Origin of the sequence: Bradyrhizobium sp. RP6 (assembly GCF_003837805.1) — a bacterium.
Classification (GTDB): Bacteria; Pseudomonadota; Alphaproteobacteria; order Rhizobiales; family Xanthobacteraceae; genus Bradyrhizobium.
In genome coordinates this window covers 441,389-496,695 of record NZ_RQIT01000001.1, presented here as the reverse complement: position 1 = coordinate 496,695, position 55,307 = coordinate 441,389, and the positions used below count along the sequence as shown (strand labels likewise).

55 protein-coding genes and 1 pseudogene (2 of these 56 running past the window's edge) are annotated in these 55,307 nt (G+C 64.7%); 30 read left to right on the top strand and 26 right to left on the bottom strand.

The window, feature by feature from the left end:
* A protein-coding gene (locus tag EHH60_RS02720; protein WP_124157949.1) for an NAD(P)H-dependent flavin oxidoreductase crosses the window boundary here: on the bottom strand, positions 1-685 show its 5' portion. The gene continues 293 nt to the left of window position 1, outside the view; 685 of the gene's 978 nt are visible here — the first part of the coding sequence; the start codon lies at positions 683-685; its stop codon lies beyond the left edge, outside the window.
* A 97-nt stretch (positions 686-782) separates the two neighbouring features.
* On the opposite strand from EHH60_RS02720, the gene EHH60_RS02715 reads away from it, so the two are divergent.
* Positions 783-1,673, top strand: a complete 891-nt coding sequence (locus tag EHH60_RS02715; protein ID WP_124157948.1) for a LysR family transcriptional regulator — start codon at positions 783-785, stop codon at positions 1,671-1,673.
* A gap of 188 nt (positions 1,674-1,861) precedes the next feature.
* Positions 1,862-2,797, top strand: a complete 936-nt coding sequence (locus EHH60_RS02710) for a cyclase family protein (protein ID WP_124157947.1) — start codon at positions 1,862-1,864, stop codon at positions 2,795-2,797.
* Between the two features lie 108 nt (positions 2,798-2,905).
* Here the strand turns inward: EHH60_RS02710 and EHH60_RS02705 are convergent, their stop codons facing one another.
* Together EHH60_RS02705 and EHH60_RS02700 are read right to left on the bottom strand one after the other, a co-directional pair.
* On the bottom strand, positions 2,906-5,077 hold the full coding sequence (locus tag EHH60_RS02705) for a DNA/RNA non-specific endonuclease (RefSeq protein ID WP_158626709.1): 2,172 nt from the start codon (positions 5,075-5,077) through the stop codon (positions 2,906-2,908).
* A gap of 345 nt (positions 5,078-5,422) precedes the next feature.
* Positions 5,423-5,635, bottom strand: coding sequence for a hypothetical protein (locus EHH60_RS02700; RefSeq protein WP_124157945.1), 213 nt, complete (start codon positions 5,633-5,635; stop codon positions 5,423-5,425).
* Between the two features lie 46 nt (positions 5,636-5,681).
* Here EHH60_RS02700 and ruvX point away from each other — a divergent pair, with 46 nt between their 5' ends.
* Positions 5,682-6,173, top strand: coding sequence for a Holliday junction resolvase RuvX (ruvX, locus tag EHH60_RS02695; RefSeq protein ID WP_199751262.1), 492 nt, complete (start codon positions 5,682-5,684; stop codon positions 6,171-6,173).
* A gap of 3 nt (positions 6,174-6,176) precedes the next feature.
* Complete coding sequence (locus EHH60_RS02690) at positions 6,177-7,100, top strand: AEC family transporter (protein ID WP_124157943.1); 924 nt, start codon at positions 6,177-6,179, stop codon at positions 7,098-7,100.
* Here EHH60_RS02690 and EHH60_RS02685 read toward each other — a convergent pair.
* From EHH60_RS02685 to EHH60_RS02670, 3 genes are all read right to left on the bottom strand, one after another.
* Positions 7,097-7,861: a CPBP family intramembrane glutamic endopeptidase gene (locus tag EHH60_RS02685; RefSeq protein ID WP_124157942.1), complete on the bottom strand. Its 765-nt coding sequence runs from the start codon at positions 7,859-7,861 to the stop codon at positions 7,097-7,099. The genes EHH60_RS02690 and EHH60_RS02685 overlap by 4 nt on opposite strands.
* 156 nt (positions 7,862-8,017) lie before the next feature.
* Positions 8,018-9,661: an isovaleryl-CoA dehydrogenase gene (locus tag EHH60_RS02675; protein WP_124157941.1), complete on the bottom strand. Its 1,644-nt coding sequence runs from the start codon at positions 9,659-9,661 to the stop codon at positions 8,018-8,020.
* 95 nt (positions 9,662-9,756) lie between these two features.
* Positions 9,757-10,515 (bottom strand): M15 family metallopeptidase, encoded by a 759-nt coding sequence (locus EHH60_RS02670; RefSeq protein ID WP_124158333.1) that lies wholly within the window; start codon positions 10,513-10,515, stop codon positions 9,757-9,759.
* Positions 10,516-10,717: 202 nt separating this feature from the next.
* On the opposite strand from EHH60_RS02670, the gene EHH60_RS02665 reads away from it, so the two are divergent.
* The 4 genes from EHH60_RS02665 (at position 10,718) to EHH60_RS02650 (ending at position 15,110) form a co-directional block, all read left to right on the top strand.
* The gene (locus EHH60_RS02665) at positions 10,718-11,665 is read left to right on the top strand and encodes an aspartate carbamoyltransferase catalytic subunit (RefSeq protein ID WP_124157940.1); all 948 of its coding nucleotides are present in this window, start codon (positions 10,718-10,720) and stop codon (positions 11,663-11,665) included.
* Between the two features lie 5 nt (positions 11,666-11,670).
* The gene (locus tag EHH60_RS02660; protein WP_199751261.1) at positions 11,671-12,972 is read left to right on the top strand and encodes a dihydroorotase; all 1,302 of its coding nucleotides are present in this window, start codon (positions 11,671-11,673) and stop codon (positions 12,970-12,972) included.
* 47 nt (positions 12,973-13,019) lie between these two features.
* On the top strand, positions 13,020-13,616 hold the full coding sequence (gene plsY / locus EHH60_RS02655; RefSeq protein WP_124157938.1) for a glycerol-3-phosphate 1-O-acyltransferase PlsY: 597 nt from the start codon (positions 13,020-13,022) through the stop codon (positions 13,614-13,616).
* A gap of 309 nt (positions 13,617-13,925) precedes the next feature.
* Entirely contained in the window at positions 13,926-15,110 is a 1,185-nt protein-coding gene (locus EHH60_RS02650) for a patatin-like phospholipase family protein (protein WP_199751260.1), read from the top strand.
* 9 nt (positions 15,111-15,119) lie between these two features.
* Here the strand turns inward: EHH60_RS02650 and EHH60_RS02645 are convergent, their stop codons facing one another.
* From EHH60_RS02645 to EHH60_RS02635, 3 genes are all read right to left on the bottom strand, one after another.
* A complete protein-coding gene (locus EHH60_RS02645) occupies positions 15,120-15,716 on the bottom strand; it encodes a cupin domain-containing protein (RefSeq protein WP_158626708.1) in 597 nt (198 codons plus the stop codon).
* The gene (locus tag EHH60_RS02640; protein ID WP_124157935.1) at positions 15,628-16,617 is read right to left on the bottom strand and encodes an AraC family transcriptional regulator; all 990 of its coding nucleotides are present in this window, start codon (positions 16,615-16,617) and stop codon (positions 15,628-15,630) included. The genes EHH60_RS02645 and EHH60_RS02640 overlap by 89 nt, the downstream gene beginning before the upstream one ends.
* Before the next feature lie 70 nt (positions 16,618-16,687).
* A complete protein-coding gene (locus EHH60_RS02635) occupies positions 16,688-17,929 on the bottom strand; it encodes an amidase (protein ID WP_124157934.1) in 1,242 nt (413 codons plus the stop codon).
* A 91-nt stretch (positions 17,930-18,020) separates the two neighbouring features.
* Between EHH60_RS02635 and dprA the strand changes: the two genes are divergently transcribed.
* Positions 18,021-19,163, top strand: coding sequence for a DNA-processing protein DprA (gene dprA, locus EHH60_RS02630; RefSeq protein WP_124157933.1), 1,143 nt, complete (start codon positions 18,021-18,023; stop codon positions 19,161-19,163).
* A gap of 71 nt (positions 19,164-19,234) precedes the next feature.
* Here the strand turns inward: dprA and EHH60_RS02625 are convergent, their stop codons facing one another.
* Positions 19,235-19,681, bottom strand: a complete 447-nt coding sequence (locus EHH60_RS02625; protein ID WP_124157932.1) for a winged helix-turn-helix transcriptional regulator — start codon at positions 19,679-19,681, stop codon at positions 19,235-19,237.
* 83 nt (positions 19,682-19,764) lie between these two features.
* Between EHH60_RS02625 and EHH60_RS02620 the strand changes: the two genes are divergently transcribed.
* Positions 19,765-20,373, top strand: a complete 609-nt coding sequence (locus EHH60_RS02620) for an FMN-dependent NADH-azoreductase (RefSeq protein WP_124157931.1) — start codon at positions 19,765-19,767, stop codon at positions 20,371-20,373.
* A gap of 78 nt (positions 20,374-20,451) precedes the next feature.
* Here EHH60_RS02620 and EHH60_RS37380 read toward each other — a convergent pair whose 3' ends face one another.
* Entirely contained in the window at positions 20,452-20,619 is a 168-nt protein-coding gene (locus EHH60_RS37380) for a hypothetical protein (RefSeq protein ID WP_199751259.1), read from the bottom strand.
* 173 nt (positions 20,620-20,792) lie between these two features.
* Positions 20,793-21,566 (bottom strand): SDR family oxidoreductase, encoded by a 774-nt coding sequence (locus EHH60_RS02615; protein WP_124157930.1) that lies wholly within the window; start codon positions 21,564-21,566, stop codon positions 20,793-20,795.
* Between the two features lie 121 nt (positions 21,567-21,687).
* Between EHH60_RS02615 and EHH60_RS02610 the strand changes: the two genes are divergently transcribed.
* The gene (locus tag EHH60_RS02610; RefSeq protein WP_124157929.1) at positions 21,688-22,152 is read left to right on the top strand and encodes a winged helix-turn-helix transcriptional regulator; all 465 of its coding nucleotides are present in this window, start codon (positions 21,688-21,690) and stop codon (positions 22,150-22,152) included.
* 52 nt (positions 22,153-22,204) lie between these two features.
* On the opposite strand, the gene EHH60_RS02605 is transcribed toward EHH60_RS02610, so the two are convergent.
* Positions 22,205-22,480 (bottom strand): hypothetical protein, encoded by a 276-nt coding sequence (locus EHH60_RS02605; RefSeq protein WP_124157928.1) that lies wholly within the window; start codon positions 22,478-22,480, stop codon positions 22,205-22,207.
* A gap of 122 nt (positions 22,481-22,602) precedes the next feature.
* Positions 22,603-22,746, bottom strand: coding sequence for a hypothetical protein (locus EHH60_RS37940; protein ID WP_245454377.1), 144 nt, complete (start codon positions 22,744-22,746; stop codon positions 22,603-22,605).
* Positions 22,747-23,069: 323 nt separating this feature from the next.
* Here EHH60_RS37940 and topA point away from each other — a divergent pair, with 323 nt between their 5' ends.
* The 6 genes and pseudogenes from topA to rpmG all read left to right on the top strand — a co-directional run bounded on the left by topA (position 23,070) and on the right by rpmG (position 31,215).
* Positions 23,070-25,844, top strand: a complete 2,775-nt coding sequence (gene topA / locus EHH60_RS02595) for a type I DNA topoisomerase (RefSeq protein WP_124157926.1) — start codon at positions 23,070-23,072, stop codon at positions 25,842-25,844.
* 7 nt (positions 25,845-25,851) lie between these two features.
* Positions 25,852-28,206: a ribonuclease R gene (gene rnr, locus EHH60_RS02590; RefSeq protein WP_124157925.1), complete on the top strand. Its 2,355-nt coding sequence runs from the start codon at positions 25,852-25,854 to the stop codon at positions 28,204-28,206.
* Positions 28,200-28,639: pseudogene (locus EHH60_RS02585) on the top strand (DUF983 domain-containing protein). The gene rnr and the pseudogene EHH60_RS02585 overlap by 7 nt, the downstream one beginning before the upstream one ends.
* A 31-nt stretch (positions 28,640-28,670) precedes the next feature.
* Complete coding sequence (locus EHH60_RS02580) at positions 28,671-29,423, top strand: NUDIX hydrolase (RefSeq protein WP_124157924.1); 753 nt, start codon at positions 28,671-28,673, stop codon at positions 29,421-29,423.
* Between the two features lie 174 nt (positions 29,424-29,597).
* Positions 29,598-30,923, top strand: coding sequence for an LLM class flavin-dependent oxidoreductase (locus EHH60_RS02575; protein WP_124157923.1), 1,326 nt, complete (start codon positions 29,598-29,600; stop codon positions 30,921-30,923).
* Positions 30,924-31,047: 124 nt separating this feature from the next.
* The gene (gene rpmG, locus EHH60_RS02570; RefSeq protein WP_007603295.1) at positions 31,048-31,215 is read left to right on the top strand and encodes a 50S ribosomal protein L33; all 168 of its coding nucleotides are present in this window, start codon (positions 31,048-31,050) and stop codon (positions 31,213-31,215) included.
* Positions 31,216-32,455: 1,240 nt separating this feature from the next.
* Here the strand turns inward: rpmG and EHH60_RS02565 are convergent.
* Positions 32,456-33,013, bottom strand: coding sequence for a group I truncated hemoglobin (locus EHH60_RS02565; protein WP_245454376.1), 558 nt, complete (start codon positions 33,011-33,013; stop codon positions 32,456-32,458).
* 485 nt (positions 33,014-33,498) lie between these two features.
* Here EHH60_RS02565 and EHH60_RS02560 point away from each other — a divergent pair, with 485 nt between their 5' ends.
* Complete coding sequence (locus EHH60_RS02560; RefSeq protein WP_124157922.1) at positions 33,499-34,581, top strand: beta-propeller fold lactonase family protein; 1,083 nt, start codon at positions 33,499-33,501, stop codon at positions 34,579-34,581.
* A gap of 326 nt (positions 34,582-34,907) precedes the next feature.
* On the opposite strand, the gene EHH60_RS02555 is transcribed toward EHH60_RS02560, so the two are convergent.
* Positions 34,908-35,879, bottom strand: a complete 972-nt coding sequence (locus EHH60_RS02555; RefSeq protein WP_124157921.1) for an ABC transporter substrate-binding protein — start codon at positions 35,877-35,879, stop codon at positions 34,908-34,910.
* Between the two features lie 174 nt (positions 35,880-36,053).
* Entirely contained in the window at positions 36,054-37,292 is a 1,239-nt protein-coding gene (locus tag EHH60_RS02550) for an MFS transporter (protein ID WP_124157920.1), read from the bottom strand.
* A gap of 129 nt (positions 37,293-37,421) precedes the next feature.
* Between EHH60_RS02550 and EHH60_RS02545 the strand changes: the two genes are divergently transcribed.
* The gene (locus EHH60_RS02545) at positions 37,422-38,021 is read left to right on the top strand and encodes a TetR/AcrR family transcriptional regulator (RefSeq protein ID WP_124157919.1); all 600 of its coding nucleotides are present in this window, start codon (positions 37,422-37,424) and stop codon (positions 38,019-38,021) included.
* A 347-nt stretch (positions 38,022-38,368) separates the two neighbouring features.
* On the opposite strand, the gene EHH60_RS02540 is transcribed toward EHH60_RS02545, so the two are convergent.
* Both EHH60_RS02540 and EHH60_RS02535 read right to left on the bottom strand, forming a co-directional pair.
* Positions 38,369-39,742, bottom strand: coding sequence for a PleD family two-component system response regulator (locus tag EHH60_RS02540; protein ID WP_124157918.1), 1,374 nt, complete (start codon positions 39,740-39,742; stop codon positions 38,369-38,371).
* 14 nt (positions 39,743-39,756) lie between these two features.
* The gene (locus EHH60_RS02535; protein ID WP_124157917.1) at positions 39,757-40,122 is read right to left on the bottom strand and encodes a response regulator; all 366 of its coding nucleotides are present in this window, start codon (positions 40,120-40,122) and stop codon (positions 39,757-39,759) included.
* Between the two features lie 237 nt (positions 40,123-40,359).
* Here EHH60_RS02535 and EHH60_RS02530 point away from each other — a divergent pair, with 237 nt between their 5' ends.
* Genes EHH60_RS02530 through EHH60_RS02520 form a run of 3 tightly spaced genes read left to right on the top strand, consistent with a single transcriptional unit; the run spans position 40,360 to position 42,358 of the window.
* On the top strand, positions 40,360-40,671 hold the full coding sequence (locus tag EHH60_RS02530) for a DUF3572 domain-containing protein (protein ID WP_028177874.1): 312 nt from the start codon (positions 40,360-40,362) through the stop codon (positions 40,669-40,671).
* Positions 40,668-41,957, top strand: coding sequence for a DNA polymerase IV (locus EHH60_RS02525; RefSeq protein ID WP_124157916.1), 1,290 nt, complete (start codon positions 40,668-40,670; stop codon positions 41,955-41,957). Before EHH60_RS02530 ends, EHH60_RS02525 begins: the two co-directional genes overlap by 4 nt.
* On the top strand, positions 41,957-42,358 hold the full coding sequence (locus tag EHH60_RS02520; RefSeq protein WP_124157915.1) for an ACT domain-containing protein: 402 nt from the start codon (positions 41,957-41,959) through the stop codon (positions 42,356-42,358). Before EHH60_RS02525 ends, EHH60_RS02520 begins: the two co-directional genes overlap by 1 nt.
* A gap of 13 nt (positions 42,359-42,371) precedes the next feature.
* Here EHH60_RS02520 and EHH60_RS02515 read toward each other — a convergent pair whose 3' ends face one another.
* Both EHH60_RS02515 and EHH60_RS02510 read right to left on the bottom strand, forming a co-directional pair.
* Positions 42,372-42,773 (bottom strand): RidA family protein, encoded by a 402-nt coding sequence (locus tag EHH60_RS02515; RefSeq protein WP_014494674.1) that lies wholly within the window; start codon positions 42,771-42,773, stop codon positions 42,372-42,374.
* Between the two features lie 172 nt (positions 42,774-42,945).
* Complete coding sequence (locus tag EHH60_RS02510) at positions 42,946-43,791, bottom strand: cell envelope integrity EipB family protein (protein ID WP_158626707.1); 846 nt, start codon at positions 43,789-43,791, stop codon at positions 42,946-42,948.
* 223 nt (positions 43,792-44,014) lie between these two features.
* Here EHH60_RS02510 and EHH60_RS02505 point away from each other — a divergent pair, with 223 nt between their 5' ends.
* The 4 genes from EHH60_RS02505 (at position 44,015) to EHH60_RS02490 (ending at position 47,184) form a co-directional block, all read left to right on the top strand.
* On the top strand, positions 44,015-44,482 hold the full coding sequence (locus EHH60_RS02505; RefSeq protein WP_008130072.1) for a RidA family protein: 468 nt from the start codon (positions 44,015-44,017) through the stop codon (positions 44,480-44,482).
* A 5-nt stretch (positions 44,483-44,487) separates the two neighbouring features.
* Positions 44,488-45,234 carry a glycerophosphodiester phosphodiesterase gene (locus tag EHH60_RS02500; RefSeq protein ID WP_124157913.1) on the top strand — a complete coding sequence of 249 codons (747 nt, stop codon included), beginning with the start codon at positions 44,488-44,490 and terminating at the stop codon, positions 45,232-45,234.
* 218 nt (positions 45,235-45,452) lie between these two features.
* Positions 45,453-46,694, top strand: coding sequence for a GNAT family N-acetyltransferase (locus EHH60_RS02495; protein WP_124157912.1), 1,242 nt, complete (start codon positions 45,453-45,455; stop codon positions 46,692-46,694).
* A gap of 61 nt (positions 46,695-46,755) precedes the next feature.
* A complete protein-coding gene (locus tag EHH60_RS02490; protein WP_124157911.1) occupies positions 46,756-47,184 on the top strand; it encodes an HIT family protein in 429 nt (142 codons plus the stop codon).
* 147 nt (positions 47,185-47,331) lie between these two features.
* On the opposite strand, the gene tsaA is transcribed toward EHH60_RS02490, so the two are convergent.
* From tsaA to EHH60_RS02470, 4 genes are all read right to left on the bottom strand, one after another.
* A complete protein-coding gene (tsaA, locus tag EHH60_RS02485; RefSeq protein ID WP_124157910.1) occupies positions 47,332-47,823 on the bottom strand; it encodes a tRNA (N6-threonylcarbamoyladenosine(37)-N6)-methyltransferase TrmO in 492 nt (163 codons plus the stop codon).
* A 30-nt stretch (positions 47,824-47,853) separates the two neighbouring features.
* Entirely contained in the window at positions 47,854-48,204 is a 351-nt protein-coding gene (locus EHH60_RS02480) for an AzlD domain-containing protein (RefSeq protein ID WP_124157909.1), read from the bottom strand.
* On the bottom strand, positions 48,201-48,941 hold the full coding sequence (locus EHH60_RS02475; RefSeq protein ID WP_124157908.1) for an AzlC family ABC transporter permease: 741 nt from the start codon (positions 48,939-48,941) through the stop codon (positions 48,201-48,203). The genes EHH60_RS02480 and EHH60_RS02475 overlap by 4 nt, the downstream gene beginning before the upstream one ends.
* Positions 48,942-49,191: 250 nt before the next feature.
* Complete coding sequence (locus EHH60_RS02470; protein ID WP_124157907.1) at positions 49,192-50,145, bottom strand: lytic transglycosylase domain-containing protein; 954 nt, start codon at positions 50,143-50,145, stop codon at positions 49,192-49,194.
* An 88-nt stretch (positions 50,146-50,233) separates the two neighbouring features.
* Between EHH60_RS02470 and EHH60_RS02465 the strand changes: the two genes are divergently transcribed.
* Positions 50,234-50,872, top strand: coding sequence for an HAD family hydrolase (locus EHH60_RS02465; RefSeq protein ID WP_124157906.1), 639 nt, complete (start codon positions 50,234-50,236; stop codon positions 50,870-50,872).
* A 27-nt stretch (positions 50,873-50,899) separates the two neighbouring features.
* On the opposite strand, the gene EHH60_RS02460 is transcribed toward EHH60_RS02465, so the two are convergent.
* Complete coding sequence (locus tag EHH60_RS02460; protein ID WP_124157905.1) at positions 50,900-51,916, bottom strand: carbon-nitrogen hydrolase family protein; 1,017 nt, start codon at positions 51,914-51,916, stop codon at positions 50,900-50,902.
* Between the two features lie 195 nt (positions 51,917-52,111).
* Here EHH60_RS02460 and EHH60_RS02455 point away from each other — a divergent pair, with 195 nt between their 5' ends.
* The 3 genes from EHH60_RS02455 to EHH60_RS02445 form a co-directional block, all read left to right on the top strand.
* On the top strand, positions 52,112-53,068 hold the full coding sequence (locus EHH60_RS02455) for an AraC-like ligand-binding domain-containing protein (protein ID WP_124157904.1): 957 nt from the start codon (positions 52,112-52,114) through the stop codon (positions 53,066-53,068).
* A gap of 144 nt (positions 53,069-53,212) precedes the next feature.
* On the top strand, positions 53,213-54,238 hold the full coding sequence (locus EHH60_RS02450; RefSeq protein WP_124157903.1) for an aldo/keto reductase: 1,026 nt from the start codon (positions 53,213-53,215) through the stop codon (positions 54,236-54,238).
* A 214-nt stretch (positions 54,239-54,452) separates the two neighbouring features.
* Positions 54,453-55,307, top strand: the 5' portion of a protein-coding gene (locus tag EHH60_RS02445) for an MFS transporter (protein ID WP_124157902.1). 567 nt of this gene lie beyond the right edge of the window; the window shows 855 of its 1,422 coding nt (coding positions 1-855); it begins with the start codon at positions 54,453-54,455; its stop codon lies off the right edge, out of view.

Below are 55,307 nucleotides of genomic sequence, written 5' to 3'. Positions count from 1 at the left end.
CGAAGATGATGCCGCGCACGGTCGAGCCGCTGCTCGCCGCACAGATGCGCCGCTTCGCCTCCTGCGCGCCATCCGCCTCCCGGCTCGCATAGAAGCGCGTGCCGAGCAGCACACCGCTTGCGCCCAGCATCATCATGGCGGCGAGCCCGCGCCCGTCGGCGATGCCGCCGGCCGCCACCACGGGAACGCGCCCAGCGGCGAGATCGACGATGGCAGGTACGAGATCGACGGTGGTGCGCGAAGCGCCATGACCGCCCGCCTCCGTGCCTTGCGCGATCAGGATGTCGGCGCCGGCATCGAGCGCCTGCTGCGCCATCGCTTCGTCCTGAACCTGGCAGATCAGGCGCGCGCCGGCGGACTTGATCCTGGGCGCGAACGGCGCGGGATCGCCGAACGACAGCATGATCGCCGATGGCTTTGCGCCGAGTGCGATGTCGAGAAGCTCGGGCCGCTTGGCGAGGCTCCATGTGATGAAGCCGATCCCGAACGGCGCACGCAGTTCGGCGAGCTTCGCCGTCTCCTGCTCCAGCCAGACCCGCTCGCCATAGCCGCCGCCAAGAATGCCGAACCCGCCGGCGCGGCTCACCGCCGCGACCAAACGGCTGCCGGCGACGACATCCATCGGCGCCAGCAAAATCGGATGCTCGATCTCCAACAGCGTGGTCAGCGACATCGTCAGCGGCATGGCTCCTCCCCGATCTGGACAGCGAGACTAGGCGCGTCTAACATTCTCTAAAAATGAATTGTTGCGAACGCTATCATCTCAAAAGCGAAACGAAGCCATGGAACTCAGCGATTTCCAGACCTTCGCGGCCGTGGCCCGCACGGGCGGCATCACACGCGCCGCCGAAGAGCTCAACACCGTGCAGTCGAACGTCACCCAGCGCGTGAAGGCGCTGGAGGCGGAGATCGGCACGGCGCTGTTCGAGCGCCACAGCCGCGGCATGACGCTGACCGGCGCCGGCAAGCGCCTGCTCCCCTACGCGCAAAAGATGGCGGCACTGTCGCGCGAAGCCTTGCTCGCCGCACGTGACGATGGCGAGCCGAAAGGACCGCTCGCGATCGGATCGATGGAGACGACGGCGGCCGTGCGCCTGCCGCCACTGCTCGCCGATTTTCACCGCCGCTTCCCCGCCGTGCGGCTTTCCTTGCGCACCGCGCCGACGGCCGACCTCGTCACCGCCGTGCTTGAAGGCTCGCTCGACGGCGCCTTCGTCGCGGGTCCCGTCACGCATGCCGATCTCATCGCGGCGAGCGCCTTCCGCGAGGAGCTGGTGCTGGTCAGCGCGCGGCGCTGGACCTCGCTTGCCGAGTTGCGCGCCGGCACGCCGGAGTCCGGGCCGACCGCGCTGGTGTTCCGCACCGGCTGCACCTACCGCCAGCGGCTCGAACAAGTGTTCGTCGAACTCGCCTGGCCGTCGGCCGCACGCTTCGAGCTGGGTACGCTCGACGGCATGATCGGCTGCGTCGCCGCCGACATGGGCGTCACGTTGCTGCCGCGCGCGGTCGTCGAGCGCAGCGCGATGAACGGCAGCATCGCGATCCACGCGCTGAGCCCGGCGCACGCGCGCGTCGAGACACTGTTCATCCACCGCCGCGCGGGCCATCAAACCAGCGCGCTGAGCGGTTTTGCCGACTGCCTGAAGAAGGACGAGGACGTCATCGCGGCCTGACGCGACACTGCGTTCCACTCCACGAAATTCGTCACAAATCCCCGCGGCCCGCGTTGCGTTCTGCCGCGGCAACGCAGCACATCAAAAAACTTTGAAGCCCGCGATCATTCTACGTTAGGATGACTGACTGGCCAGCGCAAAACCATAACGAAGCCAAAACATCGGCAAGAACATCGGGAGGACTAACGATGCGCAATACGCTCGTGTTGTGCTGTGTCGCTGCGTTGTCGGCGATATCAGGAACTGCAAGCGCACAGGACTGGACCAAGTCTAAATGGGGGCCGAACGACGAGATCGGCGCCGCCAACTACCTGACGCCCGAGATCGTGGTGAAGGCGGCGTCGCTGGTGAAGACCGGCAAGACCTACGCCCTTGGCATTCCCGTCACGTCGCAGACGCCCGCCTATCCGCCCCGCACCTTCAAGATCACGGTGGTGCAGCCGGGACAGGCCGGCAGCGCCGGGCTTGGTCCGAACAAGGCCACCTACAACGATGACATACTCGACACCTGGGTCGGCATCGGCAGCCAGCTCGACGGGCTCGGCCATCTAGGCATCGAACATGTCTATTACAACGGCAACAAGCTCGCCGATTTCGCCGATCCGACCGGACTGAAGAAGCTCGGGATCGAAAAGGTGCCGCCGATGGTCACCCGCGGCGTCCTGCTCGACATGGCCGCCTATTTCAAGACCGACGTGGTGAAGGAAGGCACCGCATTCAACGTCAAGGAGATCGAGGAAGCCGCCAAGCAGCAGAACGTCGAGATCCGCCAGGGCGACGTCGTCATCTTCCACACCGGCTGGCTCAGTCTGCTCGGCAAGGACGACAAGCGCTATTCGGCCGCCGAGCCCGGGCTCGGCGTCGAGGGTGCAAAATATCTGACTGGCAAGGGCGTCGTCGCCGTTGGCGCCGACACCTGGGGACTGGAGGTACTGCCGTTCGAATCCAAGAACGTGTTCGAGGTGCACCAGATCCTGCTCGCGATGAACGGGACCTACATCCTGGAAAATATGGACACGGCCGCGCTCGCCAGAGACAAGGGCTACGAATTCCTGTTCGTGCTGGGACAGCCGCGCTGGACCGGCGGCGTGCAGGCGATGATCAACCCCATCGCGATCCGCTGACGCGCGGCCCGCGTCGCAAGCCCCGGGTGAGGGCCATCGGTGTCTCGACAGAGCACACGGCCCCTCACCCGAAAGCCGCGTCGGTCCCCACTCCAAGAACCTGGGTTCCTAGATTCGAATGTCCTCATAGGACTCGATCCGCCGCGGGCCGACCGAGGTCGCCTCGTGCGAGTCCGCGTCGGCAAGATTGCCGAAGTCGAGCTTGGTCAATTTCGCGAGGTCCGCGATCGAGACCTGGAAGACGCTGACATCCTCCTCCGACATCCGCTCGAGCAGCTCCGCCTCCTGGATTCGGTCGATCTCCATAACCTGCTTTCGCTGGCTCATCAGGAACGCCGCCGCCTTCAGAGCGTCGTCATCGTCGTTGCGGCGGATCAGAATCTTCCAGAAATACTTCGGAATTTGAACGCCGCCGAAGCTCGGATCCCTGTGCGGCCGGCCGGCCGGATTGGGCAGATCGGATCCTTCGGCATCCGGCCCATCGAACACCGGGCCGTTCATGACGATGCCCTTCTCCTCGCCTTCGAGCAGGACATCGCGCGTGTAGTCCTCCAGTCCAGCCCAGAGCTGCTTACCCTGGTTGAACGAGAAGAACTGCGGCGAGCAATTGGTGAAATGGAAGGAATCGTCGCCATGCTGCTTGGCCGCGGCGACGGTGTCGCCCCAGGTCGCATCCAGTCTGCGCACCAGATGACCGCGGTCGAACGGATTCTTGCTGCGGTCGGCCTCGAAAGTAGCCTGCTTGCGGTAGAACTCGTCGCCGATCTGGGCATCCTCGTCGATGCGCGGATCGCGCAGCCAGGAATCACCTTCGCGCTTGCCGACATCCTGCTGCTTGCTGCCGTCGATATTGACACAGCTGAAGAAGGCAAGCCTGCGCTCCTTGTTCATGACGACGCTGTAGTTGAAATATTTCAGCTCGGACTGCCTGGAGCGGCCCTTGAGCATCGCGATCCTGGACTTGAGCGCGGCCGGAATCTTCGGCAAGGGAACCGAGAATTTGCCAGTGCCCAGAAAATTCGCCTTGTATCCTGGACGCGATTTCAGCGTGCTCTGATCGATATGCACGGCCTCCATCGGCAGGCCGTTCCTCGCACTGATGTGCGGCAACAGGCCGGTCGGCGGCGCAATCAATGGTATGCCGCCGTTGCGCTCGCCGCCGTCCGTGCCGCCGTTCGGCGTCCGGCCATTGCCATGCCCCCCCGCCGGGCTCGGCAGCGGCGCCGTTGGAGCGAAAGGAATCTCCTTCTTGAACATCGGCAGCGGAACGCGGATCGGGACCACCAGAGACGTGCCGTCGACGGATTGCTCGACCCAGACACTGGCGCCGTACGGCATTGCGGCAACCGGCGACGGCGAGGCTCTCTCGATTTCGGGCCGGCCTGGCGGGTCCATCTCGTCCAGCACCGGCCTGATCAGAGGGTGAGAGCCGACGGCCACCTTGAGATCGGCGACGATCGCGCTGATCCGGATGCCTTCGTTGGCAATCCAGTCGATCGAGGATTCGTCCATCGACGGCTTCCACACCTTGCCGTCCTTGGTCAGGGTGCGACCCTGCGCATTCTTCCGGGGAACACCGCTGTGGTGCAGCGCGACCACCTGCCAGAAGCGGTTGAACGCGGGCGAGCCCGACGATCCCGCCGTCGTGTCGGTGTTGTACCAGAGGAAGTCGCCGACATATTTGAGCAGCTTGTTCTCGCGGACGCAGACCTGCTTCATCTGCCCGCTGGGATGCTGGATGATGGTGAGGTACTCGCCGGGATCTGCCTTGCCGGGCGCACCGCTGAGCGGCAACCACCCGAAATCCTCGAGCTCCTCTCCTCCCGACAGCGAGGTCGGCGCCACCGCGACAATCGAAAAATCCAGCCTGTCGTTGGTGTAGAAGAATCTTCCCGGTTCGAATCCGAACCTCACCGGCACACGCTCCTGTCCCGAAGCGTCCAATTCGTAGTTGAAATCGGCGATCGAATTGGCTGCGTCGGCCGGCCGACCGAAGACATGATGGTTCGTCAGCAGCAGGCCGGGCCCGATCAGAAAGCCGGAGCCATAGCCGAGCAGATTCGACTTGGTATCCCTGAGCTGAATACGGCAGACCGAGCGCGAGGCGGCGGTCCCCTTGGCGAGATAGTTGATGCTGTCGAGATCATTGCCCTGGATGATCCGCTCCAGGCCGATCTCGGCCTTCTCCACGTCCTGCGTCTCGGCCAGCAGCTGGCGCTGGCGCAGGCGCATCTTTTCGACGGTCATCTCGATCGGACCGTCGCCCAATTTTCGGTTCAAGGCCTCGGGTGAGAACTCGGCTTGCTTGAATCGCCTTTCTGAGCCCGCGATCAGGCTTGGCTTGATGAGCATCGTGACCTCTCAAATGGCTGGGCGAATATTGGACGTGGTCGGCGCCCCAAGAAATTGACGCCAAGTTGCAACGCGGGCCGGACTGCCGGTCGCCGCCGATCGTTCCGGAAATCGGGGGCATGCACCCGACACTACTTTAGACCTGTATATCTACTGCCGCGCAACCACGCGGCATCATGCCATGGTCTGCAACCTCACCAGTGTGAGATTTCCCACAATTGATCGATACAGCTGGGCATCACGATTTCGCGCGGCTTGCGGCCGCCGGACGATCTACCGCTTCAGGTACCACCGTCGCAGCGCCACGACGGCCCAGATCGCTTCGACCACACCGAACGGCCAGGCGCCCTGCAGAAAACCGTAGACCGAGCCGAGCGCGCAGGATGCGGCGAACAGCAGCACGAACCAGTGGCTGCGGTCCTCCAGGGCGTAGGTGACCAGCATCGCCGTCACGGCGAACAGGCCGAATAATGTCAGCGCATCCATCTTCCGGGTTCACTCCGCTGCGTGACGCGTGATATGCGCTAACGCCATGCCGGCTCTTATCCTGCCCCTCGTCGATGCTGCAACCCACTGGCCCGCGCGCGGCGCGCTGGTCGGGCTGGATCTCGGCAGCAAGACCATCGGCGTTGCCGTCTCCGACCCCGATCGTCGGCTTGCGACCGGCGTCGAGACCATCGCCCGCAAGGCGTTCAAGCAGGATGCTGCCCGGCTGCTCGCGGTCGCGGCCGAGCGCAAGGTGGTCGGCTTCGTGCTCGGCCTGCCCATCAACATGGACGGCAGCGAGGGCCCGCGCGCGCAATCCACCCGCGCCTTCGCCCGCAATCTCGCCGGACTGACCCAGCTCCCCATCGGCCTCTGGGACGAGCGTCTCTCGACCGCGGCGGTCGAGCGCGAGCTGATCGGCATGGACGTCAGCCGCGCCAAGCGCGCCGAGGTGATCGACGAGCACGCGGCGATCTTCATCCTGCAAGGCGCGCTCGACCGTCTGGCAAATCTGCGCGCGGCGCCGGGGACGGACTGATCCATGCCGGTCGTGATTGCGGCGCTGCTGCCGGTCTTTATCCTCATCGTGCTCGGCGTCGTGCTGAGGCACAGCCTGATGCGTCTCGACACGCAATGGCACGGGCTGGAGCAGCTGACCTATTTCGTGCTGTTTCCGATGCTGCTGATCCAGACCCTGGTCAAGGCGGACCTCTCCAGGGTGCCCGTCGCCGGCGTCGGCGGCGCGCTGCTGCTGTCGGCGCTCGCGATGTCGCTGCTCTGTCTCGCGCTGCGGCCGGCGCTGTCGCGGCTGAGCATCGACGGTCCCGCCTTCACCTCGATCTTCCAGGGCGCAACGCGCTGGCAAACCTTCGTGGCTCTGTCGATCGCCGCCAACATGTTCGGCGATCTCGGACTGGCGCTGGCCTCAGTGGCGATGGTCGCGATCATCCCGCTGGTCAACGTGTTCAGCGTCGCCGTGCTCGCTCATTACGCCGCAAAAGAGAAGCGATCCCCGCGCGTCATCGCCATGACGGTGATCCGCAATCCCCTGATCTGGGCCTGCGTGATCGGCCTAGCCGTCAATCTGATGCACCTGTCGCTGCCTAGGATCTGGCACGAGGTGGCGGACGCGCTGAGCCGGTCCTCGCTTGCCATCGGCCTCCTCGTCACCGGCGCGGGCCTGCATCTGAAGGGCCTGTTGCGCCCCAGCCTGGGCGCAGCCATCGGCGTCGGCCTGAAGCTGGTGCTGATGCCTGCGCTCGCGCTGGGGCTCGCGGCCTGGTTCGGCATCACCGGCAGCAGCCTCGCGATCGTCGCGATCTGCGCGGCCGTGCCGACTTCGCCCAGCGCCTATGTGCTGGCCCGCCAGATGGGCGGCGATGCGCCGTTGCTGGCGCAGATCATCACGCTGCAAACGATCCTGGCGGCCATCACGATGCCGATCGCGATCGGGCTGGCGGCCTAGCTCCCCAGCCACATCGTCAGCACCACCGCGGTCAGATTGTTCAGCGAGTGGAGCACGATGGTGACCCATAGCGAGTCGGAGCGATAGCGCATGTAGCCGAACCACAGGCCGATGGCGAAGACCTCGGCGAGGAAGTATATGTCGTATTGCAGGTGCACGACCGTCCAGATCAGCGACGACAGCAGGATCGCACCTGATACGCGCAGGAAGCTCGCCGACCAGCCGCGATAGAGAAAGCCTCGCGCCAGAATCTCTTCCGACATGGGCGCGGCGACGCTGAAGGCGAACAGGAGTAACAGCGCAGCGCCCTTGTCGCGCCCGGATTTCAGCAGATCGGTCATGAAGCCCGGCGTCGCCTCCCGCCCCAGCGCGCGCGACATCGTCTCCCACACCAGCACGATCAGGATGAGCCCGACGGCGCCGAAAAGCAGCTGCTTCCACGACGGCCAGTGCAGCGCGAGATAATCGACGAAGGACGCCTTCTTGATGCGAATGGCGAGCCAAACCGCGGCCAGCGTCGCCGGCAGGCCCGTGATGACCGAGAGCGCGAGCGCCTGCGGCTCACGGCCGACGACCTGGAGCGAGGCGAGGTCCATGGGAAGACCACGCTCCACCGCCAGCAGAACGACGGCGCCGATCTGTCCGACGAACATCGCCACGAAGATGAAGAGACCCCACAGCGCCGAGCCCCAGAACTTCCAGACGCGTGGCGGCGCCGGCGTCTCGGTCAGCGGCGCATGATCGGGGTTGAGGGAGTCCATCAGGAGGCTTTCGCTAGAAATTCACCGTCATTCCGGGGCGATGCACAGCATCGAACTAGGGTGCGGGCTCCCGCACCCGAGAATCTCGAGATTCTCAGGTGCGCAATTGCGCACCATAGTTCGGTTCGGACCGCCCCGGAATGACGGGATCAACAATCACGGCAGCGCCCTCGCCAGCAGTTCATGCACATCGGGGCCGCCCAACTCCACCGCGCCATACATGCTGGCGTGATTGGCGGCTAGACGCGTGCTCGCGAACAATTCGGCATTGCGCGGCGATACGCCGTTGAGCGCAGCCGACGCGGCAAGCAGCGCCAGCTTCTCGACGGCAAGGCGCGCAACGCGTTCGCCATCGGCGCGGCGGAAGGTCTTGCCGATGAAGGTCACCGCCTCGCCTGCCCCCGGTAGGCTCTTCGTCTCGACCGCCAGCGATTGCAGCACCGCCATTGCCGCCTCCGGCTCGCGCGAGAGCGCGCGGAGCACGTCGAGGCACATAACGTTGCCCGAACCCTCCCAGATCGCGTTGACCGGCGACTCCCGGTAATGGCGCGCCAGAATGCCATCCTCGACATAGCCGTTGCCGCCGAGGCACTCCATCGCCTCGTCGAGGAACGGCGGCGCGCTCTTGCAGGTCCAGTATTTGATCGCGGGCGTCAACAACCGCATATAGGCGGCTTCCGCCGCATCCTGCGGCATGCGGTCGAAGGCGCGGCAGAGCCGCATCACCAGCGCCGTGCTCGCCTCCACATGCAGCGCCATGTCCGACAGCACGGCCTGCATCAGGGGCTGGTCGGCAAGATGCTTCTGGAACACGCTGCGGTGCCGCGCATGGTGCAGCGCATGCGCGAGCCCAGAGCGCATCAGCCCGACGGAGGCGATCGCACAATCCTGCCGCGTCAGCTGCACCATCTGGATGATGGTGCGGATGCCCTTGCCCTCCTCGCCGACCGCTTGCGCATACGCGCCGACGAACTCGACCTCGGACGAGGCATTGGAGCGGTTGCCGAGCTTGTCCTTCAGCCGCTGGAACTGGATGGCGTTGACCGAACCGTCCGGCGCGAAGCGCGGCATGAAGAAGCAGGTCAACCCGCCCTCCGCCTGCGCCAGCACCAGGAACGCATCGCACATCGGCGCCGACATGAACCATTTATGACCGGTGATGCGATAGCCGTCCCCGTCGCGCACGGCGCGCGTCATGTTGGCGCGAACGTCGGTGCCGCCCTGTTTCTCGGTCATGCCCATGCCAAGCGTCATGCCGCGCTTCTGCCACCAGGGCGCAAAGCTGGGATCATAGCTCTTCGTCGACAGCACCGGCATCACGCGCGCCAGCAAGTCAGGCTGCATCGCCAGCGCGCCGACGGAGGCGCGTGTCATCGTGATCGGGCAGAGATGGCCGGTCTCGACCTGCGCGGCGATATAGAATTTCGCGGCACGAATGACCTCGGCGGCATCGCCAGCAGGTCTTCCATCTGCCGTCCAGGTCGAATTGTGCACGCCCGCATGCGCACTGTGCGCCATCAGCTCGTGATAGGCGGGATGAAACTCGACCTGGTCGCGGCGATTGCCCTTGGCATCGAAGGTGCGCAGCTTCGGCGTGTTCTCGTTCGCGAGGCGGCCGCGATCTGCCATCGCCGCCGAGCCCCATTGCTTGCCGAACTCCGACAGCTCGCGCTCCGCCGCCGCGCCGCCATTAGCCCTCACCGCTTCGACCAGCGGCCGGTCCGCAGCGAACAGGTCGACGTCCTCGAATGGCGGCGACTGGTTAAAGACCTCGTGGGTCGCAAAGCTCGGCTGGGTCATGGTACTTCCATCGATGTCATCTCGGCTCGGGCAGCGCCACCTCTCCCGACGGCAGAGGCAACCCCGCTTGCGGCTGCTTTCGTTTCAATCGAACTCTACCTCGTCCGCGGCTGGATCGGGAAATCATAGGCTGCCCCGCCCGCCCCCGGCAGGGAAAAATGCCACCACTCCTTCGAATAGTTCACAAAGCCTTGCCTGGCCATCGCAGCGACCAGCCGCTTGCGCCAGGTGCGTTGCTCCGGATTGATCGACGTTACGGCGGTATGCCCCTTCGCGTCGGTACAGTCGTAGCCCGTGCCCATGTCGACGCTGCCTTCGGGCGCGCGCAACGCGACCGGCGCAGTGCAGTCGGCATAGGTCGTCGACGGATCGTATTTGGCGGAATTGTCGGCCTTGAGATCGACCAGCGTGAGATCGAGCGCTGCACCCGTGGAATGCTGCGAGCGGCTCGCAATGTAGCCGAGGCGGAACAGCTCGGTCTTCGGGATGTTCGGATTGTAGCGCCGCTCGGCCGCCGTCTCATGACCGTTCTGCGACCACTTCACCATGTCGCGCGAGGCCCGCGCCGGGCGGTAGCAGTCGAACATTTTCAGCGACAGGTTCTGTGCGGCCAGTTCCTGCTGGACCGCCTTCAGGCGCAGCCCGACCTCGCGCTTCACCACGCATTCGCCGGCGCCGTAGCCGGCGAGCGGACGGCCGACGAAATTGTTCGACGTCGCGTAGCGGATGTCCTGGATGATGCTGGGATCGATGTCGCGGAGGTAAACGAAGCCGCCGGGGAGAGGTTGGGCGTGGGCGGATGAGATTATGGTTATGGCAACGCTCGCAATCAGAAATGATTTGAGGAGAGACATACGCATTTTTTCTCCGTCATTCCGGGATGGTCCGAAGGACCAGACCCGGAATCTCGAGATTCTCGGGTGCGGGAGCCCACACCCTAGTTCGATGCTTCGCATCGCCCCGGAATGACGACAAGGAGACAGATCAGGGGATAACTCACATCCTGGCCTTTGCCCCTTGCTCCCCCCGCCGTCCGCCCCTATAGCTCTGCTTTTAATGACATCGAAATCGACCTTCGTCCTCGGCCACCGGCATTTGCTGGGCATCGAGGGCCTTTCCGCGGCCGACATCTCCGGCCTCCTCGACCTGTCCGAAGAATACGTCGAGGTCAACCGCCAGGTTGACAAGAAGCGCACCGTCCTGCGTGGACGGACGCAGGTGAACCTCTTCTTCGAGGCCTCCACCCGGACCCAGTCCTCGTTCGAACTCGCCGGCAAGCGGCTCGGCGCCGACGTCATGAACATGTCGGTGTCCTCCTCCTCGATCCGCAAGGGCGAGACCCTGATCGACACCGCCGTGACGCTGAACGCGATGCACCCCGATATCCTGGTGGTGCGCCATCATGCCTCCGGCGCGGTGGAACTGCTGGCGCGCAAGGTTGACGGTTCCGTGATCAATGCCGGCGACGGCGCGCACGAGCATCCGACGCAGGCGCTGCTCGACGCCCTCACCATCCGCCGCAACAAGGGCCGGATCGAGGGCCTCGTGGTCGCGATCTGCGGCGACGTGCTGCATTCGCGCGTCGCCCGCTCCAACATCATCCTGCTCAACACCATGGGCGCCCGCGTCCGCGTCGTCGGCCCCTCCACGCTGCTGCCGCCGGGCATCGAGCGGATGGGCGTCGAGGTCGCACGCGACATGCGCGAGGGCCTGGAGGGCGCCGACATCGTCATGATGCTGCGGCTGCAGCGCGAGCGCATGAACGGCTCCTTCGTGCCCTCGTCATCGGAATATTTCCATTATTTCGGGCTCGACCAGAAGAAACTCGCCTACGCCAAGCCGGACGCTCTCGTGATGCATCCAGGTCCCATGAACCGTGGCGTGGAGATCGACTCGATCGTGGCCGACGGCGCCCAGTCCCTGATCCGCGAACAGGTGGAAATGGGCGTCGCCGTGCGCATGGCCGTGCTGGAAGCGCTCGCCCGCAACCTGCCCAACGCGTGATGCCGATGCTGACCGATCGCCGCCCCATCCTGCTCGCCAACGCCCGCGTCGTCGATCCCTCCAGGGATTTCGACGGCATCGGCGACGTTCTCATTGCCGATGGCACCATCCGCGAGACCCGCCGCGGCATCGGCGCGGCCGGCGTCCCCGAGGGTACCGACATCGTCAACTGCTCCGGCAAGATCGTGGCGCCGGGCCTGATCGACATGCGCGCCTTCGTCGGCGAGCCCGGCCTCAGCCATCGCGAGACCTTTGCCTCGGCGAGCCAGGCCGCCGCGACGGGCGGCATCACCACCATCATCTGCCAGCCGGACACCTCGCCCGTCATCGACAATTCGGCGACGGTCGACTTCGTGATGCGCCGGGCCCGCGACACCGCGATCGTCAACATCCAGCCCATGGCGGCGTTGACCAAGGGCATGCACGGCGAGGAAATGACCGAGTTCGGCCTGTTGAAGGCGGCCGGCGCAGTCGCCTTCAGCGACGGCGACAAGAGCGTGACCAACGCGCAGGTCATGCGCCGCGCGCTGACCTACGCCCGCGACTTCGACGCGCTGATCGTGCATCACACCGAGGACCCTGATCTCGTCGGCGAAGGCGTGATGAACGAGGGCGAGTTCGCGACCCGGCTCGGCCTGATGGGGATCCCGAACGCCGCCGAGGCCGTGATGCTGGAGCGCGACCTGCGCTTGGTCGCGCTCACCGGCGGCCGGTACCATGCGGCCTCGCTCACCTGCATCGATTCCCTCGACATCCTCCAGCGCGCCCGCGACGCCGGGCTCGCCGTCAGCGCCTCGGTCTCGATCAATCATCTGGCGCTGAACGAGAACGACATCGGCCCTTACCGTTCGTTCCTGAAGCTGTCGCCGCCGCTGCGGACCGAGGACGACCGCCGGGCGCTGGTGGCGGCGATCGCCTCCGGTCTCCTCGACGTCATCATGTCCGACCACAATCCGCAGGACGTCGAGGTCAAGCGCCTGCCGTTCGCGGAAGCCGCGCCGGGCGCCGTCGGGCTCGAGACCATGCTGCCGGCCGGCTTGCGGCTCGTGCATAATGGCGAACTGGAACTGAAGACGCTGATCCGGGCGATGTCGACCCGGCCAGCCGAGCTGCTCGGGCTGCCGGGTGGAACCCTGCGCGTCGGCAGCCCCGCCGACGTCATCGTGATCGATCCCGATACGCCCTGGGTGGTCGATCCGGCCGACCTCAAATCGCCTTGCAAGAACACCCCGTTCGACGAGGCCCGCTTTACAGGCCGCGTGGTGCGCACCATTGTCGGCGGCCGGACGGTCTACGAGCATGTCTGACATACGCGATCGTTCGACACGCGAATCCTGCCTTTGGAGCTGCCGTCATGGGGCTTGAAGCATTCTTGCCGGTGGCCTTCGTCATCGGCTATCTCCTCGGCTCGATTCCATTCGGACTGATCCTGACCAAACTCGCGGGCACGCAGGATATCCGCTCGATCGGCTCCGGCAGCATCGGCGCCACCAATGTGCTGCGCACGGGACGCAAGAGCCTCGCGGCGGGCACCCTGCTGTTCGACGCGCTCAAGGGCACCGTGGCCGTGGTGATCGCCGGCTACATCGCCGGGCCCAATGCCGCGATGGCAGCCGGGCTCGGCGCCTTCCTCGGTCACCTCTTCCCCGTCTGGCTCAAGTTCAAGGGCGGCAAGGGCGTCGCCGTCTATATCGGCGTCCTGCTTGGCCTGTTCTGGCCTGGCGCCGTCGTTTTCTGCGTGCTCTGGCTGGCGACCGCCTTCACCACCCGCTATTCCTCGCTCTCCGCGCTGGTGGCGGCGTTCATCACGCCGATGTTCCTGTGGTGGTTCGGCCACCTCGCATTGTCCGCGCTGACAGCGGTGCTGACGCTGCTCTTGTTCTACGCGCATCGCGAGAACATCAGGCGCCTGCAAACCGGCAAGGAAAGCCGGATCGGCGAGAAGGCCTGAAGCATGATCCGGAAAAGTGCGAAGCGGTTTTCCGGAAAGATCATGCGTGAACAACAACCTAAAGCGCGATGACGATTGATCGAGATATCGCGCTTTAGAGCGTTTTCGAGCGAAGTGGATGCCGGTTCGCGTCAAGAAAACGCGTCAAACAACAATCTGAAGCCGGAAAAAGTACGGATATCGCCGCACACCTTCCGCATTGTATGCCAAATTCTGTTCGCAACTTCGCACCGCTCGGTGCAGGCAGTAGCGAACGGGTTCCATGCCTGTCATCCTGACACAGGAAACGGCGTTACGCGGTTGCTCAGAATGAGCGAGATGATTGTCGACGCGCATGACAGGGTTGGTTCGCTCGGTGCTTCCGGCAGCGCAGCAAGCCGGCTGCTTTCGGCGACCAATATCTGGTCCGATGCGCCACCGCCCGCGCACGTTTCATCGCAAGTGCCGCAGCCTGCGCCCGTCGCGCAGGCCGACGCTCCGCGAGACGTCGGGGTCACCAAGGCTGCAGCGGTCGCGCTCCCGCAGGCGCGTTCCGGCCAATGGCCGCCGCGAAAACTCTCGCTGGCGCTCCAGGGCGGCGGCACCTTTGCCGCCTTCACCTGGGGCGTGCTGGAGCGGCTGCTGGAAGAGCCCGACATCGCGATCGACACCGTCAGCGGCGCCAGCGCCGGCGCCATCAATGCGCTGCTGCTCGCCTGCGGCCTTGCCGAAGGCGGCCGCGAAGGCGCCCGCAGCCGGCTGAACCGGTTCTGGGTCCGCCTGATGCACGAGGCCTCGTTCCGCTCGCTGATGCTGGTCGGCGGCTTTTCGCCGGCGGGAAGCTCCGTCGCGTTCGGCCCGACGCTGCGCTCCGGGCAGTTCGATCCGTTCGATCTCGATCCGCTGCGGCAGGCGCTGTCGCGCGACATCAACTTTTCCATCTTGCGCGACGCAGGGTGCCCGAAGCTGCTGATCGCGGCGACGCGGATCCGCGACGGGCAGCAGCAGATCTTCGCCAACGACGCCATCACCGCAGACGTCGCGCTGGCCTCGACCTGTCCACCGCTGGTTCACTGCGCCGTCGAGATCGATGGCGAGGCCTATTGGGACGGCGGCTTCGGCGGCAATCCGCCGCTGCTGCGGCTGGTCCGGGAAACCGCGGCGACGGATCTGCTGCTCGTCCAGGTCACGCCGACGCGCGACAGCTATGTGCCGATCACGCTCGCCGCGATCGACCGCAGGCTCGACCAGATCGCGGCCAACGCCGCGCTCAATGCCGAGATCGCGGCGATCGAATGGGCACAGTCGTACGCCACAGCGCCGCTGCGCCTCACCAGGATCGCGGCAGAAGACTCCTTTGACGGCTTGGCGCAGCGCTCATCGACCGATCTCGGCCGCGGCTTCATTCGCCTGCTGCACCGGAGCGGTCGCGAGGCCGCCGCGCGCTGGCTCGGGCAAGGTACGGGTGCGACGCAGGGAGCCGCCCCCGCGGCGGCCGAGCCGGAACTGGTCTGATCCCTCGCCTCACACGGCAAGGCCTGACCTGGCCGGCGCCTCACGCAACGGCTCGATCGCCAACCGATAGCCGGCAAGGCGCGCCATCGGCGCAAGCACGGCGAACAGCAGCTTTTGCAGCCAGATCGGCACGCCAGCCAGATACATGTGATTGCGATAGGCGTGTAGCACCAGTGCGATCAGCAGGAAGTTCGGATCGCCGGCGCTGGAGAACCATTTGGGCTGCTTCACCGTGAGCGTGACGAAATTGGCGAAGAAGCGCAGATGCTGCTGCGCCGGCGTGAACGAGACCTCGAGCTCGGCGTTACCGTCGCCGGCATTGGCGAAATAATGCGGTCTGCCACGCGGCACGGTCACGCTGCCGCCTGTGTCCACCAGCTGCTCACGCCCGTCGACGACAAACTTGATGCGTCCACTCCTCACTGCAAAGTGCTCGTCCGCGCCGGGATGCACGTGCATAAGCGCGTTGCCGCCGCCCGAGCCGCCCTTTTCGAGGATCACACCGAAACGTGCGACGTCACCTTCGTCGAGCAGTCCGGAGAAGACAAACGTCTCCTTGTTGAAGGCATTGCGCAGCCGAGCGCCGCGGGCGAACTCTGTCGACATGTTTGCGTCTCCTTGCGAAGTCTGAAGACGCGCTGGTAGCCGCCTCAGTGAGAAACGTATTGTAAAAATCCGACGACGCGAGTTCGTCATTCCACCTCTGTACCCTGTCGGTCGCGACACGCCGGCAGAACACGTCCGGCGAGCTTCCCGCGAAAGTACGGAAGTCGCGGATCAGATGCGCCTGGTCGGTGAATCCGCCCGCATGCGCGACATCCGCCCAATCGGCGCCGGAGCGGCGCGCCGCGATCGCCTGCAGCATCCGCTCGATCCGTGCGAACCGCTTCGCACTCGCTCCGATCTCGGTCTTGAAGCGGCGCTGCAGGCTGCGTTCGCCGATGTCGAGGCGATCGGCGAGGGCACGCATCGAGATCGCCGGGCTCCGCCTGATCGCCCGCATCGCGCGTGCAACCAGCGGATCGAGGCGTGACGGCCGCCGCCTCTGCTCGAGAAAGCCCTGCATGCAAGTCACGCGCGCAGCCGCGCTGCCGGCCCCGGCGAGCCGTCCTTCAAGCCGTGCGGCCGCGTGGTCACCGAAGATGTCGCAGATTTCGACGCTGGCATCGAGCAGGTCGGCAGGCCTGACCCCGAGCACGCGATCGGCCGCATCAGGCTTCAACCGCACCAGCACGACACCGACCGGGCCGCTCGGCTTCAGCGCCGCCGCGCGCGTGTGCATGCCGTTGACGGCGTGCTTGTAGACTCCGCGTTGTGAGGCCATTGGCGATCGATAGTGCACGATCAGCACCGGCGACGTCGTCGGCAGCACCTTGATCGTTCGCGCGCAGGCGGTCGCGGCATCCGCGAGATCGACGTCACAAAATGCCTCGACAATCTCGCCGAGACTTTCGCTCGCGGCAAAGAACTGCGGGCCGCGCGGGCCCTGTCGGTGCGGAAGTGTCATGAGCTCAATTGGTCGGCCGGGCGCCGGTGCAGGTGCCTCCGCCGCGTTCACATAAGATTGAGGCGCACATTCACGCCCGGGCCAGCGCGTCCTCGAGAAACCAGGCCGCCGCAAGCGCGAGCGGATCGTTGCCGAAGCGGGCGATCACCTGCACGCCGATCGGCAGGCCGCCGACCTTCAGGACAGGCACGTTGACGCAAGGATTGCCCATCAGCGTCCAGAGCCGGTTGTAGCGGGGATCGCCAGTGCTCGCGAGTTCCTTGGCCGGCGCCGTGCCTGGCGCCGAATAGGTCAAAAGCACGTCGACACCTTCGAAGAGCTCGCCGAGCTCGCGCCGGCCGCGACGGCTGATCCGGCGCGCCTCGTCATATTCCTTTGGCGTCAGCCCGACGGTCGCATCGAGACTGGCGCGCAGCATCGGCGCGATCTCGTCATGCCGCTCGGAGAACTCCCAGGCCAGCGCGCGATGCGCCTCGAAATCCTGGATGATCGGATGGATGCGCCAGGCTTCCTGCACCGCCTCGGGCAGATCGACGGCCTTCACGCTGGCACCGGCGCGCTCGGCCGCCTTGATCGCGGCCAGCAGCCCCTCTTCGGCCGCCGGCTCGACGGCGCCGGCAAACTCCTGCCGGACCACCCCGATGCGGGGCGACTTCGCCGGAGCAATGCCCGAAAATTCGGTGCGGCCCGTCATCGCGAGCAGCCCGCGCGCGAGATCCTCCGCGCGCGCGCCGAACAAGCCGACCGTGTCGAGCGCCCACGAGTAGCACTTCACACCGACCGTCGGCAGCATCCGGAACGACGGCTTGATCGCGGCCGTCCCGCAATAGGCGGCGGGCCGGATCACCGAGCCGCCCGTCTGGGTGCCCAGCGCCAGCGGGATCATGCCGGCGCCGACGGCCGCCGCCGAGCCGGAGGAGGAGCCGCCCGGCGAATGACCCGTATTGTGGGGATTGCGCGTCGGGGTCGGATCGCGCGAGGCAAACGCGGTCGTGGTGGTCTTGCCGATGATGGTGGCCCCTGCCCGCTTCAGCATCATCACCACAGGTGCGTCGGCGCGCGGCTGCCAGCCGCGATAGATCTCCGAGCCCATCTCGGTCGGCATGTTGGCGGTGTCGATGATGTCCTTGATGCCGACCGCGATGCCGCGCAGCGGCCCGGAGCCTTGCGCCCTCGCCGACTTGTCGTGGCGAACGAAGGCGTGGACGTCCTTCTCTTTGGCTTCGATCGCCGCGTGCGATTGCGCGATGGCGGCGTCAGTCGAAAGCTCGCCCGCTTCGATGCGGCGCTGAAGGTCGGCAAGTGAGATCATGGCAAAATCCTTCTTATTGGGATCGCTTTTAGCATCGCAGCAAGGTCGCGCAAGCGCAGGTCCCTGTTGCGCAACGCCCTCAGGTTGTTCCATGCTGTCCCTGCAAGGAGACACCGTGGACGCCATCAATCCAAGCGTGGAGCTGACCGAGGCTGAGCGGATCGACCGCCTGCGGCTGATCCGTTCCGACAATGTCGGGCCGCGCACCTTCCGTTCGCTGGTCGATCATTTCGGCACCGCGCGGCTGGCGCTGGAGCGCCTGCCTGATCTGGCGCGCCGCGGCGGTGCGCAGCGGACGGGCCGTATCTGTAGCGCCGATGAGGCGAAGGCCGAGCTCGCCGCGAGCCGCAAGTTCGGCATCGCCTGGCTAGCCCCCGGCGAGGACGGCTATCCGGCGCGGCTGGCGATGATCGACGACGCACCGCCGCTGCTCGCCGTACGCGGCGACACGAAAACCCTGATGCGGCCGATGATCGCCATCGTCGGCTCGCGCAACGCCTCCGGCGCGGGCTTGAAATTCGCCGGCCAGCTCGCGCGCGAACTTGGCGAAGCCGGTTTTGTCGTCATCTCGGGCCTCGCCCGCGGCGTCGATCAGGCCGCACATCGCGCAAGCGTTGAGAACGGCACGATCGCCGTGCTCGCGGGCGGCCATGATTGCATCTATCCGCCCGAGCATGGCTACCTGCTCGCCGCAATCCTCGACCACGCGGTTGCGGCGATCTCCGAGATGCCGCTCGGCCACGAGCCGCGCGCCCGCGACTTTCCACGCCGCAACCGGCTGATCTCGGGCGCCTCGCTCGGCGTCCTCGTGGTGGAAGCCGCGCACCGCTCGGGGTCGCTGATCACCGCGCGCATGGCGGCCGAACAGGGCCGCGAGGTGTTCGCGGTGCCCGGCTCGCCGCTCGATCCGCGTGCCGCCGGCGCCAACGACCTGATCAAGCAGGGCGCAACGCTCGTCACGGAAGCCGCCGACATCGTCAACGCGGTGCAGCCGATCATGGAACGGCCCCTGATGCACCCCGCAGGCGAGCCCGACGGCGAGCCGTTCGAGAGTGATCCGCAGGGCCATGACCGCGATCAGATCATCAACCTGCTCGGCCCAGCCCCTGTGACGATCGACGATCTCGTACGAATGTCCGGCGCCTCGCCCACAATCGTGCACACGGTGCTGCTGGAGCTCGAGCTCGCCGGCCGGCTCGAGCGCCACGGCGGCGGATTGGTGTCGCTGCTCTAGTGGTGTGCCTTCGATGTCGTTGACTGGAAAGGCGTCATTCCGGGCGTGAACTGTCGAGCCGCAACGCTAGTCTAACCCTCGTTGCGCGCATCGAACCGCGTGCGCGCGGCCGCGATCTGCTCCTGATGTTCGATCGCCCACTCCCCGAGCGCCTTCACCGGCTGCTGAAGACCGCGGCCGAGATCGGTCAGCTCATAGTCCACCCGCGGCGGGATGGTCGGGAAGATCGTGCGCGTGACGAGGCCGTCGCGCTCGAGACCGCGCAGCGTCAAAGTCAGCATCCGCTGCGAGATGCCGTTGATCATGCGCTTCAGCTCGTTGAAGCGCTTCGGCCCGTCGCTGAGCATCATGATCACGAACACGCTCCATTTGTCGCCGACACGGGACAGCACGGAGGCGACACCGCGGCAGTCCGCGTGGTTGCGATCCGGCATCGGATCGGGACTCTGATGTGGCCTTGGGTTTGGCCTCGGCGGAGCAGGCAAATCGGTGTTCTCAGGTTTCAAAGATGTGCCCATGGCTCAAAAAAGTGCGTTCTTGCGGGGATTTCAACAGTCACTCATGTAGCGCTGGTTACAAACCTATACCAGGGTGACCCCAAATGAAACTTCTCCATATCGACTCCAGCGTGCTCGGCCCCCACTCCGTCAGCCGGCAGGTTTCCGCCGCCATCGTCGACCGTCTCGGGCAGGCGACGCCGTCGCTTCAAGTCGTCTATCGCGACCTGACCCAGACCCCGCTTGCCCATCTCTCCGGCTCGCATCTCGCGGCCGCGCAAGGCGCCCCCACACCGGCGGAGCTTGCGCCCGACCTTGCCGCAAGCGCGGCGGTGCTGGAGGAGTTCCTGAGCGCCGACGTCGTGGTCATCGGTGCACCCATGTACAACTTCACGATTCCGAGCCAGCTCAAGGCCTGGATCGACCGCATCCTGGTGGTGGGGAAGACTTTTAAATATGGCGCGGCCGGGCCCGAGGGGCTCGCCGGCGGCAAACGCGTGATCGTCGCGATCTCGCGCGGCGGCTATTACGGCGCCGGCTCGCCAGCCGCAGCGCTGGAGCACCTCGAAAGCTATCTGCGCGGCGTCTTCGGCTTCATCGGCGTCCGCAATGCCGAATTCATCATCGCCGACGGCATCCAGGTCGGACCGGATCACCGCGAGAAGGCGCTCGCGGGCGCGCTTCAAGCCGCCACCAGCCTGCGGGCGGCCTGACGCCGGGCCGAGATCGGCCGCCGCCGAAATACGCGGCGGCTGATGGCTGCACGATCTGCAGAGCTGGAACCAGACGCCCTAAATGCCCAGGATCACGGCAACAAGCGAGACGAACAGGCCCATGCCGCACAACAACGCGATGGCGACGAGCTCGGATGTGTCGGAGCGCCTGGCCGGAACGGAGGATCTTTCGGTGAAGATGCGCGGTGATGAAAGCGACGAGAAAAAGCTGGCTGCTTTCGGCATGCTAGACTCCCTATAGATAATGAGTCTGCCCGTCCCTTAAGAGGGTCTTTGCAGCTTCCGCGAAGGTTCAACACCTCGCGCAAAGGTTCAGTCAATGCACCTGGCCGGACGTCGGAACCGACCGGCGCAACCGCATAGGCTGCGCCGGCCAGTTCGATTTGCGCCTGGTTTGATCAGCCGCGATAGATCGGCGCGCCGCTCGGGGAGGCCACCGCGCCGCCGTCGACGAAGATCTCCTGCCCCTGCACATGCGCGGAATCATCGGAAGCGAGGAACAGCACCGTCTTCGCGACGTGATCCGTTTCACCGATGCGGCCGAGCGGCGTCGATAGCGCGATCCGCTTCTCGAACGCCTTCTCGGCTTCGGGTGTCGCGGTCGCGGGCCCCCAGATCGGGGTGCGGATCGCGCCGGGCGCCACGACATTGACGCGGATTCCGCGCGGCGACAGCTCCGAGGCCATGATCCGCGCCATCGCCCGCACGCCGGCCTTTGCGGCACCGTAAGCGGAGTAACCGGGAATGCCGAGCACGGAGATCACCGAGCCGTTGAGGATGATCGAGGCATTGTCGTTGAGAAAAGGCAGCGCCGACTGCACGGTGAAGAACACGCCGGTCAGATTGGTGCTGATGACCTTCTCGAAGACTTCGGGCGTCGCCGAGCCCAGCGGCGTGCCGCCCGCGATGCCGGCATTGGCAAACACGATGTCGAATTTGCCGAACTTCTCCGCGCCCTGCTTGATGGCGGCTTCGGTCGCGGCGATGTCGGTGGCGTCGGCGGCGAGCGCGAGCGCGTTCGGCCCGAGTTCCTTCGCGGCAGCCTCCAGCGTCTGCTTGTTGCGCCCGGTGATCACTACCTTGGCGCCTTCCGCCGCAAACAGTTTTGCCGTCGCAAGCCCGATGCCGCTGTTGCCGCCCGTAATCAATGCCGTCTTGTCTTTCAGTCTCACGCTCGCCTCCTTAGTTGCATGATGAAACTAGATTGCCATCTAGGGCAAGCGGTTTTATGATGCAACCGCACAAGCGCGTGATCGGCGCTGACGCCGTGCGAACGCGATAGGACAGACTGCGATGGTGAAACGAACCAGCTTCGAGGGCGATTCCTGCCCGATCGCACGCTCGCTGGAGGCGCTCGGCGACTGGTGGTCGCTGCTGATCATCCGCGAGGCGCTGTTCGGCGTCCGCCGCTTCGGCGAGTTTCAGAGCAGGCTCGGCATGGCCAAGAACATCCTGGCGGCGCGCCTGCGATCGCTGGTCGACCACGGCATTCTGGCAACCGCCCCCGCCTCCGACGGCAGCGCCTATCAGGAATATCTGCTGACGCCGAAGGGCCGCGGCACCTTTCCGATCTTGGTGGCACTGCGGCAATGGAGCGAGGAGTTCGACGATCACCCCGAGGAGATCGCGACCATCCTGGTCGATCGTGCGAGAGGCCGCCCGGTGAAGAAGCTGGAAATGCGCGCCGAGGACGGGCGCCTGCTCAGTCCCGCCGACACCACGCTGAAGCCGCGGCCGGCGCGACGGCGATCGGCGTGATTGCGGCGGCGAGCTGCCACCACACCTTCTGTGCGAGCGCAGCGAACTCTGGCTAGCATCCGACCAGGGTAGCCCTCCGAACCGTCTTCTGGCGATTTTCGCGTTGGCGCCGGCCGAACTCGGCCTCGTAGTTCAGATCATAAACACAGCCGACCTTCATGGCGGCGAAGTCTGCATTCCGCTCGATCGCGTAATGACCGGAAGGCTCCGTCTTGAGATGGACGCGGCCGGGCTCGGACCAGGCCTGATCGACGCCGCGATAGATCACCCGATCGGTCGAGCCGACGGTCGCAAACCACAGGATCAACCCTGCGACCAATGTCAACATGATCACGAGGCTACGAACATCGTTGCGGAGCCTATCCGCAAGGCTCGAAAGATTGGACGCGTTCTTCACATTGGCTTTGTCGCCGTTCGAACGCGCAGTTCACGACAATCCACCTGGTCTTGTCACGAGAGCTTGCGCTTGGTCCGTAGCCGCAGATGCTCGTCCGCCTCGAGCTTGGTCATGCCGAGGAGATAATAGAGCACGTCGAGCTTGTGGCGCTCGGCGACCTTGCGCAATGCTCCGGTCTGCTCGGCGATGAAGGCCACCGCCTCGTCCGCGCCGCCCTCCCCTGGTTCTTCATGACGCGCGCCTTCACGCGCGCCTGCTGCGGCGCGCCTCCGTTTCTTTGGCTTAGTTACCAAGACCCCACCCGAATCCATGGCCCCAGCGGCAACATTACGCCCACATCGACCGCAACTCCAAGGTGGTATTTTGCAACTTTTTCGATATGAAACTTTTCCCATCGAGGCGGCTTTCAACACCCCTCGATTTGACAGCGGAGGCCTCACCACCCATGTTCGGGTCGAAACGGCCGACCCGAATCCTTTCGTTTTCGGCCCAAGATTTTCCCGTAAGTTACTGGAACTACATGAATATCGTCATCGTGGAGTCGCCGGCGAAAGCCAAGACGATCAACAAATATCTGGGCTCGTCCTATGAGGTTCTGGCCTCGTTCGGCCATGTCCGCGACCTGCCCGCGAAGAACGGCTCCGTCGATCCCGATGCCAATTTCAAGATGATCTGGGAGGTCGATCCCAAGGCGGCCGGCCGGCTCAACGAGATTGCCAGGTCCCTGAAGGGCGCCGACCGCCTGATTCTCGCCACCGACCCTGATCGCGAGGGCGAGGCCATCTCCTGGCACGTGCTGGAGGTGCTGAAGGAAAAGCGCGCGCTGAAGGACCAGAAAATCGAGCGGGTGGTGTTCAACGCCATCACCAAGCAGGCCGTCTCGGACGCAATGAAGCATCCGCGCCAGATCGACGGCGCGCTGGTCGACGCCTATATGGCGCGCCGTGCGCTCGACTATCTGGTCGGCTTCACTCTCTCCCCCGTGCTGTGGCGCAAGCTGCCGGGCGCCCGCTCGGCCGGCCGCGTGCAGTCGGTGGCGCTGCGTCTCGTCTGCGATCGCGAGCTCGAGATCGAGAAATTCGTGCCGCGCGAATACTGGTCGCTGATCGCAACCCTGCTGACGCCGCGCGGGGATGCGTTCGAGGCCCGCCTCGTCGGCGCCGACGGCAAGAAGATCCAGCGTCTCGACATCGGCACCGGCGCGGAAGCCGAAGACTTCAAGAAGGCGCTGGAGGCAGCCAGCTACACCGTGACCGCGGTCGATGCCAAGCCCGCTCGGCGCAATCCGCAAGCGCCCTTCACCACCTCGACGCTGCAGCAGGAAGCCAGCCGCAAATACGGCTTTGCGCCGGCGCACACCATGCGCATCGCCCAGCGCCTCTATGAAGGCATCGACATCGGCGGCGAGACCACCGGACTCATTACTTATATGCGTACCGACGGCGTGCAGATCGACCCGTCCGCGATCACCCAGGCGCGCAAGGTGATCGGCGAGGATTACGGCAACGCCTACGTGCCCGATGCGCCCCGTCAGTACCAGGCCAAGGCCAAGAACGCCCAGGAAGCGCACGAGGCGATCCGACCGACCGACCTCTCCCGCCGCCCCGACAGCCTGAGCCGCAGGCTCGATGCCGATCAGGCGAAGCTCTACGAGTTGATCTGGAAGCGCACGATCGCGAGCCAGATGGAATCCGCCGAGCTCGAGCGCACCACCGTCGACATCACGGCAAAGGCCGGTTCCCGCACGCTGGAGCTGCGCGCCACCGGCCAGGTCGTCAAGTTCGACGGCTTCCTCGCGCTCTATCAGGAAGGCCGCGACGACGAGGAGGACGAGGATTCCCGCCGCCTCCCCGCGATGAGCCCGAACGACGCCCTGAAGCGGCAGAGCCTGTCCGTGACCCAGCATTTCACCGAGCCGCCGCCGCGCTTCTCGGAAGCTTCCCTCGTCAAGCGCATGGAGGAGCTCGGCATCGGCCGTCCCTCGACCTATGCCTCGATCCTCCAGGTCCTGAAGGACCGCGGCTACGTCAAGCTGGAGAAGAAGCGCCTGCACGGCGAGGACAAGGGCCGCGTCGTGATCGCGTTCCTCGAAAGCTTCTTCAGCCGCTACGTCGAGTACGATTTTACGGCGGGCCTGGAGGAACAGCTCGACCGCATCTCCAACAACGAGATTTCCTGGCAGCAGGTGCTGAAGGACTTCTGGCGCGACTTCATCGGCGCCGTCGATGACATCAAGGATTTGCGCGTCGCGCAGGTGCTCGACGTGCTCGACGAGATGCTTGGGCCGCACATCTATCCGCCGCGCGCCGATGGCGGCGACGTCCGCCAGTGCCCGAACTGCGGCACCGGCCGGCTGAACCTGAAGGCCGGCAAGTTCGGCGCCTTCGTCGGCTGCTCGAACTATCCGGAGTGCCGCTACACCCGTCAGCTCGCCGCCGATGGTGAGGCGACCGCCGACCGTTCGCTGGGCCAGGATCCTGATACGGGTCGCGATGTCTGGGTCAAGGCCGGCCGCTTCGGCCCCTATATCCAGCTCGGTGAGCAGAAGGATTATGAAGAAGGCGAGAAGCCCAAGCGCGCCGGCATTCCGAAGGGCACCTCGCCCGGCGATGTCGACCTCGAGCTCGCGCTGAAACTGCTGTCGCTGCCGCGCGAGATCGGCAAGCATCCGGAAAGCGGTCTTCCGATCACCGCCGGCCTCGGCCGCTTCGGACCGTTCGTGAAGCACGACAAGACCTATGCCAGCCTGGAAGCCGGCGACGAGGTGTTCGACATCGGCCTCAACCGCGCGGTGACGTTGATCGCGGAAAAGGTCGCCAAGGGCCCGAGCCGCCGCTTCGGCGCCGATCCCGGCAAGGCGCTCGGCGATCATCCGACGCTCGGCACCGTCACCGTCAAGAGCGGCCGCTACGGCGCCTATGTCACGGCCGGCGGCGTCAATGCGACGATCCCGGCCGAATTCGAGAAGGATACGATCACCTTGCCGCAGGCGATCGCGCTGATCGACGAGCGCGCGGCCAAGGGCGGCGGCAAGGCCAAGACCACCAAGTCGGCGAAGAAAGCGGCGAAGCCAGCCAAGGCCAAGAAGACTGCAGAGAAAGCTGCGGACGGTGAAGACGCTGCGCCAAAACCGAAGAAGCCGGCCGCGAAGAAAACCGCAGCCAAGACCAAATCCGAATCCACCAGCAAGGCTCGCGCCGCCGTGCCCTCGACCGCCAAGACGTCGCCGACCAAAACCGCCGCCACCAAGAATCCTGCAAATACTCCGGCCAAGAAGAGTGCCGGCAAGAGTTAGAGGCTAAGTGAAACGCACGAATGACCGTGGCTTTCCCGACAGGAACGCCATCGTCGCCTTCATCAAGTCAAATCCGGGAAAGGTCGGAACTCGCGAAATTGCGCGCGAGTTCGGCCTGAAGAACGCCGATCGCGCCGAGCTCAGGCGCATGCTGCGCGAGCTCGCCGACGACGGCGTCATCAAGAAGAAGCGCCACAAGGTCTCGGAGCCGGACGCTCTTCCGCCCACACTGCTCGCCGACATCACTGGCCGCGACAGCGACGGCGAATTGATCGCCTCCCCCGCCGAGTGGGACGAGGTGGAGAGCGGCGAGCCGCCAAAGATCCTCATCGAGATGCCGCGCCGAGCCAAGCCGGGCATCGCGGCCGGAATCGGCGACCGCGCGCTGCTGCGCGTCGAGCCGACCGACGAGACCGAAGGCCCCGCCTGGCGCGGCCGCATCATCAAGGTCATCGACAAGGCCAAGAGCCGCATCCTCGGCGTGTTTCGCGAGCTTCCCGAAGGCGGCGGACGGCTCGTCCCCGTCGACAAGAAGTTCGCCGACCGCGAGCTGAACATCGCCAAGACCGATGCACAAGGCGCACAGGACGGCGACCTCGTCAGCGTCGACATCGTCCGCTCGCGCGGCTTCGGCCTCGGCTCCGGCCGCGTGAAGGAGAAGCTCGGCTCGGTCAAGTCGGAGAAGGCGATCAGCCTGATCGCGATCTATGCTCACGACATCCCGCTGCAATTCTCGTCCGCAGCCGAGCGCGAGGCGGAAGCCGCTGAGCCGGCGAACCTGAAGGGGCGCGAGGACTGGCGCGACGTCCCGCTCGTCACCATCGATCCGCCGGACGCAAAAGACCACGACGACGCGGTCCACGCGCAGCCCGATGACGATCCGAACAACAAAGGCGGCTTCATCGTCAACGTTGCCATTGCCGACGTCAGCTTCTATGTCCGCCCGGGCACGGCGCTCGATCGCGACGCGCTCGACCGCGGCAACTCGGTCTATTTTCCCGACCGCGTCGTGCCGATGCTGCCCGAGCGCATCTCCAACAATCTCTGCTCGCTGGTACCCGGCGAGCCGCGCGGCGCGCTCGCGGTGCGGATGGTGCTCGGCCCCGACGGGCGCAAGCGTTCGCACAGCTTCCACCGCATCCTGATGCGCTCGGCGGCCAAGCTCGCTTACGCGCAGGCACAGGCCGCGATCGACGGAAGGCCGGATGACACCACCGGTCCCCTGCTCGACCCGATCCTGAAACCGCTTTATGCCGCCTATGCCTGCGCCAAGCGCGCCCGCGACGAACGCGATCCGCTCAATCTCGATCTGCCCGAGCGCAAGATCCTCTTGAAGAGCGACGGCACGGTCGATCGCGTCGTCGTGCCTGAGCGGCTCGACGCGCACAAGCTGATCGAGGAGTTCATGATCCTCGCCAACGTCGCCGCGGCGGAGATGCTGGAGAAGAAGTCTCTCCCACTGATCTATCGCGTGCATGACGAACCGACGCTGGAGAAGGTCCATGCGCTGAGCGAGTTTCTGGAGACGCTCGACGTTCCCTTCACGAAATCAGGCGCGCTGCGCCCGACGCTGTTCAACCGCGTGCTGGCCCAGCTCGAAGGCCATGACTACTATCCGCTGGTCAGCGAAGTCGTGCTGCGCGCCCAGGCGCAGGCCGAATATTCCTCCGAGAATTACGGCCATTTCGGCCTGAACCTGCGCCGCTATGCGCATTTCACCTCGCCGATCCGCCGCTATGCCGACCTCGTCGTGCACCGCGCGCTGGTCCGCGCGCTCGGCCTGGGCGAAGGCGCCCTGCCCGACAGCGAGACGCCGGAGACCTTAAGCGAAGTCGCCGCCCACATCTCGCTGACCGAGCGGCGCGCGATGAAGGCCGAGCGCGAGACCGTCGACCGCCTGATCGCCCATCATCTCGCTGATCGCATCGGCGCAAGTTTCCAGGGCCGCGTCTCCGGCGTCACGCGCGCCGGCCTTTTCGTCAAGCTGAGCGAGACCGGCGCCGACGGGCTGATCCCGATCCGATCCCTCGGCACGGAATATTTCAACTATGACGAGAGCCGACACGCGCTGGTCGGCACGCGCAGCGGCACCCTTTATCAGCTCGGCGACGTCGTTGACGTCCGTCTGATAGAAGCAGCACCGATCGCGGGCGCACTGCGCTTCGAATTGCTGTCGTCGGAGGCAGATGCCGCGCCGCGCGACCGCAGGCCGTTCCGCCCGCAGCGCAAATCGTCAAAGGCCCATCCCGGACGCAGCCCAGAGAAAAAACGCAAGCCGGAGAAGCAGAAATCTGCCAAGGGCAGGAAGGCCAAAGGAAAGAACAAGAGCAAAGGCAAGGGACAGAAGGGCAAGGCATGGTGACGATGAGCACGGCCCCAAAGATCTGGACGCGCGAGAGCGGCCTCGTCGAGAAGCGCGACGTCTGGACCGCGATGAGGCGCGGCTTTCGCGGCCGCTGCCCGCGCTGCGGCGAGGGAAAGCTGTTCCGCGCCTTCCTGAAGACGGCGGACAATTGCGCGACATGCGCCTCGACTTCACGCCGCATCGCGCCGACGATCTGCCTGCCTATCTCGTCATCGTCATCGTCGGCCACATCGTGGTGCCGGCGGTTTTGTGGATCGAGAGCAATTACACCACGCCGGTCTGGATCAGCTTCGCCGCCTATCTGCCCTTCACCTTCCTCGCCTCGCTCGCGCTGCTGCAGCCGGTGAAGGGAGCTGTGGTCGGACTGCAATGGGCTCTGCGCATGCACGGGTTTGACGAGAACCCTCCGGATGGTATTCCGCCAGTGTAGCCAATAAGCAAGAAGCGGTTTGGGTGAGGACATGACGGATATTTCGCAGGCCGAGGAGAAGGCAAAAGTTCACGAGGCGAAGGAAGCCGACCATCACCCCTATTTCCGCCCGAGGGATGCGGCGACGCTGATCCTGGTCGATCGCAGCGGCGCCACCCCGAAAGTGCTGGTCGGCAAGCGCCACGACAAGGTCGTGTTCATGCCCGGAAAATTCGTCTTCCCGGGCGGCCGCGTCGACAAGGCCGACTATCGCGTGCCATGTGCTGCGCCGATCACCGCGGAGCTGGAGGCCAATCTCGCCAAGGGCAGTCCGAAGACCCCGGCCTCGCGCGCGAAATCGCTGGCGATTGCCGCGATCCGCGAAGCCTGTGAGGAGACCGGTCTCTGCCTCGGCCGCAAGGCCGAGGGCAAGGTGACGAGGCTCGACGGCGCCTGGAAGCCGTTCGCGGATGCGGGCCTGCTGCCCGATCCCTCCGGTCTGTTCCTGATCGCGCGCGCGATCACCCCGCCCGGCCGCGTCAAGCGCTTCGACACGCGCTTCTTCACGGCCGATGCGTCCGCGATCACCCATCGCGTCGAGGGCGTGATCCATGCCGATGCGGAGCTGGTCGAGCTGGTCTGGGTCGAGCTCGGCTCAAAACCGCTCGCGGATCTGCATCCGATGACGCGCAACGTGCTCAACGAGCTCGACACCCGCCTTGCCACCGGCCCGCTCGGCCACGACGCGCCGGTGCCGTTCTTCCATTTCTACGGCGGCAAGATGCAGAAGGATATTTTGAGCTAGGGGTCATTGCGCGGCTCTCTCCTCGTCATTCCGGGCTCACGCCAAGTGGCGCGCCCCGGAATGACGTGCTGAGAGATCTGAAAAAAACAAAATAATCTTCCCGCCCTCCCCAATGGCGGAGCTCCGCCGCGTCCCTATGTCTTTCCGAGCGTCACCAAAAACGGACACCGGGCAATGGCACAACGGCAACTCAAGCTTGGCGCGTTCATGCGCCCGATCAGCATCCACACCGGCGCTTGGCGCTATCCTGGGGCCTGGCCCGACGCCAATTTCAACTTCTCGCATATCAAGACGCTGATCCGGAAGCTCGAGGCCGGCAAGTTCGACGCCTTCTTCATGGCCGATCACTTGGCCGTACTGAACATGCCCACCAACGCGCTCAAGCGCAGCCACACCGTGACCTCGTTCGAGCCGTTCACGCTGCTGTCGGCGCTTTCGGCCGTCACCGAGCGGATCGGCCTGATCGCGACGGGCTCGACCACCTTCGACGAGCCCTATCACGTCGCCCGCCGCTTCGCCTCGCTCGACCATCTCAGCGGCGGGCGCGCGGGGTGGAATATCGTCACCACCTCGAACCCGGACGCGGCGCTGAATTTCGGCCTGGACGACCACATGGAGCACGCCGAGCGCTACAAGCGCGCCCGCGAATTCTATGACGTCGTCACCGGCCTGTGGGATTCCTTCGCCGACGATGCCTTCGTGCGCGACGTCGAGAGCGGTCTCTTCTTCGATCCCGCGAAGATGCATGTGCTCGACCACCACGGCAAATATCTGAAGGTGCGCGGCCCTCTCAACATCGCACGCCCCGTGCAGGGCTGGCCGGTGATCGTGCAGGCCGGCGCGTCTGAAGACGGCAAGCAGCTCGCGGCCGAGACCGCGGAAGCCGTGTTCACCGGCGGCGGCAGTCTCGCCGATGGACAAAGGCTCTATGCCGACATCAAGGGCCGCATGGAGAAAGCCGGCCGCGACCCCGAGCACCTCAAGATCCTCCCCGGCGCCTTCGTCGTGGTGGGCGAGAGCGTCGATGAGGCCAAGGAGAAGCGCGCTTTGCTCGACAGCCGCGTGCACTACGACAGCGCCATCGCTTCGCTGTCCGTCATCCTCGGCACCGACGCCTCCGGCTTCGATCCCGATGGCCCCCTGCCCGACATTCCCGAGACCAACGCCAGCAAGAGCGGCCGTCAGCGCATGGTCGATCTCGCCGCGCGCGAGAAGCTCACCGTGCGCCAGCTCGCCCAGCGCGTCGGCGGCTATGGCGGGCTTTCGTTCGTCGGGACGCCCAAGACCATCGCCGACCAGATGGAGGAATGGCTGGTCGGGCGCGGCTCCGACGGCTTCAACATCATGTTCCCGTTCGTCCCTGCCGGACTGGACGATTTCGTCGACAAGGTGGTCCCGGAGCTGCAGAAGCGCGGAATTTTCCGCAAAGAGTACGAAGGGGCCACTCTGAGAGAGAATCTGGGCTTGCCGCGGCCGAAAAACCGGTTCTTCGAGGCCTGATCGGCCCGATTTGAGTGGTTTTTCGGGCCTAAATCCTTGACTTCCAGCCGTTTCTGGCTAGGTTGCCGGCCAACGCGGGCCGTCTGGCCGGCTCCAGATTCCCCAATTTTCTGAGGTTCAGAACATGGCCAAAGCGGTCACCATCAAGGTCAAGCTCGTGTCCTCGGCCGACACCGGCTTCTACTACGTCGCCAAGAAGAACTCGCGCACCATGACCGACAAGCTCGTCAAGAAGAAGTACGATCCGGTCGCGCGCAAGCACGTCGAATTCCGCGAAGCCAAGATCAAGTAAGATCGCGAGACATTGAAGACTTTGACGGGGCCCTCTGGGCCCCGTTTCATTTGCTCCGCGACATGTCCGGGACGCGCTCCAGCGTGCAACGCTGCTGCGCGAAGCCGGGACCAAGAACGCAACACAGCCGACCGCGGCTCTCGATCCCAACAGTCAACGAACATCAACGCCGGCTTGTGTGCGAGCGGCCCGCGCAACGACGCTAGACGCATTCATGGCGGCGTACCAGGCCCTATGGAAATGTGAGCTGGTCCACAGATTTTCGCTCGGAATTATGTCAATCTGGCTAACAGGTTTGGCGATGGGATGAGAGCAGCATTCATGGAAACCGTGAAACATTGTCGTGCCCAGTCCGCTGAATGCCTCAGCCTGATGCAATCAGCGCGGGACGAGACTGAAGCAAGACTCCTCAAGTCTCTGTCGCAAAGCTGGGTCCGCCTCGCAAGCCAGCTCGATCGGTACGGATCGTTTCGTTCGACGCGTGACAATCGGCCTACACGCGCAGCTGCACGATCCATTCTGCTCCAGGAAATCCGCGAGGGGATAGGCCGGAAGCGCCCGGCGCCAGACGTCGGAGATAACCGACGTCTGGCTCGAAGATAAGTCAGCTCGGCGACGCGCTCACCACCCAGCTGCTGATGACCGTTGCATCACCAAGTATGATCGGCAGGTCGGTTCCTGCCGGTGGATAATCGTGCAACCCGGAATTGGTCCTCAGCCACACCTTCGCTCCGGTCTCAAGTGTCCAATGCGTCGTATGGCCCGCCATTCCATGTCTTGGTCCCTGTGGCGAAGGGCGTGCTAGCGGTTTTGCGATGAGACGACTTGATGTCCGACAAGTCCAGGAGGGATAGGTTGGGCATCGTCGCGCTAAACCTTCTCGGGATGACCGAGCTGGCTGGAGGCGCTGCTTCCTGCCACGCAAGTGAGCAGGTTTCTGTGGCTCGTATCCCGGCAAACGTGATCGGTCGGTCTGGGTCAACCGAAGCTCTAGACTAGACGTTCGCTCTGGGTCCGATGCTTCCATTGAGGGAAGAGCGACCAGCGTCCGCTCTGCCTGCTAGAGCAGCCCTATGCGGCTTCCCGAACCCCTTTCCCTTCGGGCCAACAGCAGACCCATCGAAGCATCGGCGGACGACAGGGCAGAGCGGAATACTCTGCCCGCACAAATTGGCCGCTACGGGGCAAGAAAGACTTTATTCAGGTCACACCTCGTCCTTCTGCGCCAGGAGAGATTGCTTCAACCGCGCTTGGCTCTCGATACGTAACCGGCGGTCACCTCATCTTTGTGGCTGGCAAACGCAGCCAGTACTTCGGTCTTCTCGCGCTTCGGAACCTTGGCGAAGTCAAGCGTCCGTCCGAGTTCAGCTGCAACCTCGTCGAATTCCGCCGGAGAGATCCGCAAGGCCCGGTGCGCCTCCTCAAGGCCGAGGGGCGTCGTTCCCGGCCTCGTGGCTTTGAACTGGAACGGCCCACCCGAAATGTCACAGACCCAAAGCGTTCGCATGAACTTGAGGCCAGGCAAGCGCTTCAGATTTTTGGTGTGCCATTCCCTCAACTGCGGATTTTTGGACTTCTGACCAACAATGGGGTTCTTTACGACAGCGTCGCTGAAGTGATCCACGACCGCTGCAATGGCGAAGACGCCGCCAAGTCGTTCATACAGGCTTTGATCCCGAGTCGTTTGCTGGGTCTGCGCATGCGCTTGATTGGTTCCAGCCAAAGCCACGGGGGCCGTCAGCGCCAATCCTGCGACCACGCTTCTTCTGCTGATGGAAATCGAACGATCCCTTGCCAAGGGTCCCTCCTTGAATTGGTTTCGTGAGGCATTGCGGCCCAGCATCATCCCTTGCAAACGGCTGTCGCGCGCGCACTACCGCCCGGCGGCCTTATCGATGATTGCCGTGCTCCCATCGGATGGTTCGGAATAGAAATAGTTCCCGTAAAATTTGGAGCTGGATGTAAACACATGCGCCGGCACGTCAGTCCGAAATGTCCGTCTTGGTCAAAGACTGCCCATGGCTGCGTAGATACACCGTTCGGCTCACATCCTGAAAGCGGATGTCCTGGGCCTGTGAGCGATGGGGCAGCCCGTGGGCCAAGTGTAGACAAGGCACTACTAGCGAACGAGTGCTTCACGGCGTAACTTCCCAAGACCGGCCCTTGAGAGGCGGGCGTAATTTTCGGGAGGACGCCAAGATGTTGTGTAACCGCGCTATAGGATTATCGTTTGCCGTCATGCTGCTCAGTACGAGCTTTAGTACTGGGTACGCGAAGCCCCTCATGATCGTCGGGCTCGATGAGAAACTGCTGTGGGACGAGAGCGGCAAGCCCATTCTCTCCGCGTCCGGCAAGGATCAGGTTCTGATTGTCGATCTCGCCTCTCCTGAAACCCCCAAGATCATCGCTGCCCTGCCGCTCAAGAACTCGGTTGTCGGACCGCCCGTGAACGTTGCGATCGATCCCAGTGGAGCGGTGGCCCTGGTCGCCGACTCCGTCGATGTCATCAAGGACGGCGACTCGCTGAAACAGGTGCTTGACAACAAGATCTACGTCGTCGACCTGCAGTCCAGTCCGCCCAAGCTGGCCGCAACGCTTACTGGCGGGAAGCAGCCTTCCGGGCTCAGCTTCAGTCCAGATGGCAGGATGGCACTGGTCGCCAATCGCGGCGATAATTCGATCAGCGTCCTCTCCGTGAATGGCACAGACGTGAAGATCACGGACACCGTTGCGATGCCGGACAGTCCGTCGCACGTAACGTTCACCCCGGATGGCAAGCGAGCCCTGGTCGCCCGCTTCCCTGCTCACAAGATCTCCATGCTGGACATCGCGGGCGATAAGGTGACGTACAACAAGATCGACCTGCCGGCCGGCCAATGGCCCTACAATGTCGCGGCAGTACCAGGCGGGAAAGTCGCCCTGACCTCGGACAACGGCAACGCAGGTGCTTCCGATGGAAGTGTGGATACCACGAGCGTCATCGATTTGGAGGCCAACCCGCCGCGCATCATCGATCGCGTGGTGGTGGGCGACGGCCCCGAGGGACTTGCAATCAGCCCCAAGGGGGACGTCGCGGTTGCCGTGATTCTTCGCGGTTCGAACATGAAGAACGCATACTTCTACGAAAAGAACGGCAGCATTTCGGTGCTCAAGATCGATGGGAAGAAAGTGAGCAAGACCGAGGACATCGAGGTCGGCGGCTTGCCCGAGGCCGCAGTGTTCACGCCTGACGGCCAGTACCTCCTCGTCGGCAACTACCTGACACAGGACTTCTCGATCCTGAAGGTCGATGGCAATAACCTTACAGACACCGGCAAGCGCTTCCAGGTGCCCGGACATCCCGCCTCGGCCAGAATGGGACCGTAAAGGTCTTGGTCCATTCCACCATCCCTCAAGGCCCGCTTCACCGCGGGCCTTCACTGTTTCGTCGGCAACAACAAGTGGCTCGGCGGCAGCTTTAAGCTGGCTAGTTTGCGATCGAGCGAGCAGCTTCACATAGTGCGCCGGGCCTAACCCACGCACGATCTCTATTGCGAAACGCAGCCGGTCCATACATGTGGGTCAAAATGCGAAGAACTCAGGTTGAGTAAATCTGGTCCGCGCTGCCGCGATGAGCAGACCTCCGACCGATGAGGCGCAACTTCGCAGATGGGTCAAAGGCGGGACTCCTGCACCGCAGCAAAGCGGCGCTTCTACTCGATGACCTCATCAGCGCGGACGAGTAGTGAAGGTGGCACAGTGAGGCCGAGCATCTTGGCGGTCTTCATGTTGATTATCAGCTCGAATTTCGTCGGTTGCTCTACCGGTAGGTCGGCAGGCTTGGTGCCTTCGAGAATCCTATCGACGAGCCTGCCTGCACGGCGGAATAGATCGGCCGTATCTGCGCCGTAGACAGACAATCCGCCATTGGCATAGACCCGAAACAAGTAGTTTGCGGGTAGACGATGTTTCGCCGCGAGTGCGATTATTCGGGGAGCCTCGACATAGGTGAGGGGATCACCGAAATCAATTATAGCATCGGCGTTTTGGGCAGAAGCCGAAGCAAAGGCGATATCGAGTTCCTCGGCGGTGGCCGCTTCAACTGTCAGCAGCTCCATGCCGCGCCTGCGCGCCAGGTTGCGTATTTCTTCCACTAGGTAGATCATTGGATTCTTTGGATTGATTAAGACCGCAATTTTCGAGGCGCCGGGAACGAGCTCGCGAAGGATTTCGAGACGTTTTCCGAAGAAGTCCTCAGGGACGTTGGTGGTTATACCCGTTATGTTGCCATCCGGTCGCGATAGACTTTGCACGAGGCCGATGCGGACGGGATCGGCCACAGCCACGAATACAATCGGAATGGTGGTAGTTGCCGATTTCAGGGCCAGGGCCGCTGGTGGTCCTGCAGCGACCAGTACATCGGGATTGAGAGTCAGCAGGTCGGCGACTGAAGCTGGCAATTGATCGGGAGGATGAGAAAAGCGGACTTCGACAATTAGTTTTCCATCCACCCAGCCGCGGTGTCGCAGCCCATCAAGGAATACACGCTCGGCTTGATTAAGAGCCCGCCCGCTCCCATCACCTACAGCAAGAAAGCCGATGCGCCGAGGCTTCCTGTGCGCCCACAGACGCTGAGGCGAAACGAGCAACGCAGCAGTAACCGCTAGGAACCTCCGCCGCTTCATTCGATCCTCATCTGATGTTGAGGACGCCTTGGCGAGGGTATCACGTCCGAATGGTCGCACTCGATGCGGGCATAGGTCGCAGGTCCGCCTTGGGTCACGATCGGCCCATCACGACCAAACACCGGGACGTCCGCTGTAAGCTCCCAAGCTGACCAAAGCGACCAGCCGCCCTTGCTACGCCGTCCGCAACACCGGCGCCGGCGGTTGCGACGGGCGGATCAGCGCGAACGCGACCTGCACGATGCCGCCGGCGAGGCCGAGCGCGACGCCGATGCGCCAGGCCATGGTGTAGGAGCCGAGCGCATCGTAGAGCACCCCTCCCCCATAGGCGCCGAGAAAGCTGCCGATCTGGTGGCTCATGAAGGCGAGGCCCTGGATCATCGCCTGCCAGCGCAGGCCGAACATCTCGGCGACCGCGCCCGCGACCAGCGGGCCGACGCCCATCCACAAAAAGCCCATGATCGCGCCGAACAGCAGCGTCGAGAACGGCGTCGCCGGCAGCGTGAAGTACCAGGCGAGCGCCAGCGAGCGCAGGATGTAGATGCCGCCGAGCAGTGCCAGCTTGTTCCAGCGCTGGCCGGCCCAGCCGAAGAACAGCGAGCCCAGCACGTTGAAGCCGCCGATCATGCCAAGCGTCTGCGCGCTGAGCATGGGATCGAGGCCGCAGATCGCCAGATACGACGGCAGGTGCGTGGTGAGGAACACGAGCTGCATGCCGCAGACGAGATAGGCGCAGGTCATCACCACGAAGGAGGCATTGCCGAATGCGGTTCTCGCCGCTGCCGCCGCCGTGGCATCGTCGATCTCGTCGGCGGCCGGCTTCGGCAGCGGGATTCTGTCGACACGGCCGGCATACCAGGCGGCGGGTATCATCAGCACCGACATGACCACGAAGCCGGCAAGCCCGATGCGCCAGCCGAAACCCTCGTTGAGCATCTGCCCGATCGGCGCCGACAAGAGCGCGCCGAGCGAGCCCGCGCCGGAGACGATGCCGAGCACGGTGGAGCGCACCGTTTCCGGCACCGCGCGCGCCGCCACCGACATCGCGATCGCCGCCGCGGTGCAGGCCAGCGACGTCCCGATCAGCACGCCCGCTCCGATCATGATGCTGATGAGCCCGTTCGCGGTTGCCATCAGCGCGAGCCCCGCAATGTACATCAGCGCGCCCGCGATCATGATCGGGCGGAAGCCGTAGCGCGCGGTAAGCGCGCCGGCGGGTGGCTGGAGAAAGCCCCAGGCGAGGTTCTGCACGGCGAGCGCCAGCGTGAAATCCGAGATCGAGATGTGGATGTCGTGCGTCAGCGGCTGCATGAAGATGCCGAGGCTCTGCCGCAGCCCCATGCTCAGCGTCAGCATGATCGAGGCGCCGATCAGGATGGGCAATGTCGGACGCAGGACCTGCAGCAGAGGCATTTTCTTCTCCCTCGTCGGCACGGCGCAAATGCCGTCGTCTGCTTTTGCCGTTGATTTTGGGTACACAGACCTGTTTACATAGGCTATGGATGTCAGGTGCTGTCAAGCGAACAGGACGCGTGCTGCCGCATGGCTCCCCCGCCCAAACAACAGACGATGAAAGAGCGGATCCTCGAGACCGCCGACAAGCTGTTCTATCTACAGGGCATTCGCGCCGTCGGCGTGGACACCATCGCGGCCGAGATTGGCATCAGTAAGCGCACGCTCTACAACCACTTCCCCTCCAAGGACGCGCTGATCGCGGCCTATCTCGAGCGCCGCTTCGTATCTCAGCGTCCCTCCGACAAGCCGCCGGCCGAGCAGATTCTTGCGACCTTCGATTCGCTGGAGCGGCGGTTTGCGGCGAAAGATTTTCGCGGCTGCCCGTTCGTCAATGCCGTCGCCGAGCTGGGACCTGCGGACCGCGCCGTGAAGAAGATCGCGATCGCCTTCAAGGAAAGCCGCCGCATCTGGTTTCGCGAGCAGCTGAACGAGCTCGGCGTTGCGGACGCGGATGCGCTGGCGACGCAGCTCGTGCTTCTGGTCGACGGCGCCATCGCCCAGGACCTCGTGCGAGACGATCCCGAGATGGCGCGCGCCGCAAAGGAAGCGGCAAAGGTGCTGCTGCGCAATGCGGGCGTGGATATGGAGGGTGATGCGGTGATGCAGCATAAGCGCACGCCACAATGATCACTGTCGTCCCGGACAAGCGCAGCGAGGCGGAGCGCAGAGCCGGGACCCATCACCACAGGGAGAAGTTGGGCGAAGACTCGTGGTTGCCAGCTCACGCCATAACCGCTCCCTGGGGTTATGAGTCCCTGCGTTCCCAGGGACGACAGTGAGAATGTGGCGGAAGCGTCGACACCCAACTACACGTCAGGACCATTTCGCGACGCTACCAACATGCTCCTGTTTTGCCCGACAAGTCAAATCGCGCCGCCGACAGCGCAATCCTTTTGGCCACCCGCGTAACCCATTGATCCGACTAACGCCGGCTACTGTGCATGGGGTTGTTTTCGCAACTTTGTGCGGGCGGCTCACGCCGCCTGCGACACCACGCGATTGCGGCCGTCGTGCTTGGCGCGATACAGCGCAGTGTCGGCGCGCTTGAGAACGTCGGCAACCGCCTCGCCCTTTCGCTCCAGCGTGGTGAGGCCGATCGAGATCGTGACCTCGATCCGCTTGGTGCCCTTGTGGATCGCGAACGGCTCGCCCGCGATCGAGCGGCGCAGGCGCTCGGCGACCATGCCGGCGACGTGAAGATCGGTCTCCGGCATCACGATGACGAATTCCTCGCCTCCGTAGCGGCAGGCGAGATCGATGCCGCGGATCGACTTGCGCACGCGCACCGCGAACTCGCGCAGCACGTCGTCGCCGGCGTCGTGGCCGTAATTGTCGTTGATCGACTTGAAGTAGTCGATGTCGAGGATCATCAGCGCCAGCGGCTTGCCGCGGAGCGAGGCCTGCTCGGCGAGGGTCGCGAGATGGCTCTCCATGTAGCGGCGATTGTGCAGGCCGGTGAGCGCGTCGGTGATCGCCATCTCGATCGAGTTCTGCACGTTGTCGCGCAGATGATCAGTGTAGCGGCGGCGGCGGATCTGGGTGCGGGCGCGGGCCAAGAGCTCGGTCTTGTCGATCGGACGCAGCAGATAGTCGTTGACGCCGATCTCGAGGCCGCGGAGCAGCCGCGTCGAGTTCTCGGGGTCCGCGATCGCCAGGATCGGCACATGCCGCGTGCGCTCCAGCGAGCGCGCCTGGCTGCATAGCCTGAGGCCGTCGAAATTGTTGAGGTCGAGCGAGACGATCAGGAGGTCGTAATTGCCCTCGGCGGCGTGGAACAGCGCCTCCGTCGGGTTCGGCTCGACGTCGACGGTGTGCTCGGCGGCGAGGATTGTCGCCAGCCGCTCGTAGGAGGACTCGCGGTCGTCGACCAGCAGGATGCGGCCGCCCTTGCCGGTGTCGGCCACGGCACTGCGCTCGGGCGCCTGCATGCCGATCTCGAGCGAGGTGATGGCGCGCATGCGCAGCTCGTCAGTCATCATCTTCAGCCGGGTCAGCGAGCGCACGCGCGCGATCAGCACGACGTCGGAGACGGGCTTGGTGAGGAAGTCGTCGGCGCCGGCTTCCAGGCCGCGGTTGCGGTCCGCCGGGCTGTCGAGCGCGGTGACCATCACGACCGGAATGTGGTGCGTGGCGGGATCGGTCTTGAGGCGGCGGCAGACTTCAAAGCCGTCCATGTCAGGCATCATGACGTCGAGCAGGATGATGTCGCATTCGGCGCGGCGGCTGATCGCCAGCGCCTCGGTGCCGTTCGAAGCGGTCATCACGTCGAAATATTCGGCGGACAGGCGGGCTTCGAGGAGTTTGACGTTGGCAGGAACGTCATCGACAACCAGGATACGCGCGGACACTTTGAACTCACTTCCTATCCGATAAAACGCCGGACCGTCTCAATGAATTTGCCGACCGAGATCGGCTTGGACAAATAGGCCTCGCAGCCGCCCTCGCGGATGCGCTCTTCGTCGCCCTTCATCGCGAATGCCGTGACCGCGACGATGGGAATGCTGCGCAGCTCCGGATCGTCCTTGATCCAGCGCGTCACCTCGAGCCCGGAGACCTGCGGCAACTGGATATCCATCAGCACGAGGTCGGGCCGCATCTTGCGAACGAGATCGAGCGCCTCGTAACCGTTGCTGGTACCCGAAGTCTGATAGCCATGCGCTTCCAACAGGTCGCGGAAGAGCTTCATGTTGAGCTCGTTGTCTTCCACGATCAGGACGGTCTTAGCCATCCCGTCCTCCTGATTGGCACGAAGCCGGATACATGTGACGCCTCAGGCGCCGCTTCCCGGCGCTTCGAAAACTGGATTCAAACTAGCCTCAGATTCGCTCTAGTTTCGTTAAAGCCGAGGGGCCACTTTCTGCGATGTGGTTTCCACTTGCTTGCCCCGGATCGCAAGACTCAAGGCGGAGACTCGGGCATGATGCAAAGTAGACACCGAAAGTTAACGGAAAGGCAAACCGGGCCCGTGAAAAAGCCTGTTCACAACCCCCGCGAAGTCGCTGAAATCGTTGCGATTCAAGCGCTGTCCTTCGTCGCGAGCGAGCCCGAGCGGCTGGGCCTGTTCCTGGCCGAGACAGGTGTGGGCCCGGAGACCCTCCGGAACGCCGCCTCGGACCCGAATTTCCTCCTTAACGTGCTGGATTTCGTGCTGCGCGATGACGCCACCGTGAAGGCCTTCGCGAGCGCCTCGGAGCTGCATCCGACCAACGTTGCCGCAGCGCGGCAAGTCCTCGGGGATGCGCTCGGCGACCGCTCCTGGGAGCGCGACGTGCCGTGACCGCCCCCGACCCGGCCGGGCCCCGCTGCTTCTGCCGGGATTGTCTGGCCGATCTGGACATGGGCGTACGGCGCTGTTCCGCCTGCGGATCCCCCCGCCTCGTCCGCCACCGGGCCCTTGCAGGCCTGACCATCGCCCATATCGACTGCGACGCCTTCTACGCGACGGTCGAGAAGCGCGACAATCCTGACATCGCCGACAAGCCCGTCATCATCGGCGGCGGAAAACGCGGCGTGGTGTCGGCCGCCTGCTACATCGCCCGCACCTATGGCGTGCGCTCGGCGATGCCGATGTTCAAGGCGCTCGAGGCCTGCCCGCATGCGACCGTGATCCGCCCGGACATGGCCAAATACGTCCGCGTCGGCCGCGAGGTGCGCCAAGCCATGCAGGCGCTGACGCCGCTGGTCGAGCCGCTCTCGATCGACGAAGCCTTCCTCGATCTCTCCGGCACCGAACGGGTGCACGGCATGATCCCGGCAAAGGTGCTGGCGCGCTTTGCCCGCGACGTCGAGCGCGACATCGGCATCACCGTCTCGGTCGGCCTGTCCTGCAACAAGTTTTTGGCCAAGATCGCCTCCGACCTCGACAAGCCCCGCGGCTTTGCCGCGCTCCACCAGGAGGAAGCCCGATTGATGCTGGCGGAAAAGCCGGTCGGCTTCATCTTCGGCGTAGGGCCAGCGACGCAGGAGCGCCTCGTGCAGCGCGGCTTCCGCATCATCGCCGACCTGCAGAAGGCCGACGAGATCGAGATGATGCGGCAGTTTCCGAGCGACGGCCGCCGGCTGTGGCGGCTCGCGCGCGGCATCGACGACCGCCGCGTCGAGCCCGACCGCGGCGCCAAGACCATCTCCAGCGAAACCACCTTCGAGACCGACATCCGCGACTTCGCGACCTTGGAGAAGATCCTGTGGCGGCTGTGCGAGAAGACGTCGTCGCGCCTGAAAAGCAGCGAACTCGCCGGCTCGACCGTCACGCTGAAGCTGAAGACCGCCGACTTCCGCCAGCGCACCCGCTCGCAGTCGATCGCAGCGCCGACGCAGCTTGCCGCAAAGATTTTCTCGATATGCCGCGAGATACTGGCCAAGGAAATCGACGGCACCGCCTTCCGCCTTATGGGCGCCGGCGTCAGCGCGTTGCGCGAGGGCTCAGCGAGCGACGACACCGACATGCTCGACCGCCGCGCCGCCCACGCCGAACGTGCGGTGGACAGCCTGCGCAAGAAGTTCGGCAGCGCTGCGGTGATCCGCGGCATCGCCTATGACGGGCCGGAGAAGGCGCAGGAGTGATGACGGGTGAACGCGATCTCAAGGCGCTGCTGGGCAACATGAAGCCGGAGATCCTGGACGGCATCTTCGTGTTTTGCACGCTTGCGCCGAACGCGAGTATTCCAGCCACCATCAGCCCGATGCTGACGTTCCGCGAACGCGAAGGAACAACGCTGGTGATACTGCAGAAGGAGGCTGAACGTGCCGGACTACGCCATGAATTTCCCTCGCGCCTGATCACCCTGACAGTTCGCTCCGCGCTCGATGCGGTGGGCTTTCTGGCGGCAATCACGGCGCGTCTGGCCGAAGCCGGCATCAGCGTGAACGCCGTGTCGGCCTTCTATCACGATCACCTGTTCGTGCCGGTGGACAAGGCCGACGAGGCGATGACGGTTCTGCAGGCGATGTCCAAGGCCACGTGAGCGTGGCAGGGATTCAGTCCGCGACTGCGACCGCCTCGATCTCGATCAGCCATTCCGGCGCGGCGAGCGCGGAGACGCCGACCAGCGTCGAGGCCGGCGGCTCCATGCCTTCGAAGAAAGCCGAGCGCGCCTTGCCGATGATGGGCCGCAGCTCCGGCTTGTAGTTCACGACGAAAGTCGTGATCTTGACGATGTTGGCGTAGGTCGCCCCCGCCGCCTTGAGCGCGTGGCCGAGATTCTGCATCACCTGCGTCGTCTGTGCGGCGATATCGCCCTCGCCGACGATCCGTCCTTCCTCATCCACCGACACCTGGCCGGAAATGTAGATGGTGCGCGCACCGGAAGCAGTGACGACGTGGGAATAGGCCGGGTTGTGATGCAGGCCGCTGGGGCGGAGATGGTCGAGCTTCGGCATGGAGGCGCTCCCGGAGTTTGTGGTTGGGGCAGAGCGTAGCTGGAGAGCGAGCTGAGAGCCAGCCCCGTCATTGCGAGGAGCTCTTGCGACGAAGCAATCCAGAATTTTTCCGCGGCGAGATTCTAGATTGCTTTGCTGGCTCGCAATGACACAGGAGAGAGCGCGACCGCCCTCAATTACAGGGCTTGCTGTCCTTCACGTCGAACTTGCCCATCGAACCCGAAATCACAAAATCGTTGTAATCGAGCACGAGCTGGCGCGAGACGCCGTTCTCGTAGAGCTCGAACGACATCGCATAGACCGGCGTCTGCTCGCCCTCTTTCTGCTGGACGTCGCGATCGAAATAGCTGACGGTGACGGGCCAGCGTTTCAACGACTTCATGTGCTCGTCCGAGGTCGATGGGTCTGCCGAGGTGGCACGGTCGGCGGGGATCGGCTGGCCGATCACGGTCAGCGTGTTGTAGACTTTCTGGCCGTCGTCGGAGCCGTCATAAACGGAGAGCTCGAGCAGCGACTTGCCTTCTTTCGCGGCGGCGATAATGCGCTGGATCTGCTCGGTCGGAAACACGACCTTGCCGTCGAGCGTAAAGCTCTTCGGCGCCGGCAGCTTCAGCTTGACGTTGATATGGTCGCCGTCGCGCTCGGCCGAGCCGTCGACCCGGCCGGCATCTGCCTCGTTCATGCGCGTCTCGATCTTGAAGCGGTAGCTCTTGCCCGCGGCGTCCTCCCAGGAATTGGACCGGAGGTCGCTGAGCGTAATCTTGCCCTCGCCGCTGTCGAGTTCGGAGACCTGACGGAATTCCGAGGTATAGCCCTCGCAAGCGTTCCCCGTGAAATTGTAGAGGATGCGGCCGCGGGCGCTGTTGACCGAATTGGAGCGCGATTTGACGAGGCTGAGGTCATAGAGTGCCTGATGCGCGAGAAACGGACCATTGGCGGCCAGCGCCCCGCCGCCGGGGCCAAAAGCGGCCGCTGCGAGCGCCATCACACCGAGCGAAGTCCGGAAAAGGTGCACCATGTCTGTTCCCTGAGGAAAGCGCAGATTTGACATTTTACTGACCGTTCCATTGCGTCGCAACTGAGGCGGCTGTACGCAAAGTTGCCCCTTCGCGTTGGTCTGCCTCAAACAAATGCGTCCCCTTCCGGTTGCTTGCATGTGACGGCACGATGGGCGAAACAGGGCCCGCCCGGCCTTCAAACGGACGCGCCGGGGCGAATGATTTTGGACAACGAGGTCGGACATGGCGGGCACGGTCGAGCAGAAACTGGCGGAACAGGGCATCAAGCTGCACGAGGCCCCCACTCCTGTCGCCAACTACGTCCCGTTCGTGCGCACCGGCAATCTGCTGTTCGTCTCCGGCCAGGTCTGCTTCGACCCCGCCGGCAAGCTGATCGCCAAGGGCAAGCTCGGCGCCGGCGTCTCCATCGAAGAGGGTGCGGCGGCCGCGCGTGGCTGCGCGGTGAACCTGCTGGCCCAGGTCAAGGCGGCGCTCGGCGATCTCGACAAGGTCGTGCGGGTGGTGCGCCTCGGCGGCTTCATCAACTCGGCGCCGGACTTCCTCGACGGGCCAAAGGTGCTCAACGGCGCCTCCGACCTGATGGTCGCCGCCTTCGGTGACAAGGGCCGCCATGCCCGAACCACCGTTGGGGTCGCCTCGTTGCCCGCCGATGCGGCGGTCGAGGTCGAAGGCGTGTTCGAGGTCGCCTGACACGAATGCGTGCTCCGGATTGGCTGACAGCCCGGCCGGTCGCCCACCGCGGCCTGCATGACATTTCGCGCGGCATCGTCGAGAACATGCCGGGCGCGGTGCAGGCTGCGATTGCAGGCAATTTCTCCATCGAGGTCGACATCCAGCTGTCGTCCGACGGCGAGGCCATGGTGCATCACGATCACGCGCTGGGCCGCCTCACCGAGGCCACCGGGGACGTCATCTCGAAGACCGCGGCGGAGCTGAGGGCGGTCAAGTTCAGGGATACCGCCGAACGGATGATGTCGCTCAGCGACCTCTGCGCCATGGTGGCCGGCCGGGTGCCGCTGGTGATCGAGTTGAAGAGCCATTTTGGCGGCGACCGCAAGCTGGTGACGCGGATGGCCGAGGTGCTGGCGTCCTATGACGGCCCGGCGGTCGGCATGTCGTTCGATCCCGACCAGGTGCTGGCGCTGCGCCAATTGCTGCCCTCCCGTCCGCGCGGCATCGTCGCGCAACGGACCTATGAGGACGAGTACTGGGCCAAGCTCACCCGGGAGCAGCGCGACAGCATGCTCTACCTGCGCCACGGCTTCCAGACCCAGCCCCACTTCGTCGCCTTCAAGGTCGACCACCTCCCGGCCCCCGCACCCTGGATCGCCCGCAACGTGTTCGGCTGCGCCCTGCTCGGCTGGACCGTCCGCACCCCGGAGCAGCGGACGCGGGTCGCCCAATATGCGGATCAGATGATCTTCGAGGGGTTTGTGCCGTAGGAGGCGCTGTCGCCGCCACACATAAACTCTCGTGTCCCGGACGCGCTGCAACAGCTCGCGTTGCTGCGCAGAGCCGGGACCCAATCTCTCCACGAGCACGCTTCCACATAGGCCCCGGCTCAGCAGCGCACCACTACGCGCTGCGCTGCGTCCAGGGCACGAGACCTGTGTTGCTCCACCCCTTGAAGTCGCTGCTGCAATGCACGATCTTGGGCGCAATGGCATCATCCGACATTACGCTCGAAGCCGTCCCGTCCATTGGCGAAATCTCGCCCGAGGATTGGGACGCTTGCGCCAATCCCGGCGGCAAGTGCGAGGAGCATCGTGCGGGAACCTCATCCGCCCCTCCGGGCGATTCCCTTGGCCTCTCAAGACCTGCCTATAACCCGTTCGTCTCGCACGCATTTCTATCCGCCCTTGAGAAATCGGGTTCGGCGACCATCCGCACCGGCTGGGGTCCGCGGCATCTCGTGGCCAAGGTCGACGGCCGCGTCGCCGGTGTCGTGCCATGCTATTTGAAATCGCACAGCCAGGGCGAATACGTCTTCGACCGCGGCTGGGCGGACGCCTATGAGCGGGCCGGCGGACGCTACTACCCGAAGCTTCAGGTCTCGGTTCCCTTCACGCCGGCGACAGGGCCGCGGCTGCTGGTCCGGGACGGCGTCGACCGTGCGCAGATCACCAACGCCCTGGCGAGCGGACTGGTGGCGTTGTGCGGAGTCAGCAAGGCGTCCTCAGTCCACGTCACCTTCGCACGAGAGGCCGAATGGAAGCTGCTCGCCGAGCGCGGCTTCCTCCAGCGCACCGACCAGCAGTTCCACTGGCACAACGAGGGCTTTGCGGGTTTCGACGATTTCCTGGCGACGCTGAACTCCCGCCACCGCAAATCGATCAAGCGCGAGCGGCGCGACGCGCTCGCGGCCGGCATCACCATCCACTGGCTCACGGGCAAGGACATTACCGAGGATGCCTGGGACGCCTTCTTCGAGTTCTACATGGAGACCGGTTCGCGCAAATGGGGCAGGCCGTATCTGACGCGCGAGTTCTTCTCCCTGATCGGCGAGACCATGAGCGAGGACGTGCTGCTGGTGATGGCCCGCCGCAACGATCGCTGGATCGCGGGCGCTATCAACTTCATCGGCTCGGACACGCTGTTCGGCCGCAACTGGGGCGCGGTCGAGCACCATCCGTTCCTGCATTTCGAGGTCTGCTATTATCAGGCGATCGACTTCGCCATTAAACGCGGCCTCAGGCATGTCGAGGCCGGCGCGCAAGGCGAGCACAAGATCGCGCGCGGCTACCTGCCGCGCACCACCCATTCCGCCCACTTCATCGCCGATCCAGGCCTGCGCCGCGCCATTGAGGATTACCTCAGGCGCGAGCGCGCCTATGTCGCCGAGGCCGGACGGGAGCTCGCCGAACTCGGCCCATTCCGCAAAGGCGCCGACGAGGCGCCTTGACGCCTCGCCGTTGCTGGTGACAGTAAGCGCAAAATCTCGAGGAGCCCGCCGAGGAGCTATCATGACCGCCTACGACACCAACAACATCTTCGCAAAGATCCTGCGCGGTGAGCTGCCCTGCTACAAGGTCTACGAGGACGAGCACGTCTTCGCCTTCCTCGACATCATGCCGCGCGTGCCCGGTCACACGCTGGTGATCCCGAAGGCCCCTGCCCGCAACATCCTCGACATCAAGCCGGACGACTACGCCCATGTCGCCCGCGGCGCGCACAAGATCGCCGCTGCGGCGATGAAGGCGTTCGAGGCCGACGGCATCACCGTTCAGCAGTTCAACGAGCCGGCCGGCGGACAAGTGGTGTTTCACCTGCACATGCACGTGATGCCGCGTCACGACGGCGTCGCGATGCTGCCCCCGGCGAGCCGCATGGAAGACGCCAAAGTGCTGGAAGAGCACGCGGCGAAGCTGATCGCGGCGTTGAAAGCGGGCTGACGCCACACGCTCCGAGCCAACGGGTCCGCGCGGCGCGCGGCCCGATGACAGGCTCCGCAAAGCAATCCAGAATCCCTCCGCGGAGTCAGTCTGGATTGCTTCGTCGCAAGAGCTCCTCGCAATGACGGGGTTGGAGCGCTGCACCCCTCACTCCGTCTCGAAATCACCCTTCTGCGGCGCGGCCAGTGGCGTGAACTCGCAGCGGTCGGGCTTGAGGTCGATCAGCGGTGTGTTGTCGAGGCAATCGAGCCCACGCACCAGGATCGCATTGCCCTCGATGCCGACCAGCTTCACGATCGACGTCCCGATCGGGTTGGGCCGAACCGGCGAGCGCAGCGAGAACGTGCCGCGGGTCTTCTCGTTGTTCTTCGGGCTTTGCAGAATGATGTCGCGGCGCGACTGGTCGAGCCAGTAGAGCACTTCGAGATTGCTGTAGAAATCGACGCCCTTGATCGCCGGCACGAACGGCTCGAAGATCTCGAGCCGGCATATCGGGCCGTCCTGACGCCCCTGCCGCGGCGTCTCCAGGCGCGACGTCCAGGGCGTGCGGATACGGCCAATGAAGACGAGACCGGCATCCTGCGTCGGCGGCAGCTCGATGGCGACCTCGCCCTCGCGTAGCTCCTGTTCGCGAACCATATTTCAGTTCCTTGCTGTTCGCCGGCGGTTTTAGCCCAACCACCACTTGCCGGCCAGCATGAAGACTTCGCCCGTGGCCACGCCGGCGAAGATCGAGCGGCGGGTCAGCAGGAAGACGACGAGTCCGGCGCCGACCGCGCCATAGCGCAGCACGTCAGGCACAGTGGCAAGCGCCCCTGGCGGCTCCACCACGATCTGGGCGATGACGCCGGCCAGGATCGCGGTCGCGACCGCCCGCACCCAGACCAAGAGCTCCGAGCCCTCGTCGATGCCACCGCCGAACCACAGCCCCAGCATGCGCCAGATCTGGTTCGGAACGACGCCGGCGACGAACAGCACGGCGAGCGCGTGCCAGTCGCCGATGAGCTGCGCAAAGCTCATGCGCGCACCTCTCGCCACCAATGCACGCCATAAGCGATCGTGCCGGCCACCACACCGCTGACGAGGATGTCGAGGCCGGAGTTCATCCTGGCGGCCAGCGGATAGAGCACGATCCCGAGCGCCAGCGCGACGAGGTCGGCGACCTCGCGGCTGTTGCGCGCGGTCGAGAACAGGAAGGACAGCGGCGTCAGCAGCAAGATCGCCGCTCCAAGCGTCTGGGTCAGATTGGCGGCGAGGAAATAGCCGACGGTATTGGCGACGAGGCACACCGAAACGAGGCCACAGCCGAGCCCGTGGACGAAGGCGATGCGCCGCTCCCGCGGCACAAGCGGCAGGAAGCGATGGCACTCGACCCACAGCGTCACCGCCGTCAGATGCGCGGCGAAGACCAGCTCGCGTCGTTTCGTCGTCGGCGTTCGCATCAGCGGCAGCACCGAGACCACCATCGGAAACAGGCGAATGGCGCTGACCGTGACTGCAAGCGCCGACTGGATGATGGTCGCGCCGGAGCCGAGCGTGGTGATCAGGATGATCTGCGCGGGACCGGCCCAGACGAACAGCGTCGAGACGAGCGCCCAGAGCAGGCTGAAATGGGTGTCATGGGCGAGCGCTCCGATGCCGAGATAGGTCACGAACAGCACGATGGTGAGGATCGTCTGCGTGATCGAGCGCAGCCCCCACGCAAACGCGCGCCACGGACTTTGCCATTGAGGGGAATCGAGCGGGGGAAGCGCCACGGGAGTGTCGGTCGGGGTTACGGAATCGTGCCCGCATAACGGGCAATGGGGGCATCCGCGTCAAGGAAGCCCGCGGCGGGGCTGGCATGCGCGACACACCCACCGCCGTCATTCCGGGCGCGCCACTTGGCGCGAACCCGGAATCCATCTCGCGACGGTCTCTGTGGCCGATGGATTCTCAGGTGCGCAATTGCGCACCATAGTTCGATGCTTCGCGTCGCCCCGGAATGACGACCAGGGCGAATGCGCTCTATCCGCTCACACCACGGTTCTTCAGCACGAAGCAGGCGCCACCCGCCTTGCGGATGCGGTTGCACAGATCATCCGCCTCGGCTCGGGTATCCGCGCCGATACGCACCTGGTAGAAGGCGCGCGTGCCGCGGCTGCGCATCACCGAGCTTAGCAGGCTAGGATCTCGCTCGCCGATCACGGCGCTCAGCTTCGTGACCGCCCTGGAATACATCGCCAGCGCCTTGTTGCGGTCGAAGCCGGCCGCGAGCTGCACCCCCCAAATCTTTGCAGCGGCAAGCTCGACATGCTGCTCGAGCTCGGCGACGAACGGATTCGGCGCGCGCTTGAGCAGCGCCATCAGATCACGGCAGCTCGTCGGCGGCGAACTCGGCGGTCCCTTGCCGGTGCTGCCCGCCTTGGCCCAGGCATCGACGCTCGTGCCGGTGATGGCGAAGACGTAGTTGCGGGTCTGCTCCGGCATCGGCCCGGTGCCGGCGAGCCATTCCTGCACGCGCCGGGGACCGGCATTGTAGGCGGCCGCGGCGAGGCCGAGATTGCCGAACTGGTTGCGCAGCTCGTTCAAAAATTCGGCCGACTTCGGCAATGCCTGCACCGGGTTGAATGGATTGAGCAACCCTCGCTCACTTGCCGTCCCCGGCATGAACTGCGCTATCCCTTGTGCGTGCTCGCCATTGCGCGTCATGGGGCCCACCGCATCGGCCTGGAAGCGGCTTTCCTGCCAGATCACACGGGCGAAGAATTCGAGCGGGAGATTGGCATCGCGCGCGGCCGCCTCCACGATCAGGCAGATCGACTCCCGCGTGTCGCTCTCGCGCGCATCCGCGGGTTTCTCCGCGGGCTTCTGGGGCTCCTCGGCATTGGAAGGCACGACAGGGGCCGGCGTCTCGTCTGCGAGCACCGGCGACAGCACGAAGGCGTGGCACAAGACGGCGATGACCCGAGCTATTCGCATGGCAGTGACGCTATCGGACAATTCGGACCTTGACTTGGAACCCCAGCCAACTAGCACAAGCGGCAGTATCAACGCAGGTTTCGCCCGAATGGTGACAATCTTTTTTGATCTCGACGGCACGCTGACCAATCCCAAGCCGGGGATCACGCGATCCATCCAGTATGCGCTGGAGCGGCTCGACCAGCCTGTCCCCAGCGAGGACGAGCTGACCTGGTGCATCGGGCCGCCGCTGCATGCCAGCTTGAAAAAGCTCACCGGAACCGATGAACTCGCCGATCGCGCGCTGCTGCTCTATCGGGAGCGCTTCAGCGATATCGGCCTGTTCGAGAACGAGGCCTATGCCGGCATCATGGATACCCTCACGAGGCTTGCCGCGACAACTCCGCGCATGTTCGTCGCGACCAGCAAGCCTGCGGTCTACGCCACCCGCATCGTCGAACATTTCGGACTGAAACCGTATTTCGAGCGTGTGTTCGGCTCCGAGCTCGACGGCACGCGCGTCGACAAGCGCGACCTGCTGCGCTTTGCGCTCGACGAGACCAAGGTCGACGCGCATAACGCAATCATGATCGGCGACCGCAGCCACGACGTGGTCGGCGCCAGGACCAACGGAATGACCGCAATCGGCGTGCTCTATGGCTATGGCAGCGAGACCGAGCTGCGGGACGCCGGCGCGCATCATATCTGCGCCGCACACCCCGAACTGCTCGGGCACTGCGTCGCGTAACGTAGGCCCGTGTCCGCGCGGCCGCGATCAGCTTGCCGCCGCCGCGATCTCCGTGGGCTCGACGGCATCGACCGGCAACGCGAACTGCTCGACGCGCTGGTACCGCTTCTTGTTGAGCAGCAGCCGCGTCACGTCCGGCCGCGAATAGTGCCCGGCGGGATCGGCAGCGTTCTTGGCGACGCCGATGGCACCGAGGTCGATTTCGGCGATCAGCAGCCCCTCCTGGTCCGGCGCCAGCCTGTCGCCGATCTGGCTGCCGTCGGGGCCGTAGATCGCGGCAAAGCCGCCGCCGGCATGCAGCAGCGCGTGCTTATCCGGCCGGTCGCAGAGCTCGTCGATCATGGCCTGCGACACCGTCGCGCAAGGCGCGAGCACGAAGCAGGAACCCTCCACCGCATAGTCGCGCGAAGCCGCATTGTTGACCTCGGCGCCGAGCGCCGGCGCGAAGGGATCGTAGAGCGAGAAGCTCGGCCAGGCCGCGACATGGACCTGCTCGTTCTGGGCGTACATCGCGTATTTCGACAGCGGCTGCAGGTGCTCCCAGCAGCACAGTGCCCCAAGGCGGCCGATGTCGGTCCTCGCATGCACGGCAAGGTCGCTGCCGTCGCCTTCGCCATAGACGGTGCGCTCGGCATGGGTCGGCCGCAGCTTGCGGCGCTTTGCGATGGTCTCGCCATCAGGGCCGATCAGCCATTGCGCGAGATAGAGGCTGCCGCCGTCGCGTTCGGACAGGCCGATCACGGCAGTGAGCTTTGCCTTGCGCACCGCCTCGCGCAGCCGGTCGGCCTGCGGGCTGTCGTAGGACAGCGAATTGTCGAAATAGCGCTGCACGAAGCCGCGGCCGATTGCCCAGGCCGGCGAGTCCATCCAGATGTGCCAGGGGTAGCCTGGAATGAAGGCCTCGGGAAAAGCGACCAGCTTGGCGCCCTTTTCCGCGGCCTCCCTGATCAGCGCGATCGACTTGTCGACCGAGGCGTCGAGGTCGAGCCAGGCCGGCGCCGCCTGTACCACCGCGACCTTATACTTCGGATGTTCGATGCCCATTCCCGCCTCCATGCCGGTTGATCGGAAGCCATGTCCGATGCAGTCTATTGGGCAAAGCCAGACGACGGGTGCTCGACCGCCGCGGAACAAAAACTCGACTGGACGCTACCGCCAGCCGGTACGGAGTTTGCCTTCGGTCAGGCTAGATCTGCGCCAACATGCGGTTTTGCTGGATGTGAAAGGGAGGCTGTCCAGATGCCAATCCAGTTCACGACGGACGGCAGCCCCGGCTATCGGCGGCTCGCCCTCTGGCAGGACATCGTCTGCGACGTCTTCGTCGGCCTCGACTGCAAGTCCGACCTCGGCAGCGCCTTTCGGGGCTCGGTCACGCAGGCTTCGCTCGGCAAGGCCGCATGCTCCGAAGTCTGCTCGGACCGCCAGCACGTGTTCCGCACGCCCTCTCGCATCGCGCGCTCGGACCAGGATTTTGTTCTCATTGCCCTGGGCAATCGCGGCAGCGGCGGCGTTGTGCAGGACGGCAGGGAGACCGTAATTCATCCCGGCGAGTTCGCGCTCTATGACACCACGCGTCCGTATGAGCTGAAGTTCAACGACGCCTTCACGCAGACCATCTTCAAGGTGCCGCGCGAGATGCTGAGGCGCCGGCTCGGCGGCACCGAGACGCTGACTGCAATGTCGTTTGGCGCCGACGCGCCGCTCGAGCGGCTCGCCTATGATTTCATCTTCCGGCTTTGCCAGAGCGCGGACGGGCTGGCCCCGGACACCGCGACCGCGCTGTCGGAGCAGGCGGTCGATCTGCTCGCCATGGCTTTGAGCGAACGGCTCGGCAGGACATCGCAGCCGTCCTCGACCCACCGCTCGGCCCTGCTCTACCGGTTGAAGACGCACATCCGCGCGCATCTCTCCGATCCCGACCTCTCACTCGCGGAGACCGCGGCCGCGCTCGGCATCTCGCCGCGCTACGTCAACGATCTTCTCGCCGACGAAGACACTTCCTTCCAGCGCCATGTTCTTGCTGAACGCCTCGCTCGATGCCGGCGCGACCTCGCCTCGCCTGTGCTCGCCCATCGCCACATCAGCGAGGTCGCGTTCGGCTGGGGCTTCAACGACCTCTCGCATTTCGGCCGCGTCTTCCGCGAGCATTTCGGAATGTCGCCACGCGACTTCCGGCAGAGCCAGTTGCGGCATTGAGATCCCTTTCAGTCAGCGATCCCCTATAGGCTATCCCGAAGCAAGGCCGGTATGTGAGCGCGTGATAGGACGCGGGCCCTGCTTGCACTATCCTTTGCCACCGAACCGCAGTGATCTATCGGCGGCCAGCCAGGGAGCACATCGATGGAATACCGACGCTTGGGCCGATCAGGCCTCATGGTGCCCGCCTTGAGTCTTGGCACCGGCACCTTCGGCGGCGTGGGCCGCCTTGCGGCTTGGGGCACGACCGACGCGACCGAAGCGCGGCGCCTTCTGGACATCTGCCTCGAAGCCGGCGTGTCGATGTTCGACACGGCGAACGTCTATTCGCTCGGCGAGTCCGAGCGGGTACTCGGCGAAGCCATCAAGGGCCGCCGCGACAAGGTTCTGATCTCGACCAAGGCGACGTTCCGCTTCGGTGATGGACCCAACGACATCGGCTCGTCGCGTCAGCACCTGCTCAAAGCCATCGACGGCTCGCTGAGCCGCCTCGGCACCGATTACATCGACCTGTTCCAGCTCCATGGTTTCGATGCCTTCACTCCGCCCGAAGAGGTGCTTGGCACGCTCGATGTGCTCGTGCGCGCCGGCAAGATCCGCTATGTCGGCGTCTCGAATTTCTCGGGCTGGCACCTGATGAAGTCGCTTGCGGTTGCCGACAAGCACGGTTTTCCGCGCTACGTCGCCAACCAGACCTACTATTCTCTGATCGGACGCGACTACGAATGGGAGCTGATGCCGCTCGGCATCGACCAGGGGCTTGGCGCGGTGGTCTGGTCGCCGCTCGGATGGGGCCGTCTCACCGGAAAAATTCGGCGTGGCCAGCCGAAGCCGGAAGTCAGCCGGCTGCCCAAGACGGCCGAGTTCGGACCGCCCGTGCCGGACGAGCATGTCTACCGGGTCGTCGATGCCATCGACGAGACTGCGAAGGAGACGGGCAAGAGCGTCTCGCAGATCGCGCTCAACTGGCTGCTCCAGCGTCCGACCGTCTCGACGCTGATCATCGGCGCGCGCAACGAGACCCAGCTGCGCGAAAATCTCGGCGCGGTCGGCTGGTCCTTGACCAAGGACCAGGTCGCAAAGCTCGACGCCGCGAGCATGGTGACGCTGCCCTACCCCTATTGGCACCAGCGCGTGACTTTCACCGATCGCAATCCGCCGGCGGTGTAGCGGGCAGCAGTGACGTTCGGCCTCGTCGCGTTTTACTTCTTCGGAGAATCGACAGCGCGCTCGTGAGGCTGCGGAGGCCGCCCCAGCCCCATGCTTGCCGCGTCGGGAGATCTGCTTCCGCTACGGGAACTGGCGGTGTCCTAACGGGTTGCTGTCGATCCGGCGATTTCCTATTGGGAGATGAATCACGGCTCCAATCCACCGCGCCTCCATCATGTCGCCCGCCCCGATCGAGCATGCCGACGGCCTGCCGCAGCCGCAGCGCAACCAGGCGGTGCTGACGATTGCGCTCGGCATCATCATGGCAGTGGTCGACAGCGCCATCGCCAACGTTGCGCTGCCGACGATCGCGGCCGACCTCGACGCAAGTCCGTCCTTCTCGATCTGGATCGTCAATGGCTATCAGCTCGCGATCACGATCTCACTGCTGCCGCTGGCTTCACTCGGCGAGATCGTCGGCTATCGCCGCGTCTATCTGGTCGGACTGGTGCTGTTCACGCTGGCCTCCGCCTTCTGCGCGCTGGCGCACACGCTGCCGCTGCTGACGCTCGCGCGCATCCTCCAAGGCTTTGGCGCGGCCGGCATCATGAGCGTCAACGCGGCGCTGGTGCGCTTCACCTATCCGCGCAGCCAGCTTGGCCGCGGCATCGGGCTCAATGCGCTCGTGGTCGCCTTCTCGGCAGCTGTCGGCCCGACGCTCGCCGCCGGCATCCTTGCCGTCGGAAGCTGGCCGTGGCTGTTCGCCATCAACGTGCCCCTCGGTGCGGTGACGCTGCTGATCGGCCTGCGCAGCCTGCCCCACACCAGGCCTGCGAGCCGTTCCTTTGACTGGCAGAGCGCGGGCCTGTCCGCGATCACGTTCGGTGTCGGCATCGCCGCCGTCGACAGCGTCGGTCATGGTGAGGCCGCCATCACCTGCCTCGCGCAATTCGCCATCGCCATCGTCGCTGGCGCGCTGCTGATCTATCGCGAAACCCACATGAGCTCGCCGCTCTTGCCGGTCGATCTGTTGCGCATCCCGGTGTTCGCGCTATCGATCGCGACTTCGATCGCATCGTTCTGCGGACAG

Bases quoted from the DNA above. Each gene is read 5' to 3' on its own strand.
- EHH60_RS02715 (WP_124157948.1), top strand. From the start codon at position 783: ATGGAACTCAGCGATTTCCAGACCTTCGCGGCCGTGGCCCGCACGGGC.
- EHH60_RS02710 (WP_124157947.1), top strand. From the start codon at position 1,862: ATGCGCAATACGCTCGTGTTGTGCTGTGTCGCTGCGTTGTCGGCGATA.
- EHH60_RS02700 (WP_124157945.1), bottom strand. From the start codon at position 5,635: ATGGATGCGCTGACATTATTCGGCCTGTTCGCCGTGACGGCGATGCTG.
- ruvX (WP_199751262.1), top strand. From the start codon at position 5,682: ATGCCGGCTCTTATCCTGCCCCTCGTCGATGCTGCAACCCACTGGCCC.
- EHH60_RS02690 (WP_124157943.1), top strand. From the start codon at position 6,177: ATGCCGGTCGTGATTGCGGCGCTGCTGCCGGTCTTTATCCTCATCGTG.
- EHH60_RS02685 (WP_124157942.1), bottom strand. From the start codon at position 7,861: ATGGACTCCCTCAACCCCGATCATGCGCCGCTGACCGAGACGCCGGCG.
- EHH60_RS02675 (WP_124157941.1), bottom strand. From the start codon at position 9,661: ATGACCCAGCCGAGCTTTGCGACCCACGAGGTCTTTAACCAGTCGCCG.
- EHH60_RS02670 (WP_124158333.1), bottom strand. From the start codon at position 10,515: ATGTCTCTCCTCAAATCATTTCTGATTGCGAGCGTTGCCATAACCATA.
- EHH60_RS02665 (WP_124157940.1), top strand. From the start codon at position 10,718: ATGACATCGAAATCGACCTTCGTCCTCGGCCACCGGCATTTGCTGGGC.
- EHH60_RS02660 (WP_199751261.1), top strand. From the start codon at position 11,671: ATGCTGACCGATCGCCGCCCCATCCTGCTCGCCAACGCCCGCGTCGTC.
- plsY (WP_124157938.1), top strand. From the start codon at position 13,020: ATGGGGCTTGAAGCATTCTTGCCGGTGGCCTTCGTCATCGGCTATCTC.
- EHH60_RS02650 (WP_199751260.1), top strand. From the start codon at position 13,926: ATGAGCGAGATGATTGTCGACGCGCATGACAGGGTTGGTTCGCTCGGT.
- EHH60_RS02645 (WP_158626708.1), bottom strand. From the start codon at position 15,716: ATGTCGACAGAGTTCGCCCGCGGCGCTCGGCTGCGCAATGCCTTCAAC.
- EHH60_RS02640 (WP_124157935.1), bottom strand. From the start codon at position 16,617: ATGACACTTCCGCACCGACAGGGCCCGCGCGGCCCGCAGTTCTTTGCC.
- EHH60_RS02635 (WP_124157934.1), bottom strand. From the start codon at position 17,929: ATGATCTCACTTGCCGACCTTCAGCGCCGCATCGAAGCGGGCGAGCTT.
- dprA (WP_124157933.1), top strand. From the start codon at position 18,021: ATGCTGTCCCTGCAAGGAGACACCGTGGACGCCATCAATCCAAGCGTG.
- EHH60_RS02625 (WP_124157932.1), bottom strand. From the start codon at position 19,681: ATGGGCACATCTTTGAAACCTGAGAACACCGATTTGCCTGCTCCGCCG.
- EHH60_RS02620 (WP_124157931.1), top strand. From the start codon at position 19,765: ATGAAACTTCTCCATATCGACTCCAGCGTGCTCGGCCCCCACTCCGTC.
- EHH60_RS37380 (WP_199751259.1), bottom strand. From the start codon at position 20,619: ATGCCGAAAGCAGCCAGCTTTTTCTCGTCGCTTTCATCACCGCGCATC.
- EHH60_RS02610 (WP_124157929.1), top strand. From the start codon at position 21,688: ATGGTGAAACGAACCAGCTTCGAGGGCGATTCCTGCCCGATCGCACGC.
- EHH60_RS02605 (WP_124157928.1), bottom strand. From the start codon at position 22,480: ATGTTGACATTGGTCGCAGGGTTGATCCTGTGGTTTGCGACCGTCGGC.
- topA (WP_124157926.1), top strand. From the start codon at position 23,070: ATGAATATCGTCATCGTGGAGTCGCCGGCGAAAGCCAAGACGATCAAC.
- EHH60_RS02580 (WP_124157924.1), top strand. From the start codon at position 28,671: ATGACGGATATTTCGCAGGCCGAGGAGAAGGCAAAAGTTCACGAGGCG.
- EHH60_RS02575 (WP_124157923.1), top strand. From the start codon at position 29,598: ATGGCACAACGGCAACTCAAGCTTGGCGCGTTCATGCGCCCGATCAGC.
- rpmG (WP_007603295.1), top strand. From the start codon at position 31,048: ATGGCCAAAGCGGTCACCATCAAGGTCAAGCTCGTGTCCTCGGCCGAC.
- EHH60_RS02560 (WP_124157922.1), top strand. From the start codon at position 33,499: ATGATCGTCGGGCTCGATGAGAAACTGCTGTGGGACGAGAGCGGCAAG.
- EHH60_RS02555 (WP_124157921.1), bottom strand. From the start codon at position 35,879: ATGAAGCGGCGGAGGTTCCTAGCGGTTACTGCTGCGTTGCTCGTTTCG.
- EHH60_RS02550 (WP_124157920.1), bottom strand. From the start codon at position 37,292: ATGCCTCTGCTGCAGGTCCTGCGTCCGACATTGCCCATCCTGATCGGC.
- EHH60_RS02545 (WP_124157919.1), top strand. From the start codon at position 37,422: ATGGCTCCCCCGCCCAAACAACAGACGATGAAAGAGCGGATCCTCGAG.
- EHH60_RS02535 (WP_124157917.1), bottom strand. From the start codon at position 40,122: ATGGCTAAGACCGTCCTGATCGTGGAAGACAACGAGCTCAACATGAAG.
- EHH60_RS02520 (WP_124157915.1), top strand. From the start codon at position 41,957: ATGACGGGTGAACGCGATCTCAAGGCGCTGCTGGGCAACATGAAGCCG.
- EHH60_RS02515 (WP_014494674.1), bottom strand. From the start codon at position 42,773: ATGCCGAAGCTCGACCATCTCCGCCCCAGCGGCCTGCATCACAACCCG.
- EHH60_RS02510 (WP_158626707.1), bottom strand. From the start codon at position 43,791: ATGGTGCACCTTTTCCGGACTTCGCTCGGTGTGATGGCGCTCGCAGCG.
- EHH60_RS02505 (WP_008130072.1), top strand. From the start codon at position 44,015: ATGGCGGGCACGGTCGAGCAGAAACTGGCGGAACAGGGCATCAAGCTG.
- EHH60_RS02500 (WP_124157913.1), top strand. From the start codon at position 44,488: ATGCGTGCTCCGGATTGGCTGACAGCCCGGCCGGTCGCCCACCGCGGC.
- EHH60_RS02495 (WP_124157912.1), top strand. From the start codon at position 45,453: ATGGCATCATCCGACATTACGCTCGAAGCCGTCCCGTCCATTGGCGAA.
- EHH60_RS02490 (WP_124157911.1), top strand. From the start codon at position 46,756: ATGACCGCCTACGACACCAACAACATCTTCGCAAAGATCCTGCGCGGT.
- tsaA (WP_124157910.1), bottom strand. From the start codon at position 47,823: ATGGTTCGCGAACAGGAGCTACGCGAGGGCGAGGTCGCCATCGAGCTG.
- EHH60_RS02480 (WP_124157909.1), bottom strand. From the start codon at position 48,204: ATGAGCTTTGCGCAGCTCATCGGCGACTGGCACGCGCTCGCCGTGCTG.
- EHH60_RS02470 (WP_124157907.1), bottom strand. From the start codon at position 50,145: ATGCGAATAGCTCGGGTCATCGCCGTCTTGTGCCACGCCTTCGTGCTG.
- EHH60_RS02465 (WP_124157906.1), top strand. From the start codon at position 50,234: ATGGTGACAATCTTTTTTGATCTCGACGGCACGCTGACCAATCCCAAG.
- EHH60_RS02460 (WP_124157905.1), bottom strand. From the start codon at position 51,916: ATGGGCATCGAACATCCGAAGTATAAGGTCGCGGTGGTACAGGCGGCG.
- EHH60_RS02455 (WP_124157904.1), top strand. From the start codon at position 52,112: ATGCCAATCCAGTTCACGACGGACGGCAGCCCCGGCTATCGGCGGCTC.
- EHH60_RS02450 (WP_124157903.1), top strand. From the start codon at position 53,213: ATGGAATACCGACGCTTGGGCCGATCAGGCCTCATGGTGCCCGCCTTG.